At 53.6% G+C, this 57,671-nt stretch carries 48 protein-coding genes (2 of these 48 running past the window's edge); 25 read left to right on the top strand and 23 right to left on the bottom strand.

All coding sequences use genetic code 11. From position 1 onward, the window contains the following. On the bottom strand, positions 1 to 1,316 hold the 5' portion of the coding sequence (locus tag ACMZ66_RS08905) for an inverse autotransporter beta domain-containing protein (RefSeq protein ID WP_416936504.1). Its footprint begins 325 nt before the window's first position; only the first 1,316 of its 1,641 coding nucleotides appear in the window; it begins with the start codon at positions 1,314 to 1,316; its stop codon lies beyond the left edge, outside the window. Between the two features lie 360 nt (positions 1,317 to 1,676). Between ACMZ66_RS08905 and ACMZ66_RS08900 the strand changes: the two genes are divergently transcribed. After that, positions 1,677 to 2,309 carry a LysE family translocator gene (locus ACMZ66_RS08900; protein ID WP_416936502.1) on the top strand — a complete coding sequence of 211 codons (633 nt, stop codon included), beginning with the start codon at positions 1,677 to 1,679 and terminating at the stop codon, positions 2,307 to 2,309. 68 nt (positions 2,310 to 2,377) lie between these two features. On the opposite strand, the gene ACMZ66_RS08895 is transcribed toward ACMZ66_RS08900, so the two are convergent. From ACMZ66_RS08895 to ACMZ66_RS08875, 5 genes are all read right to left on the bottom strand, one after another. After that, positions 2,378 to 2,536, bottom strand: a complete 159-nt coding sequence (locus ACMZ66_RS08895) for a hypothetical protein (protein WP_416936500.1) — start codon at positions 2,534 to 2,536, stop codon at positions 2,378 to 2,380. 1 nt (position 2,537) lies between these two features. Further along, complete coding sequence (locus ACMZ66_RS08890) at positions 2,538 to 4,112, bottom strand: L-lactate permease (RefSeq protein ID WP_416936498.1); 1,575 nt, start codon at positions 4,110 to 4,112, stop codon at positions 2,538 to 2,540. 128 nt (positions 4,113 to 4,240) lie between these two features. After that, positions 4,241 to 4,672: a GNAT family N-acetyltransferase gene (locus tag ACMZ66_RS08885; protein ID WP_416936496.1), complete on the bottom strand. Its 432-nt coding sequence runs from the start codon at positions 4,670 to 4,672 to the stop codon at positions 4,241 to 4,243. Between the two features lie 130 nt (positions 4,673 to 4,802). Further along, the gene (locus tag ACMZ66_RS08880; RefSeq protein ID WP_416936494.1) at positions 4,803 to 5,822 is read right to left on the bottom strand and encodes an LLM class flavin-dependent oxidoreductase; all 1,020 of its coding nucleotides are present in this window, start codon (positions 5,820 to 5,822) and stop codon (positions 4,803 to 4,805) included. Between the two features lie 118 nt (positions 5,823 to 5,940). Beyond that, positions 5,941 to 6,849 carry a LysR family transcriptional regulator gene (locus ACMZ66_RS08875; protein ID WP_416936492.1) on the bottom strand — a complete coding sequence of 303 codons (909 nt, stop codon included), beginning with the start codon at positions 6,847 to 6,849 and terminating at the stop codon, positions 5,941 to 5,943. A 110-nt stretch (positions 6,850 to 6,959) separates the two neighbouring features. Between ACMZ66_RS08875 and ACMZ66_RS08870 the strand changes: the two genes are divergently transcribed. Further along, positions 6,960 to 8,369, top strand: coding sequence for an MFS transporter (locus ACMZ66_RS08870; RefSeq protein ID WP_416936490.1), 1,410 nt, complete (start codon positions 6,960 to 6,962; stop codon positions 8,367 to 8,369). A gap of 77 nt (positions 8,370 to 8,446) precedes the next feature. Here the strand turns inward: ACMZ66_RS08870 and ACMZ66_RS08865 are convergent, their stop codons facing one another. Together ACMZ66_RS08865 and ACMZ66_RS08860 are read right to left on the bottom strand one after the other, a co-directional pair. Beyond that, positions 8,447 to 9,445: a cysteine synthase A gene (locus tag ACMZ66_RS08865; RefSeq protein ID WP_416936488.1), complete on the bottom strand. Its 999-nt coding sequence runs from the start codon at positions 9,443 to 9,445 to the stop codon at positions 8,447 to 8,449. Between the two features lie 143 nt (positions 9,446 to 9,588). Further along, positions 9,589 to 10,209: an NUDIX domain-containing protein gene (locus ACMZ66_RS08860; protein ID WP_416936486.1), complete on the bottom strand. Its 621-nt coding sequence runs from the start codon at positions 10,207 to 10,209 to the stop codon at positions 9,589 to 9,591. Between the two features lie 289 nt (positions 10,210 to 10,498). Between ACMZ66_RS08860 and ACMZ66_RS08855 the strand changes: the two genes are divergently transcribed. The 4 genes from ACMZ66_RS08855 (at position 10,499) to ACMZ66_RS08840 (ending at position 14,385) form a co-directional block, all read left to right on the top strand. Further along, a complete protein-coding gene (locus tag ACMZ66_RS08855) occupies positions 10,499 to 11,380 on the top strand; it encodes a PAS domain S-box protein (protein ID WP_416936484.1) in 882 nt (293 codons plus the stop codon). Beyond that, a complete protein-coding gene (locus ACMZ66_RS08850) occupies positions 11,370 to 12,131 on the top strand; it encodes a GGDEF domain-containing protein (RefSeq protein WP_416936482.1) in 762 nt (253 codons plus the stop codon). Before ACMZ66_RS08855 ends, ACMZ66_RS08850 begins: the two co-directional genes overlap by 11 nt. Before the next feature lie 92 nt (positions 12,132 to 12,223). After that, positions 12,224 to 12,733, top strand: a complete 510-nt coding sequence (locus ACMZ66_RS08845; RefSeq protein WP_416936481.1) for a GNAT family N-acetyltransferase — start codon at positions 12,224 to 12,226, stop codon at positions 12,731 to 12,733. 191 nt (positions 12,734 to 12,924) lie between these two features. Continuing rightward, positions 12,925 to 14,385 (top strand): aminoacyl-histidine dipeptidase, encoded by a 1,461-nt coding sequence (locus ACMZ66_RS08840; protein WP_416936479.1) that lies wholly within the window; start codon positions 12,925 to 12,927, stop codon positions 14,383 to 14,385. A gap of 50 nt (positions 14,386 to 14,435) precedes the next feature. On the opposite strand, the gene ACMZ66_RS08835 is transcribed toward ACMZ66_RS08840, so the two are convergent. After that, complete coding sequence (locus tag ACMZ66_RS08835) at positions 14,436 to 15,803, bottom strand: DnaJ domain-containing protein (RefSeq protein WP_416936477.1); 1,368 nt, start codon at positions 15,801 to 15,803, stop codon at positions 14,436 to 14,438. A gap of 184 nt (positions 15,804 to 15,987) precedes the next feature. On the opposite strand from ACMZ66_RS08835, the gene ACMZ66_RS08830 reads away from it, so the two are divergent. Both ACMZ66_RS08830 and ykgO read left to right on the top strand, forming a co-directional pair. Beyond that, the gene (locus ACMZ66_RS08830) at positions 15,988 to 17,052 is read left to right on the top strand and encodes a methyltransferase domain-containing protein (protein WP_416936474.1); all 1,065 of its coding nucleotides are present in this window, start codon (positions 15,988 to 15,990) and stop codon (positions 17,050 to 17,052) included. A gap of 148 nt (positions 17,053 to 17,200) precedes the next feature. Next, positions 17,201 to 17,326, top strand: coding sequence for a type B 50S ribosomal protein L36 (ykgO, locus tag ACMZ66_RS08825; protein WP_007090004.1), 126 nt, complete (start codon positions 17,201 to 17,203; stop codon positions 17,324 to 17,326). 91 nt (positions 17,327 to 17,417) lie between these two features. Here the strand turns inward: ykgO and ACMZ66_RS08820 are convergent, their stop codons facing one another. The 3 genes from ACMZ66_RS08820 to ACMZ66_RS08810 all read right to left on the bottom strand — a co-directional run bounded on the left by ACMZ66_RS08820 (position 17,418) and on the right by ACMZ66_RS08810 (position 21,750). Continuing rightward, positions 17,418 to 19,283, bottom strand: coding sequence for an adenylate/guanylate cyclase domain-containing protein (locus ACMZ66_RS08820; RefSeq protein WP_416936471.1), 1,866 nt, complete (start codon positions 19,281 to 19,283; stop codon positions 17,418 to 17,420). Positions 19,284 to 19,404: 121 nt separating this feature from the next. Further along, entirely contained in the window at positions 19,405 to 21,267 is a 1,863-nt protein-coding gene (locus ACMZ66_RS08815) for an adenylate/guanylate cyclase domain-containing protein (RefSeq protein ID WP_416936469.1), read from the bottom strand. A gap of 45 nt (positions 21,268 to 21,312) precedes the next feature. Beyond that, positions 21,313 to 21,750, bottom strand: coding sequence for an Lrp/AsnC family transcriptional regulator (locus ACMZ66_RS08810; protein WP_416936467.1), 438 nt, complete (start codon positions 21,748 to 21,750; stop codon positions 21,313 to 21,315). A gap of 163 nt (positions 21,751 to 21,913) precedes the next feature. Here ACMZ66_RS08810 and ACMZ66_RS08805 point away from each other — a divergent pair, with 163 nt between their 5' ends. From ACMZ66_RS08805 to ACMZ66_RS08790, 4 genes are all read left to right on the top strand, one after another. Further along, positions 21,914 to 22,993 carry a saccharopine dehydrogenase family protein gene (locus ACMZ66_RS08805; protein ID WP_416936465.1) on the top strand — a complete coding sequence of 360 codons (1,080 nt, stop codon included), beginning with the start codon at positions 21,914 to 21,916 and terminating at the stop codon, positions 22,991 to 22,993. Positions 22,994 to 23,256: 263 nt separating this feature from the next. After that, a complete protein-coding gene (locus ACMZ66_RS08800) occupies positions 23,257 to 25,695 on the top strand; it encodes a tetratricopeptide repeat protein (protein WP_416936463.1) in 2,439 nt (812 codons plus the stop codon). A 97-nt stretch (positions 25,696 to 25,792) separates the two neighbouring features. After that, the gene (locus tag ACMZ66_RS08795; protein ID WP_416936461.1) at positions 25,793 to 27,016 is read left to right on the top strand and encodes an HlyD family secretion protein; all 1,224 of its coding nucleotides are present in this window, start codon (positions 25,793 to 25,795) and stop codon (positions 27,014 to 27,016) included. Between the two features lie 8 nt (positions 27,017 to 27,024). Beyond that, a complete protein-coding gene (locus tag ACMZ66_RS08790) occupies positions 27,025 to 29,019 on the top strand; it encodes a glycosyltransferase (protein ID WP_416936459.1) in 1,995 nt (664 codons plus the stop codon). A gap of 27 nt (positions 29,020 to 29,046) precedes the next feature. Here ACMZ66_RS08790 and ACMZ66_RS08785 read toward each other — a convergent pair whose 3' ends face one another. From ACMZ66_RS08785 to ACMZ66_RS08775, 3 genes are all read right to left on the bottom strand, one after another. After that, positions 29,047 to 29,550: a universal stress protein gene (locus ACMZ66_RS08785; protein WP_416936457.1), complete on the bottom strand. Its 504-nt coding sequence runs from the start codon at positions 29,548 to 29,550 to the stop codon at positions 29,047 to 29,049. 245 nt (positions 29,551 to 29,795) lie between these two features. After that, on the bottom strand, positions 29,796 to 30,560 hold the full coding sequence (locus ACMZ66_RS08780; protein ID WP_416936455.1) for a TIGR02186 family protein: 765 nt from the start codon (positions 30,558 to 30,560) through the stop codon (positions 29,796 to 29,798). Then, entirely contained in the window at positions 30,560 to 31,483 is a 924-nt protein-coding gene (locus tag ACMZ66_RS08775) for a sulfite exporter TauE/SafE family protein (RefSeq protein WP_416936453.1), read from the bottom strand. Before ACMZ66_RS08775 ends, ACMZ66_RS08780 begins: the two co-directional genes overlap by 1 nt. A gap of 121 nt (positions 31,484 to 31,604) precedes the next feature. Here ACMZ66_RS08775 and ACMZ66_RS08770 point away from each other — a divergent pair, with 121 nt between their 5' ends. Together ACMZ66_RS08770 and ACMZ66_RS08765 are read left to right on the top strand one after the other, a co-directional pair. Further along, positions 31,605 to 31,856, top strand: coding sequence for a sulfurtransferase TusA family protein (locus ACMZ66_RS08770; protein ID WP_416936451.1), 252 nt, complete (start codon positions 31,605 to 31,607; stop codon positions 31,854 to 31,856). A 77-nt stretch (positions 31,857 to 31,933) separates the two neighbouring features. Further along, on the top strand, positions 31,934 to 32,419 hold the full coding sequence (locus tag ACMZ66_RS08765; protein ID WP_416936449.1) for a GNAT family N-acetyltransferase: 486 nt from the start codon (positions 31,934 to 31,936) through the stop codon (positions 32,417 to 32,419). Between the two features lie 27 nt (positions 32,420 to 32,446). On the opposite strand, the gene ACMZ66_RS08760 is transcribed toward ACMZ66_RS08765, so the two are convergent. From ACMZ66_RS08760 to ACMZ66_RS08745, 4 genes are all read right to left on the bottom strand, one after another. Then, positions 32,447 to 33,844: a DUF2336 domain-containing protein gene (locus ACMZ66_RS08760; RefSeq protein ID WP_416936447.1), complete on the bottom strand. Its 1,398-nt coding sequence runs from the start codon at positions 33,842 to 33,844 to the stop codon at positions 32,447 to 32,449. 12 nt (positions 33,845 to 33,856) lie between these two features. Next, positions 33,857 to 35,593 carry a diguanylate cyclase domain-containing protein gene (locus ACMZ66_RS08755; RefSeq protein ID WP_416936445.1) on the bottom strand — a complete coding sequence of 579 codons (1,737 nt, stop codon included), beginning with the start codon at positions 35,591 to 35,593 and terminating at the stop codon, positions 33,857 to 33,859. Beyond that, positions 35,590 to 37,455: an EAL domain-containing protein gene (locus tag ACMZ66_RS08750; RefSeq protein ID WP_416936443.1), complete on the bottom strand. Its 1,866-nt coding sequence runs from the start codon at positions 37,453 to 37,455 to the stop codon at positions 35,590 to 35,592. Before ACMZ66_RS08750 ends, ACMZ66_RS08755 begins: the two co-directional genes overlap by 4 nt. Positions 37,456 to 37,626: 171 nt before the next feature. After that, entirely contained in the window at positions 37,627 to 38,253 is a 627-nt protein-coding gene (locus tag ACMZ66_RS08745; protein WP_416936441.1) for a GGDEF domain-containing protein, read from the bottom strand. A 400-nt stretch (positions 38,254 to 38,653) separates the two neighbouring features. Between ACMZ66_RS08745 and ACMZ66_RS08740 the strand changes: the two genes are divergently transcribed. Continuing rightward, the gene (locus ACMZ66_RS08740; RefSeq protein WP_416936439.1) at positions 38,654 to 40,033 is read left to right on the top strand and encodes a flavin monoamine oxidase family protein; all 1,380 of its coding nucleotides are present in this window, start codon (positions 38,654 to 38,656) and stop codon (positions 40,031 to 40,033) included. A 45-nt stretch (positions 40,034 to 40,078) separates the two neighbouring features. Here the strand turns inward: ACMZ66_RS08740 and ACMZ66_RS08735 are convergent, their stop codons facing one another. After that, the gene (locus ACMZ66_RS08735; protein ID WP_416936437.1) at positions 40,079 to 40,774 is read right to left on the bottom strand and encodes a GGDEF domain-containing protein; all 696 of its coding nucleotides are present in this window, start codon (positions 40,772 to 40,774) and stop codon (positions 40,079 to 40,081) included. 145 nt (positions 40,775 to 40,919) lie between these two features. On the opposite strand from ACMZ66_RS08735, the gene ACMZ66_RS08730 reads away from it, so the two are divergent. Continuing rightward, on the top strand, positions 40,920 to 41,228 hold the full coding sequence (locus ACMZ66_RS08730; RefSeq protein ID WP_416936435.1) for a DUF5818 domain-containing protein: 309 nt from the start codon (positions 40,920 to 40,922) through the stop codon (positions 41,226 to 41,228). 67 nt (positions 41,229 to 41,295) lie between these two features. On the opposite strand, the gene ACMZ66_RS08725 is transcribed toward ACMZ66_RS08730, so the two are convergent. From ACMZ66_RS08725 to ACMZ66_RS08715, 3 genes are all read right to left on the bottom strand, one after another. Next, a complete protein-coding gene (locus tag ACMZ66_RS08725) occupies positions 41,296 to 42,063 on the bottom strand; it encodes an SPOR domain-containing protein (RefSeq protein WP_416936433.1) in 768 nt (255 codons plus the stop codon). A 139-nt stretch (positions 42,064 to 42,202) separates the two neighbouring features. Beyond that, positions 42,203 to 44,449: an AAA family ATPase gene (locus ACMZ66_RS08720; protein ID WP_416936431.1), complete on the bottom strand. Its 2,247-nt coding sequence runs from the start codon at positions 44,447 to 44,449 to the stop codon at positions 42,203 to 42,205. A gap of 178 nt (positions 44,450 to 44,627) precedes the next feature. Further along, positions 44,628 to 46,091, bottom strand: coding sequence for a PLP-dependent aminotransferase family protein (locus tag ACMZ66_RS08715; RefSeq protein ID WP_416936429.1), 1,464 nt, complete (start codon positions 46,089 to 46,091; stop codon positions 44,628 to 44,630). A gap of 79 nt (positions 46,092 to 46,170) precedes the next feature. Between ACMZ66_RS08715 and ACMZ66_RS08710 the strand changes: the two genes are divergently transcribed. From ACMZ66_RS08710 to ACMZ66_RS08670, 9 genes are all read left to right on the top strand, one after another. Beyond that, positions 46,171 to 46,455 (top strand): DUF1127 domain-containing protein, encoded by a 285-nt coding sequence (locus tag ACMZ66_RS08710; protein ID WP_416936427.1) that lies wholly within the window; start codon positions 46,171 to 46,173, stop codon positions 46,453 to 46,455. 109 nt (positions 46,456 to 46,564) lie between these two features. After that, positions 46,565 to 47,527: a threonine dehydratase gene (locus tag ACMZ66_RS08705; RefSeq protein ID WP_416936425.1), complete on the top strand. Its 963-nt coding sequence runs from the start codon at positions 46,565 to 46,567 to the stop codon at positions 47,525 to 47,527. Continuing rightward, on the top strand, positions 47,524 to 48,954 hold the full coding sequence (locus ACMZ66_RS08700; RefSeq protein WP_416936424.1) for a pyridoxal phosphate-dependent decarboxylase family protein: 1,431 nt from the start codon (positions 47,524 to 47,526) through the stop codon (positions 48,952 to 48,954). The genes ACMZ66_RS08705 and ACMZ66_RS08700 overlap by 4 nt, the downstream gene beginning before the upstream one ends. A gap of 339 nt (positions 48,955 to 49,293) precedes the next feature. Further along, positions 49,294 to 50,121: a PhzF family phenazine biosynthesis protein gene (locus tag ACMZ66_RS08695; RefSeq protein ID WP_416936422.1), complete on the top strand. Its 828-nt coding sequence runs from the start codon at positions 49,294 to 49,296 to the stop codon at positions 50,119 to 50,121. Positions 50,122 to 50,395: 274 nt separating this feature from the next. Further along, the gene (locus ACMZ66_RS08690) at positions 50,396 to 52,267 is read left to right on the top strand and encodes an SLC13 family permease (protein WP_416936420.1); all 1,872 of its coding nucleotides are present in this window, start codon (positions 50,396 to 50,398) and stop codon (positions 52,265 to 52,267) included. A 187-nt stretch (positions 52,268 to 52,454) separates the two neighbouring features. Beyond that, the gene (locus tag ACMZ66_RS08685; RefSeq protein WP_416936418.1) at positions 52,455 to 53,648 is read left to right on the top strand and encodes a phosphoserine transaminase; all 1,194 of its coding nucleotides are present in this window, start codon (positions 52,455 to 52,457) and stop codon (positions 53,646 to 53,648) included. A 152-nt stretch (positions 53,649 to 53,800) separates the two neighbouring features. After that, positions 53,801 to 54,967, top strand: a complete 1,167-nt coding sequence (locus ACMZ66_RS08680) for an ATP phosphoribosyltransferase regulatory subunit (protein ID WP_416936416.1) — start codon at positions 53,801 to 53,803, stop codon at positions 54,965 to 54,967. Positions 54,968 to 55,002: 35 nt separating this feature from the next. Further along, the gene (locus ACMZ66_RS08675; RefSeq protein WP_416936414.1) at positions 55,003 to 56,298 is read left to right on the top strand and encodes an adenylosuccinate synthase; all 1,296 of its coding nucleotides are present in this window, start codon (positions 55,003 to 55,005) and stop codon (positions 56,296 to 56,298) included. 249 nt (positions 56,299 to 56,547) lie between these two features. Next, positions 56,548 to 57,671, top strand: partial view of a protein kinase family protein gene (locus ACMZ66_RS08670; RefSeq protein ID WP_416936412.1) — the 5' portion only. It continues 1,012 nt past the right edge of the window; the window shows 1,124 of its 2,136 coding nt (coding positions 1-1,124); the start codon lies at positions 56,548 to 56,550; the stop codon falls past the right edge of the window.

Genomic DNA, 57,671 nt, shown 5'->3' with positions numbered 1-57,671 from the left:
ACGGTCGTTGTCAGTTTGTTGTCGCGAATTGTGACATTGTTCTTGCCGGCGATTCTCGCGATGGTTGAGCTTGATGACCGGGTAAGGTTTGCCGTCACACCAATCAGGCTGCTGTTATCGGCCATGTCAAAGAAGCGACCGGCGCCACTGCCACCGCCGCTGTCACCCGGGCCCGAGATTGAGGAATCTGGGATGGCGACCGTAACCGAACGTCCTGTCGGTGTTTTGATGTCGAGTGCACCGCCGCCGACAATTGTTTGCCCATTCTGAACAGTGGTGATGGAACTGACATTTGTGTAGTTCCCGCTCAACACGACGGTGGAATTGGCACCTGCATTGGCGATGGCGGTGGCAAAATCGCCCGCCGACGTTGAATTGCTGTTTAAAAGCGTGATCGTTTCGCCGTCCGCTGTTTGGGTGATTTCACTTGCTTCTGAAAACTGTCCCGCCTGACTGACCACATCAATGTCGCGAATGATGGGATCGGTCATGCGTCGTTCCATCGCTGTCAGGCGTGGTTTCGGGGTATCGCCAAAACCTTGTAAGGGGATACGAAGGCGGAAACTGGCAAAGCCCTGCGTGCCCCGTGGGCTGTCATGCTGAATTTCCGCCCCGAGAGAGAAGCGCGACCCTTCCCATAAAAAAGGAACTTCATCAAAGGTCAGATCCAGTCGCCCACGCGGACCCTGTACCGTATCAACACCGTCTTCCGTAAAGCGATAACCACCGGCATATGCACGGAGTTGCTGTCCGGCATCAGCCGCAAATAACGGAATGCGCCAACCAATTTCCCCGTCAAAACCATGTAATGCAAGTTCTTCGCCTTGATTGTACATCAATGTGGTGCCGCTCACATCAACAGTACTGAGGCTGTCCTCGAAGTATTGTGTCGTGCCGATCGGGACATAGGCATTGGCGCGAAAATCCCAATCAAGCGACAGGGCCTCTGCGCCGAAGGTCAATTGGTTGAATTTGTTGCCATAGGGGCTGTGGCGGCGGTCAAAATAACCATAGCCGCCAATGTTCCATCCCGAATCAAGCATCTGACGGATGCCAAGACCGAAGTTCCCTTCGTGGCTGTTATTGTCATCCATCCGGACGCGAAGGCTGGTGAAGGTCAATGTGTCCTCGTCCTGCCAAAGCGGAATTAAAAGGTCCGTCTCGCCAAGATTGCGATCCGTTCCGCCTTTGCCTTCCAGATCAATATGCGGACCCCATTTGGAGCCGGTTGACATCGGGTCGGCGTGGCCAATCGTTGCAATGAAAAAGACGGGAAGGGCAAGAAGGGCAGAACGGAATGATCGGGTAGCGCGCATTTTGTAACCTGGTCAGCAAGGCTCACATTGCGTCCGCGCAGGCGAACACATTGCCAAGGTTTCAGAAGATTTTGCTCATGGGGAGGATCGTGCCCCGTATTTGCACGGCTTTTCGCCATGTCGATATTTATGCGAACGACCGTAGTGGCGCATGATTTTGGCAGCCACTTCTATTCTTTATCATTTTCGCAGAATTTATCATTTTCATGGCTTTGGCGTGCCAAACTCGCCTGACGAGAGAAATGTCATGGTCACAATCATTTGCTTGCCGGTTTATGGGCGCGGGATATAGTTGCCGTAATGGTGCAAAGCGTCATCAGTCATCGCGCACCATCTGATCATCAGCAAAGGATCGCCCCCATGGATTGGACACAGTTTCTAAGCTTTGCGCTTGTCACGTCACTTCTGGTGATGTCGCCAGGCCCCAACGGTGTTTTGATTGCCAAAACTGTTCCGACATCGGGGCGCGCGACGGGTTTTGCCAATGTCGCCGGGTTCGTCACCGCCTTTTATATCCATGGCGCGCTTTCGATCCTGGGTATTTCCGTGATCCTGGTGCAGTCGGCCAATGCCTTTATGGTCGTGAAGCTGCTTGGTGCGGCTTATCTTTGCTGGGTCGGGTTTAAAGCACTTCGTGATGCTTGGCGTGGCGTGAAAACCGTGGCCGAAGTTGCGCCGGCCAAACGCAAGCGCACGATGATCAAGGCCTATGGCGAAGGTTTTCTGACCAACGCGCTGAACCCAAAAGTATCGATCTTTTATCTGGCGGCTTTCCCGCAATTCATCCCGACGGGCGAGGGGGCCATTGCATCGGCTTTCATGCTGGTAACTGTCCATGCAATGATTAATGTGGTCTGGTTCGGGGCGATCATTTTGCTGCTCGCACGCCTGACCCGCTTTGCCGGGAGTGGCCGTTTCCAGCGCGCGCTTAAGGCAACCACCGGTGCGGTCTTCATCGCGTTTGGTCTGAAGCTGGCGGCGTTCCGTCCTTAATCCGAAACGGTAAAAATCCTGAATATGATTACGGCCCGTCAGGTTACTGGCGGGCCGTTTGTTTTGGATTATTTCCGCACAATGATCAGCGCCATGATTGCGCAAAATAGTGCGAACAGAATGTCGCTTACGGCGACGCTTTCCATGGCCAATGCTTCGAATGCGGCAATCGGCAGAATGATCGATGCAAGGACCAGAAAGACCGGATTAAACAGTTTCTGTTTCATCTCAGGCACCTCCATTCATTTTCATGATCAGCAATATGCCAAGCGCCATAAAACCGCAAAGGGCGGTCAGGATCACACCGGTTTTAAGAACCACCGACAAGACCGGGCCTTCTTTGCCCGAAAGCCCGACAGTCGAGCAGCCGACAAGGATTTTTGACGGGGCCAGCATACTGCCAAGCGACGCACCCGTTGCCTGTGCCGCCAGAATAAGCGCGGTTGAAAGCCCGGAAAGCTCGGCGGTGTGGCGCTGGAACATGCCAAAGACAACGTTGGAATTGTTCGTACTGCCAGTCATGAATGCACCCAATGCCCCGATGGCCGGTGAAATCACCGGATAGGCCACGGCAAACGCGCCCGAGAAGATCGCAGCACCACCTTCGGCCAGCGCATAGGTCATGCCCGCATGATCCATAATGATCGCAAGCCCAATGACGGGCACCATACCAATGCTGGTCGGAAGGCCGCTTTTAAGCGTGCGCTGCCAGATGCGTTTGCCAATGCCGTTATCGTAATGGCCGCGCATATTGAAGAACGCAAAACTGATCGCTGCAGTGTAAAGCAACAAGGCGCCCGGATGGCCAAAGATGGCAATTGCCTTGGCGCTTTCTGCATTAATCACCCAACCAAGCGAGGTTGATGTTTCCGGAAAATCAAGTGTGAAGCGGACCTTGCCCAGCAGCATTTCGATGGCCGGGATAAAGGTCGCCAGCGTCACCAAAACGATAAACACCAGGTAAGGGGTCAGTGCCTCGATCAGGGGCATGTGATGCGCGTCTTCATCGACCTGCTCAGTGACATCATCGGGATGGGGTTTCCAGAACCGCGTCACGATGATCGATGTTCCAAGGCCAGCAATGCCCGCCGTCAGGCCGCCCAGCGTCCAGACGCCGTAATTGGCCATGATGTACTGGACGACACCCATCACACCCGAAATCAACACCAGCGGAACAATGCGGCGGCGAATGGTGCGGAACCCACCATCAAGCCAAAGCACAGCCGCCCCGCACATAAAGCCCGAAAGCCCCAAAAGGATGGCGGAATAGTGGGTAAGCTCGGTTCCCGGAATGCCGGTGACACCAATCAATGCTTCAAAAGACGTCGCCATATTACCAAACAGCACTGACCAGCTATGGCCAATCATGGGTGCAGCGACCGCCAAAACGGGCGAGAATCCCATGCCAAGCAATAGCGGTGCGACCACGGCAATTGGAACGCCAAAGCCAGCCACCCCTTGCAGGAAGCTTGCAAAGACATAGCCCAATATCAAAAGCTGAAGTGGTCGATCATCGGTAAGTGATCGGATCGCGCGCCCGATGGTTTTGATCGCGCCGGCTTCTTCAGCCGCGAAATAAAGGATCAGTGCAGCCCAGACGATATAAAGGATGTAAAGGGCAAGCATCACGCCCTTGGCCTGGGCAATGACCAGCATGTCGGTCGGCGCGCCAAAGAAGAAGACAGCAATAATGACGGTAACAAACCATGCGGCTGCACCCGCACGTGCCGCCCCCCAATTAACCTTGATCATCAGGAACAGGATTATTGCGATCGGCAAAGCTGCCAGCAAAAAGTCAATCATGGGTGGCGCACCATAACCTTTTGAAACAAAGGATCGATTACATCGATAGGACGCGCATATTGTCCGAGCCTTGATGCAAGCGCAAGTGGCGTAAGTTGGTATTTCGTATGATGAAACGGGCGATGTGCTTAACTCAGATCGGATTGTGCAGGTACTTTGTATTCTGCCTTCACATAGGCGACACCGTTTTTGTGAAAGATGTCTCTATAAGTCGTAAAGCCGTTCTTCAGGTAAAAGTCAGCAGCATCCAGTCGGGCATCACACCACATTGTCGAAAAGTCTGACATCGACAGAAAGGCCTGCATTTCCTGCAACATTTTTGATCCCAGACCCTGCTTTTGCATCTCAGGGACAATCGCAAATTTCCGCAGGCGAACCTTGTCGGGCCCATCAGGAAAAAGCGACGCGACACTCACCAGTTTCTGATCGACATATCCACCGAAATGAAAGGCCGCATGATCTTCTGCAAGCATGCAATATTCAATCGGCTCATTCGGCCACAAAACCATATGTCGAATGGCGTAGGTTTGATCGGCTGTGATGGGTTCAAACGTGAGCATGGCGGGCATTTATCCTGTGGCGGGTACGCTACGATAGGTGACCACGCAATTTGCGTAAAGCAGTGCCGATGCAATAATGGCGGCAAATTGAAATCTGCCGCCATTTGGTGTCTTGGTGCTTTGGGATCGCTTACGCGCAATCCTTGTCGCTGGCTTGCGTCTTCATTTCGCCAAACAGTTCTGCGGCGATTTCAAACGATTTTTTGCGGGCTGCTTGGTCAAAGATGTTGGCCGTGACCATGATTTCATCGGCATTGGTCATATAGGCAAACTCGCGCAGTTTCTTGCGGACCGTGTCGCGACCGCCAATGGCGGCGTAGCGCATGGCGTGATCAACGCCCGCTTTCTCAACGCGGTTCCAGATCTCGCTCATATCCTTGACCGGTTTTGGCAATTGGCCCGGCGTGCCTCGGCGCAGGTTGAGGAATTGTTGCTGCATCGACGTCGCCAGATATTCGCCTTCTTCGTCGCTGTCAGCGGCAAAGAAGCCCATCGCAGCAATCGCATAGGGTTTATCAAGCTGATCACTTGGTTCAAACCGATGACGATAAAGCGATAACGCATCCATCAGCATGTCCGGGGCAAAATGCGAAGCAAAGGCAAAGGGCAGGCCAAGACGCGCAGCGAGATCAGCAGAAAACAGGCTGCTGCCCAAAAGCCACATCGGGACTTGTGACCCATAGCCCGGAACAGCACGGATCGGCGGATTGCCTTCAAGCGGAGCCAAGAATGCCTGAACTTGAAGCACATCCTGTATGAAGCGTTCTTCGGATCCATGCATGTCACGGCGAAGGGCGGCGGCGGTGCGTTGATCCGTGCCCGGTGCGCGACCAATGCCAAGATCAATACGACCAGGGTGAAGTGCATCAAGGGTGCCAAACTGCTCGGCAATCACAAGCGGTGCATGGTTGGGCAGCATCACCCCACCTGACCCAACGCGGATTGTCTTGGTGCCCGCTGTAACATGGGCCATGACAACCGAAGTCGCCGCACTGGCGATGCCCGGCATATTGTGATGTTCGGCAAGCCAGTAACGATGATAGCCAAGTTGTTCTGCATGTTGCGCCAGTTCGAGCGTGTTGCGCAGCGCATCAGATGGGTGTTCGCCCGCATTGACCGGGCAAAGATCAAGTAATGAATATCGTAGCATCAGCCAGACTTTCGGTTTGGCGCACACATCGCAAAAGCGGGGCGCCTGATTTCAGAGTTGGGATTAATCTAGCCTGAAATCACAAGCTTGCCAGTCCTGATCAGCGAATTGGCGCGTTTCAATCCTGGGTTCGATGGGCCGTTCGATGAGCGGAAAGTGTGCGCGAAACGAAGTTCCGAAGGGCGATGGAAATGTCATTGCTGCGATAGGCAAGGGACAGCTGTGCGATCGGGACATCGCCATCAATATCGCGATAGGCAACGCCATTTGCCTGAAGCTGGGTCATGGGTTTGGGGACCAGCGAAAAGCCAAGTTCCGCCGCAACGAAGTTAATCACCGATCCAAGTTGCGGGGCGATTTGACCCATTTGCGGCTCAAACCCGGCATCACGACAGGCGGTGACCACCTTGTCGAAATGGGTCGGGCCAACCGCGCGCGGCGTCAGGATAAGTGCCTCGTCACTTAAATCAGATAACGCGACCTTTTCATTCTTGGCCGCAGGGTGGCCCGCTGGCAGGACCAGCACCATCGGTTCACTTGAAATCACATGAAGGCGAATACCATCACCGGCAATTGCGTCCTGACGCAAGAACACGGCATCAAGGCGTTCTTCCTTAAGGCTTGCAACAAGCTGGGCAGAGTTGGCTTCTTCCAGCGTCATTTCAACACCCGGATAGGCGCGGCGAAAGTCACGAAAGACACGCGGGACAGATGGGCTGAATGCGGCTGATGCCGTAAAGCCGACACGGATGGAGCCAACTTCACCGCGACCGGCGCGTTGGGCTGCGCGAATGGCGCGTTCGGCCAGATCGGGGAACTGTTCGACCGCATCAAAGAATGCCGACCCGGCCTCTGTCAGTTCCGCGCCATGGGGGACGCGGTGGAACAGGGCTGTGCCGATTTCGGTTTCAAGATCACGGATTTGCTGGCTAAGCGGTGGCTGACCGATGCCAATGCGCGCGGCCGCACGGGTAAAATTGCCTTCGCGGGCAACGGCCAGGAAATAGCGGATATGGCGCAGTTCCATCTTGGGTATATCCAAAACATATCAAAAATAACTGTTCCATATATTGGACGGATGATCGTGACAATGCAATCATAAGAACACCCCACGAACTGTTCCAAAAGAGGTCGGAAATGTCTGTTTCTCGGGACAATGACCCAGAACCGAATTCTGTAAGTGCTGCTGATACGGCGTCTATTGATGCGAAAAGCACCGCGCATTCGCAAAACCCGCTCGCGTCCACCAACGCAAACGCATCGCCTGATCCTGTCGGGATTAAACCGGGATCTGCTGCGTTTCGCCGTATCAGCATTGCGCTTTTCCTTGCCGGTTATGCGACCTTTTCCCTGATTTACTGCGTGCAGCCATTGTTACCGGAGGTTGCCTTGCATTTTGGTGTCGGGCCTGCGGAAAGTTCGCTGGCCTTGTCGCTGACAACAGGTTTTCTGGCTTTTGCCATTCTTTTGGCCGGTGCGGTTTCCGAGGCGACCGGGCGCAAGCAATTGATGCTGGTTTCGATGTGCGTGGCATCGATTTTGAACCTGATCGCACCGTTTTTACCTGACTGGCATGCCTTTTTGGTCGTTCGCGCGCTTGAAGGTTTGATGCTGGGCGGTGTTCCGGCTGTTGCCATGGCCTATCTGGCCGAAGAAATCGATCCCAAGGCGCTTGGCGTTGCGATGGGTATTTACATCAGCGGCACGGCGATTGGCGGGCTCAGCGGCCGGGTTGTTATTGGATTTCTGACCGATCTGTTTGGATGGCACGCAGCGCTTGGTGCGATGGGCGCACTCGGTTTGCTGGCGGCCCTTGGTTTTGCTGTGTTGCTGCCAGCGTCGCGCAATTTCGTCCGGAAACCGGGCTTTCAGGTGCGTTATCATCTGCGCGCATGGGGCGGGCACCTCAAACATGCGGGCTTGCCGTTCGTGTTCCTGATCGGTGCCTTTGCGATGGGATGCTTTGTCACGGTGTTTAACTATGTCGGTTTTCGTCTGTCAGATGCACCTTATGGGCTTAGTCAAAGCCAGATTGGTTTGATTTTTGTCGTCTATTTGTGTGGTTCGGTGACGTCATCAATTGCAGGTGCGCTGTCTGACAAGCTTGGCCGTGGCCCGGTTCTGGTGGTTGGTGTGCTGCTGGCCGGTCTGGGTGTCACGCTGTCCATGCATGAAAGTCTGACCGGGATCATTGGCGGGATTGTTGTTCTGACCAGCGGGTTCTTTGTTGCCCATTCAATTGCCAGCGGCTGGGTAGGGCGGTTGGCCGAAAATGCCAAGGGCCACGCATCATCCCTTTATCTTCTGGCCTATTATCTCGGCTCGAGCATCATGGGGTCGGCCGGTGGCTGGTTCTGGGATCATGGCGGATGGAATGCGGTTGCCGGTTTCTCGGTTGCCCTTCTTGGCTGTGCGCTGGTGTGTGGACTGTATCTTTGGCGGTTTGCGAGCAAGGCTGCTGCTATTCAGCAGGGTGAAGCGAGCGTCACAAATTCTGCCCATTCTGCCCAGCCGGATTTCAGCAAGGCAAGTCACGGTCGTGCCTAGTGGCGTGAAGCCTGCACCAGATAAAACAAAACCCCGTCAGAATACTGACGGGGTTTTGTGTTTCAAGCGATCAGGGCTTAGAGCCAATCCGGGCTCGGAAGACCTTTTTCCTTGAGGAAGTCAGGGTTCCAAAGCTTGCTCTGGTAGCGGGTGCCAAGGTCACACAGAACGGTGACGATGGTTTTGCCCGGGCCCAGTTCGCGCGCAAGGCGGACCGCACCAGCAATGTTGATGCCCGTCGAGCCACCCATGCACAGACCTTCTTCTTTCAGCAGGTCAAACACGATCGGCAGCATTTCCTCGTCCGTGATCTGGAACGGATGATCGATCTCGACACCTTCGAGGTTGGCCGTAATACGGCCCTGACCGATACCTTCGGAGATCGAGCTTCCCTCGGATTTCAGCTCGCCAAATTTATAGTGGCTGTAAAGGGCTGCACCCATCGGATCGGCAAGGCCGATCTGGATGTTTTTGTTGCGCTCTTTAAGGGCCAATGAAACACCGGCAAGCGTGCCGCCGGTGCCAACAGCGCAGATGAAACCATCAACCTTGCCATCGGTCTGTTCCCAGATTTCCGGCGCGGTGGTGTCGATATGGCCCTGACGGTTGGCGACGTTGTCAAACTGGTTGGCCCAGATTGCACCATTCGGTTCAGACTGTGCCAGTTCTTCGGCCAGACGGCGCGAAACATGGACATAGTTGTTCTGATCGCGATACGGAACTGCCGGAACTTCACGCAGATCAGCACCAAGAAGACGCAGAAGGTCTTTCTTTTCCTGACTCTGTGTTTCCGGGATCACGATAACGGTACGATAGCCAAGCGCGTTGCCGACAACCGCAAGACCAATACCGGTATTGCCCGCCGTACCTTCAACAATGACGCCGCCCGGCTTAAGCAGGCCGCGTGCTTCTGCGTCGCGAATAATGGCAAGTGCGGCACGGTCCTTGACTGATCCGCCCGGGTTTGCGTATTCCGCCTTGCCCAGAATGGTGCAGCCCGTCAGCTCGGAAACCTTTTTCAGCTTCACAAGCGGGGTGCGGCCAATGGCTTCGATGGTGCCATTGCGAATGTCCATGACAAACTCCAAACGTGGTTGGGTTCAAAATGTATTTAAGTGTTGATTAGGTTCTTTTGCACACAAAAGTCAAGGCAGTTTGAAAATTACCACTGAAAAAGAGTGTTAAATAATTCATGTGCGCCAGTTTCGACAAAATTTCGCTAAACCCCGGTTTCCTTACGGATGCGGTCGCGGTTGAGCATCAACCACTGAATGGCAATGGTTGCCGTTGCATTGCAGAGTTGTCCATTTCGCAACATGGCAAAGCATTCCTCGGCAGAAACTGCAAACACGCGAATGTCTTCACCTTCTTCTTCCAGACCATGTAACCCGCCAACATTTGAGCTGTCCACACGGCCGTAATAAAGGGTGACGGTTTCGCTCGAACAGCCGGGTGTGACATAGTATCGCGATATCAGTTCCAGATCGCCAATGATGTCGCATCCTGCTTCTTCAATGGTCTCGCGGCGTGCGACGTCCTGATCTGTTTCGCCGTCTTCGATAATGCCTGCGACAATTTCTGTCAGCCATACGGGCATGTCAGGATAGTGATCCTGCACCGATATAGTACCCGGCCGAAACTGTTCAATCAGAACAACTTCGTCTCGCACCGGATCATAGGGCAAGACGGCGACCGCGTGGCCACGTTCAAGAACTTCACGCTGTAAGATATCGCTTCTGCCGCCATCAAATGTGTCATGCGTGACGCGATAGACATCAAGTTTGAAATATCCATCCCATCCGCGACGTCGTTCGATAACGTCGAATTTCTTGTCAGTCATGTTTGTGTGTCCGTTTGGAAAAATAGGTGATTGGCGGGCTTTGTGCATTCTGGTGCACGTTTTAGGTGACAGGTTTCAATATTTTATTATTCTTATGTATGCGATATTAAATCTATTATGGGTTGAATGATTGGACTTGGCGCTCAAAACGGTCCTTCGTTGGGATAGGGTGGCCATCCCTTTGTTTTAATTATACCTGATCTAGTATAAACTAAGACTTATCTAATTGGCGGTCGATAAGGCTGTTTGACGGGATATAATTCTGGGTTTCGGGGGAAGCAAGGCGTTGATGCGGTTCGAGCCGACAGAAATCGCACGTCTTTACGGGCGATCACGCGTGGGAGTTGTCGTACACAAAGACCTTCAGGCTGTGTATGTCAATGATGCCTATGCGAAGATGCTCGGCCGTCGGGACGTCAAGGATTTCATGAGCGAACCGGATATGCGGCAATATATCCCGCCCAGTTTCCATCATGAAGCGGCCAAACTTTCCGAAAGTTTCCAAGATAGCAACGGCTTCCACGGCTGGAAGAAGGTTTATAACATCCGCACCGACGGTTCACCGGTCTGGATGGAAATCAGCGATGAAACCGTTGAATGGGAAGACGGCAATGCCGTTCTGACCACAGCGCAAATGATCGACAATGGCACGACCGCAATGCAGGTCGATCACATGCTCGGCCGATCATTCATCGGTGTGATGGTTCATCGCAACATGACTGCCCTTTATGTGAACGACTCATTTGCCAAACTGATGGGTGCGGAAAGTGCCAGCAAGTTCATGGAAAACCCCAATGTCTTGCGCTTCATCCCCGAAGACAACCGCCCGCGCGCGCTAAAACATGTTGCTGCCATCCTGAATGGTGAACAGCGTGGTGATCGCCACCGCGTGCATGACATCCTTGATGACGGTAGTTCGGTTTGGCGTGACCTTACCGATGAACGCATCCTTTGGCATGACGGTAAACCTGCCATTTTGACGACGGCCCATGATGTGCGCGACGAAGTCGAAATGCATGATGAACTGATCCGCGCAAAGGCCGGATTGGAAGAAGCTGTTACCGAAGTTATCAGACTTGTACCGTCAGCGGTGGCGATGCTCGATAGCATGCTTAATGTCGTGCATTACAATCATGAATTTGCCCGACTTTTCGGGGGGGGTGAAAGGTGAGGGTGAGGATCAATCCTTTGATATCTCAGCCCTTCATGAGTGCTGTGCCAAGATGAAGCTCAATGGCCATGGCCACGCGACCCTTGATGAGATGCAAACGCCTTCCGGTCGACTGGCCGATATCCGTATGAATATGATGGAAGGCGGTGGGGTGATGGTCTCGGCCACCGACATCACCGATCACAAGCGCAAGGAGCAGATGCTTGATAATCTGGCATCAACCGACCCGCTGACACGTGCGCTGAACCGGCGCGGATTTGAAAGTGCGGTCAGCAGACTGCGCGAAATTCGTCACCTTAAGGATAAAAGCTGGGTCTTTGGTCTGATCGTGCTCGATCTTGACCACTTCAAGCACGTCAATGATACCTATGGGCATGCTGTGGGGGACCGGGTGCTGGAGCGGGTTGCTGAAACCTTGCGTCAGGCACTGCGTGACGACGACCTTGTTGTACGTTTGGGGGGCGAGGAGTTTGCCGTTTTGCTGCCATCGGCAACGGCTGCCGTGACGAAACGTATTGGCGAGCGACTGGCCAATATGATTCGTGCGATTGAAGTGCCCATCGATAAACAGAGCAAACAGTTCGTCACAATCACCGCCAGCTTTGGTGCGACAGTCGGTGGCGAAGCGCGCCAGTCCTTCATTGAGCTTGCTGATGCCATGAAGGCTGCTGACGAAGCAATGTATGAGGCCAAGCAGGGTGGTCGCGATCAAATGATCTTCAAGATCCATGGTCGAGAAGGCGATAGCTAATTGCGCGCCTTCTACTTATTGTTGCCTCCATATTCTCAGATACAATCAGGTTTTCCTTCGCGCATCATGCGCCCCACGGCGGAGCATTATCCATGATTATTCGTGCCATGACCCCGGATGACGGGGACCGTGTTGTTGACATCTATGGGCGGGCGATCAAGTCCGGTCATGCAACCTTTCAGGAAAACCCCGGGAATTGGGCGGACTGGGATGCGGGACATATGCCGGAATGCCGGTTGGTCGCGGTAAACGAAGATGGACAGGTTGTTGGCTGGGCCGGGTTGTCTGGCGTTTCAAGCCGATGTGTCTATCGTGGTGTGGCAGAAATATCGGTTTACGTCGATCCGGATTGCCAGGCGCAGGGGATCGGCAAGTCACTGCTGCGCGCGTTGATTTCTGCTAGCGAGGCTGAGGGAATCTGGTCGCTTGAAGCAGGTATCTTCCCGGAAAATGATGCCAGTTTGGCTATTCACAAAAGTTTGGGGTTTGAGCCCGTCGGACGCCGACGTGGTTTGGGGCGGATGTCCTATGGCCCAATGGCGGGAAAATGGCGCGATGTCATGTTATTGCAAAGGCGCAGTGAAACTGTCGGCGTTGATTGATGTGACAGGAATTTGCGTTTGTACCGTGAATTAAGGCGGTCCGTGCAAGTGGCTTGCGACTTTGTGCTCAATCTTCGCAGTTTGCGCAAAAACACGTAGACGCGCTTTAATTTCCCGTCGCAATAAGGTAATCAACAGATCGAACCCGCGAAAACGCACAGACGACCAAACACCAACAGGAGAGCGCCACCGTGAACGAGATTAGCAAAATTGCGCCGGTCGCGATTTGGGAGAATTTCCAGAAACTTTGCGATACCCCGCGTCCGTCGACCAAAGAAGAGGCTGTCTTGCAGCTTCTGGAAAAAATGGCCGACGATAAGGGCTTCGCGCATTTCCGTGATAGCGGCGAGAACCTGATCATCTCGATCCCGGCCACACCGGGCTATGAAGATCGCAAAATGACGATCCTTCAGGCCCATGTCGACATGGTGACCCAGGCCAATTCCGGTTCGACCCATAATTTCGACACTGATCCGATCCGCATGCTGATTGATGGTGAATGGATCACCGCTGACAACACCACCCTTGGTGCGGATAACGGTATTGGTGCGGCAGCCATGATGGGCTTCATGACCGAAGAAGGTCTTGAGCACGGCGCACTTGAGCTGCTGTTTACGGTTGATGAAGAACGTGGCTTGACCGGCGCCATGAACCTGGAGCCGGGCCGCCTTAAGGGGGAGATCCTTCTTAACCTTGACACCGAAGATGAATACGAGCTGTGCGTTGGTTGTGCGGGTGGCGGCGATCTTGTCGCGACCTTTAACTACACCCCCGAAGCCGTTGGTGCAGGACAAGCTGCACGTGAAATCGCATTGACCGGCCTTAAGGGCGGGCATTCGGGCATCGACATCATTCTTGGTCTGGGCAATGCCAACAAGCTGATGGCGCGTTTCCTGCGCACCGCGATCCGCGATCTGGACGCACGTATCGTGACGATTAATGCTGGTACCGCGCGCAATGCGATCCCGCGTGAATCCTTTGCGACCATCGTTCTGCCTGAAGGCAATGTTGCGGCATTTGAAGCGGCACTTTCGGCCTTTGGCAACGAAGTCAAAGACGAGATTGGCGCGATTGAGCCGAACTTTGCGGTTGCCGCCAAGGCAGCTGACCTTCCGGCAACGGCGATGAGCAGCAAAGATTCAAAGGACTTCAACAATGCATGCGTTGGCGCGCCGAACGGTGTGCAGGCCATGAGCACCTCGGTCGAAGGTGTTGTTGAAACTTCGATCAACCTTGCGATCGTCAAGCTTGCGGATGGCAAAGCAGATGTGACTTTGTCTGCCCGTAGCTCGATTAACTCGGCACGTGATTCCATCCGCGAAGCCGCCACGGCAGTGTTTGAAAATATCGGTGCGTCGGTTGAGTGGGGTGATGCCTATCCGGGTTGGAAGCCAAATGCCAACAGCGAAGTGGTTGAAATGATGAAATCGGTTCACCGCGACATGTTTGGCAAGGACCCGGAAATCCGTGTGATCCATGCTGGTCTGGAATGTGGTGTTCTGGGCTCCAAATATCCGCATTGGGATATGGTGTCGTTTGGCCCGACCATTAAACGCGCGCACAGCCCGGATGAATGCGTCCATGTGCCAAGTGTTGCCCGTTTCTGGGATTACCTTCTGGCGGCACTTAAGGCGATCCCTGCCAAGGGCTGATCGCAGTCTGCAAGTGATGTGATTTTATATTCGACTGACCGGTTATCTGGTCAGTCGCATTTGTTTGTGGAACACCAAACGTCGCGTGCTTGCGCGCCGCTGCCCGGAACCAGCGCATCAAGGTTCACAAAGCCGCTCTCGCCAATGCTGGTTTCAATTTCGATCCAGAACCCCTGACTGTCACCGGCAACATAAACGGTTTCAAATCGGGTCAGGCGGCGAATGATCTTGTCATTCACGCTGGGGCCCTCGCGCATGTTTAAAAGTTCGCGGTCGATATAATAAGGTTCGCGTTCCTCACCGATCAGCTGTTGGACCTGACGGGTGATTTCGGTGCCTTGTTTGGCAACGATGTCGGGGATGTCACGCGTAACGAAGCCCTGACCGGGGCCAAACGCAACCAGTCCGGCAAAAATCAAAACAAATAGCGGGCTTAGATGCAAAAGCGCATCAAGCATCCCGGCACGTTTCCATTCATCCCGCACGCGACGTGCAGGTTGGCCGTCTTCAAGGCGGCGCAAACTTGCACGGACCTGCTCGGCCAGGGCAGACCGGTTGGTGCCAATGAAATCAAGTGCCTGCATCAAGACAGCACGTGCTAGTGGCTTGTTGCCCGACCGTTCAAACGCAGTGGCCTGGGCAAAAAGCATCTTTGAATTGCCCTCGGCCGGGAAGGTGCCGCCTCGCATATTGCCAAGAATGGCCTTCCAGGCAGGAAAGAAGCTTCGCCATCCCCAGAAACCCCGCGCCCAAGTCTTAAGGCTTGCCATCAGTGCCATGCGTTTTGCGCCCTTGGGGGCAAGGTTGGCGGTTATAGTTTCGGTGCGTACAGAATTCAGGAAACCGCGGACAACCTTGAATTCGACCTGACGGGGTTGGGCAGAAACAACACCGGTGACCGCGCATTGGATGAAACCTTGCGCGTTGGTATCGGGTTTCTTGCGGTTATGGCGACGTGCGCCCGGGTGGATGTTGCTTTTGCGGGTGGTGGCTTTGGCCTGTTGTTCGCGGTAAGCCTGATTGGCGCGTGCGGTTTTTTCATCCGCGTTGCTTTTGGTCTTTTCCTGTTTGCGTCCCGCGCCGGCAAAACCTTGTTTGGTTGCACGGTTGGCATTCTTTGCCCCGGCGGCGTCCGGGCCATATCCCGATGCGGTGCTTTTGGCCTTTGCGCCATTTGATTGGCCATTCGCTTGTTTGGCTGAGCCGCCTGAAGGCTGGGTAGGGGCCTTGCGTTCACCGGTCAGGATTTCATAGGCCTCGGTGATGTCTTTGAATTTTTCTTCCGAGTCTGGGTCGGTATTGCGATCAGGATGGAACTGAAAGGCCAGTTTGCGATAGGCAAGTTTGATTTCCTTCGCGCTCGCGCCGGGCGCAACGTTCAGCATGCGATAATAGATGCCGAGGCGGTCAGTATTCATGGTTTCTGAAGGTTCCTGTCCAAACATGTTTCCCGGCGCGGGAAATCACCTGATAGCGATATTACCGGTGGATTTTGCCGGTGCAATCATATGGTTGAAATCTTAACACGTTGTCACTTTTGACTAATTGCCATATTTTGCAAGAATCACTTGAACGCACAGTTCGAACCAGCAGGTAGACGCTTTGAAACTCAAATTTTGGCAACGCAAAGTCGATGAAGACGGCGATATGTCGGAAGAGGACGGAATGTCCGGGGGCGCTGCCATGGATGATGGCGAGCCGCCAGAGTTCGAAATGCCACCGGGCCATCATCTGAGCTTCGGCACCAAATTGCGCGCCAAGTGGGAAGGATATGACGACCCGGTCGAATATTACCTGCTTCAGCTTGAAATAGATGCCTATGCCGACTGGCTGCGCAAAATGCGCGTCTGGCTGGCGCGTCCGGTTGAGCCGGAACTGGGTGAGCTTGATCTTGATGAAGAAATCGGGCGCTGGCCGCCAGAACGTATTCGTCTTTATGACAAACTGTTTGATCATTGCATCATGATCCCGGGCGGGCATGAATATGCGCTCGAACTGGCAAAACCATTGGCACTTGATGAAACGCTAAGCTGCGTTGAAATCGGGGCCAAGCTTGGTGGTGTTGCCCGTGTGCTGGCCGATCGTCTTGGTGTTTGGGTGACGGCCTATGAACAGGATGGCGAACTGGCACTGCTGGGCATGGAGCGATCCGTACAGGCCGGAGCACAGAAAAAGGTCCCGGTACAACGGTTCGACCCGATGGCACCGGAATTGCGTAAAAGTTACTTCAACGTCGTCTATTCCTTTGGCGAGCTTTACAAAATACCGGAAAAGGACAGCTTCCTTGGTGCGCTTGCGGAAACCCTGCGTGAGCAGGGGCAGCTTTTGCTGACCGATTATGTTCTGACACGTGATCTTGATGAAAAGGAAATGGCGAACTGGTCCCGTCTGGAAGACGAAGACCTGTTCCCGTGGACCGCACAGGAATACAAATCGCGTCTGGGGCAGCTGAAATTCGATATCCGCATTGCCAAGGATGAGTTGGAAACCCACCTCAAGCATGTGAAAATGGCATGGATGACCATGCTGTCAGGTATCCAGAAGGACGGTTTGGATCCTGATCTGATGGATTATCTCGTTCCAGAGATGGAAATGTGGATGAATCGCGTAAAAATGCTTGAAAATGGCTCGCTGGCCTTTTATCGGTTCTACGCAACGATCAACTGATCTCTCAGGTTTCAGACTGCTGCTGGCGACTTTGACGGGATTTGATCCAATTTCTGTCGCCGCAACCTGTTTTTAGTGTTGACAGGGGCATGTCGTACTTCTATTTTCCGGCTTCCTCGAAGGGGCCAAGTTTCTAAGGTTTAAGATTATGAAGATCCGGAACTCATTGAAATCCGCGAAGCTGCGGGAAAAAGGCTGCCGTATCGTGCGCCGCCGTGGCCGCGTATACGTGATCAATAAAAAGAACCCGCGCTTCAAGGCACGCCAGGGTTAATTCCCGGTACCTTGTTCTAAGGTTTTACAAAACGCCGCATCGGTTTATCCAATGCGGCGTTTTGTTTTTTTTTACCTTTGCCGTTTAGGGCTTAAGACGGCTGATCAATGCCTTCGATATGGATGGTGTAAACCGCACTCACTTCGCTACGTCCGCGTAGCAGGACTTCCTTGGCAAGGATCGCACGCGACGGGTCGCTCAGATGTTCGCGGGTGACCTCACCAATCAGGATCTTGGTGCCAAGTTCCTTGTTCATCGCCTCAAGGCGCGCTGCACTATTGACCGCGTCACCATTGACCGTGAATGACAGGCGTTCTGGTGCGCCGACACTACCTGCAACCATTTCCCCGGTATTGACCCCGCAACGGCAACGAAGCGTCGTTCCCATGAACTCTTTGCTATGGACAAGCTTTTGAAGGGCGATTGCCGTTTCAAGGGCGGCATCCGCATGATTGGGAAGTTCCCCAACGGCGTTAAACACAGCAAGGATCGCATCGCCCTGGAACTGGGTAATGATGCCTTGGCGTGCTTCGATCTCGGCGGTGGCTTCGGCGAAATAGGCATTCAGGATATCAACAACATCCTGCGGATCAGCCTTTTCGCTCATGGTTGTGAACCCCTGAAGGTCAACAAATAGCGTGGTAGCGACACATTTGTGCGGTGGAATGGTGCCGTCATCGTTTTGCGATTCCAAAAGCGACTGGGCGATGGCAGGGGGCAGGAACTTGCCAAACAAACGGCCAATGCGTTCGCGATCATTGATGGTATGGACCATCTGATTGAACGATTGGGCCGCGTCATTAAATTCGGTAATCGCGCTGTTGGGCAATGTGGGCACACTGTTTAGGTTGCCTTCTTCGAACTGCCGCGTTGCCGCAGACAGGCGCCGCAGCGGTCCTGCAAAATAATGTGCCAGAAGGCCTGCAATGATCAGCGCACCAAACAGAACGGCAGCACCGATGATCAAAAGGCGGTTTAATCGTTCGCCTTGCACCTCAAACACGGAAGGGGCGAAATGCATGCCAAAGGTGATCGGGATGACCGATGATTGCTCTGCCTCACGCGTCACAATGACATTGTACGTCGTATGAATTTGCACCTGTGATGCGGTGATGCGTTCATCACGGGCATAACGTTGACTGTCGCCCAAATCAACCGGCTGCCAGCGGGCATATTGCGACAGGACGGCATCGCCGATTTGATCAAGCTTTGGCAGGACGCTGATCGATTCTTTCAGTGTTTTGGGGACAAAGCCCGCGCTTTCCGCACGCATATTCACCCGTTGCCAGTTTGACAGGCTCGGATGGGCAATAATGTGATCACCAACTGTAATGAACGCGGTGCGACCATCGCCTTCTACCTGCATCGGAAGATCGCGCGACAGGTTTGGAAGTGGCATATACTGGATCAGCGTGCCCAGATAATCGCCGTTCTGAAACAGCGGCACAGCTTCGCCAATTACCACCTGCTTCAAAGCGCTTTGCCAATATGGGAACATCGTCAGGCTCTGGCTCGGACCGAGATAGGGAAGGTCTTCAGTCATCGCCAGATCATAGATGTCTGCTTCGCCTTCGATCATCTTGCCGTGTTTGCGGCTATAACCAATGAACTGGCCATCCGGCGTTGTCAGGCCGACAGCGGTAATATCGGTCTGGGTCGCAATCATCGATGCGACATTGTGGGTCCAGAATTCCCGCGACCTGACATCGACCAATCCTTTGGCCGCCTGGGTTGCGATCCAGTTGTTGCGTTTTGCATTTTCAGAAAGGCGTTGCAGAACTGCGCGTTCAGCCACAGCAAGATCGCCACTGGTCATGGTGATCCAAAGATCACGCGTGTTTTGCACAGCTGTAAGGAGGCCAAAATGAAACGATATCGCAACGCCAACGCCGCTGGTCAGCAGCATGCCGCCCAACAGAACGGCAAAGATTGAAAAGCGTCCCGAGCGTCGGTTCATCCGATATCCCCATGCAGGCCAATGAGTTCAAAACAAAGATTGGCTGAGCACAATGATATGTACAGTCAGCCAATCTGAGAAATTTTATGGGCTTTTAGACCTGAGTAAAAGGTTTCTATCGTCAGCTATCTGATTTTGTTTGGTTTTCACTTGGGACAGTGAACAATTCCGTTTTGCTGTGACGGCCGCGCAAAAGGACGTCGCCAGCCTTGGAAACCCGCATCGGATTTTCCAAAAGATTGCGCGTGCTTTCCGAAATCAGGATGTGCGTGCCTAGAACCTTGTTTTCCTGTTCAAGCCTTGATGCCGTATTGACGGCATCACCATGCACGGTGAAGGACAAGCGCGCCTTTGCGCCGACATTACCAGCAACCATCGATCCGGTATTAACCCCACAACGCACCTTGATCTCCAATCCTTCGAAGGTGCGGCTTGCGACTTCTTTCTGAAGAGCGATGGCGCTATCAAGTGCGGCATCTGCATGGTGGCTTAGATCATCAAAGACGTTATAGACGGCCAAAATCGCATCGCCCTGGAACTGAGTGATGATCCCGCCATGAGATTCGATGATTTGCGTCGCACAGTCGAAATAGTCATTGAGCATGGCAATGATCTGGTTCGGATCCAGTGCCTCGCACATTGATGTAAAGCCGACAATGTCGATAAACAGAACCGTTGCTTCGGATTGCTGCGGGGGCAGGACCCCGGAATCCGTACCAGAAGCGAGAAGCTTTTTGGCAATCGACTGCGGGACGAACTTACCAAACAGGCTGGTGATGCGTTCACGGTCATGAACCGCTGTCATCATGTGGTTAAACGACCGCGCTGCATCGTCATATTCGCGAATACTGCTGCCTTGAAGTTGCGGCACATCTGCGGATGCGATGTCGTCATCTTCAAACGCACGTGCGGCTGCGGCAAAGCGCCGGATCGGTTTGGTGAATTGCTTGGACATGACGATGGCAACAATCACGGCTAGAATGAAAACGCCGCCGCCAAGGACAGATGCCAAAACAAGCCGATCCCATTCATCATCAAACAGTTCTTCATCGAAATACATGCCGATGATGACGGGCGAAATCGGCGCATTCATTACCTGACGCGTCACGATCAGATGGTATCGATCATTGTGATCAAGCCCGGATAGTTTCAGGCCCGTATTGTGCCGTTCGTCATGCGGATCAAGCTTGATGTTTTCCGATTTGCCAAGGTTGGCCAAGACCGGGTCACCGATATCATGAATGGTCGGAAGCGGTATTGGGCTGCGCGCAATGTCGGCACCATTGATCAGCTTGTTGGCTGTGTTTTCACCCCAATCACGTAAATCGGGATGGGCCATGACACGGTTGCCGCCAATCAAAACAAACGGAGTTCCCGGCAAATCTTCGCGCCCGCGCAACAGGCTTTCCGACAGATTTGAAAGCGACAGATACTGGATAAAGGTGCCCAGATAATGCCCGTCATAGAAAAGCGGTACCCAACTGGTCATCACGGTTCTGTTAAAGAACGGATCCCAGCGCGGGAAGCCGGTGCGATTGGTGACCGGGCCTCTGATCTGGGCGAGTTCAGAAAATAGCATGTCATCTGCGGGCAGGGTGCGCCGGATTTCTGACATGTCTTCGGGATTAAAACCGATAAATTGTCGCTCGCCCGTTACCAGCCCATAGGCCATGACATCCATGTCAGCCGCGGCAAGGGCGCGCATGGCATTGGTCCAGCCATATTGGAAGCTTGGATCAAGCGTGCCATTGGAAACCTGCTCTGCAACCCAGTCCGAGCGTTCGTCAACTTCGTTGAGCCGTTCGTGCATCGTGCGCTGAACCGATGTCAGATCAAGATCGGCCAGCATCACCCACAGATTGCGGGTGTTCTCGTAAGCTGTGCCAAGACCGACATAAAGGGATAGGCCGACGCCGAAAACACTAGTGCCGATAAAGCCGGCCAGAAGGACAGAAAGGACAGAATATCTGCGTTTTGATGTCACTCGGTTTTCTTCCTGACAAGGAGGTTCCCCAACCTCGGGCACATCTTAGCGGCGATCGAACTTGGTTGAAAGGATGATTGAGCTCGATGTGCGTTTTATTCCAGCAAGTTCGCCAATGCGGTCCAAAACGCTATCCAGTTCTTCGGGCGTGTCAGCCGCAACCTCGGCAATCAGATCAAATTCACCCGATATCGCCAGACAGCGAATGCAATGCGGGATTTTCTGAAGTGCACCAACCACACCTGCTGATTGCTTTTGCTCTAGCTGGATCATGACTTCGGCCAGTAAAACCGGCCGTGCGCTATCGCCAATTTGAACGGTGTAACCCTTAATTGTCTGTGATTTTTCAAGCCGTTCGAGGCGTTCCTGAACCGCACTGCGCGACAATCCCACATCACGCGCGAGGGCCGCCGTCGGGATGCGGGCATTTTCCTGTAATCGTGCGATCAGACGGCGGTCGGTTTCATCAAGTCGACGTTTCATCGGTCATACCCATAAATTTGACGGGTTATTGTTGTGTTTTGACAGTATTGCCGGGTTGCAAGCGTTAGTCCAGCGGCAGACCATTAAGGGGTAAACAATAAAACGTTATCAGGGCAGGTACGGCATTCCTTGTGATGTTCTCTGTTCGTTTGGGAGCTTAAAAATGAAAAAGATTTTGATCCTTGGTGCTGGCAAAATTGGCCGTATGGCCGCTGTGATGCTTAAAGAAAGCGGTGAATATGCGGTAACGCTTGCCGATTCCAATGGCGTAATGCTGGAATTCTGTGCCAAGGACGACGCCGCAACCCTGATCAAGGTCGATGTCACCGACGAAGCGGCCTTGACCGAAGTAGCCACTGGTCACGATGCGATCCTGTCGACTTGTCCGTTTTACCTGAACGTTGCCATTGCCCGCGTTGCCCGCGAAGTTGGTGCATCTTACTTCGATGTGACCGAAGATGTTGAAACCACCCGCGCCATTCGCGAAATTTCCAAGGGTGCAGAAGGTGCCTTTGTCCCGCAATGTGGTCTGGCGCCGGGCTTTATTTCGATTGCCGCGCACGATCTTTTCAAACGTTTTGATACGGTCAAAAAACTTCGTCTTCGTGTTGGTGCCTTGCCGCAAAACCCGACCAACCGTTTGAAATATAACCTGACCTGGTCGACCGATGGCTTGATTAACGAATACCTTAATCCGTGCGAAGCCATACTGAATGGCAAGCGCGTCGAAGTCCTTCCGCTTGAAGGATATGAGCGCTTCACGATCGATGGCACGGAATACGAAGCATTCAATACTTCGGGCGGTGTTGGCGCGCTATGTGACATGCTTGAAGGCAAGGTCGATAACCTTGATTACAAAACCGTCCGTTATCCGGGCCATCAGGAAATCCTGAAAATCCTGATCGAAGATCTTCGTCTGGGTGAACGCCCCGACATGATGAAGGAAATCTTTGAAAATGCGCTGCCAATCACTCAGCAGGACGTGATTGTCATCTTTGCTGATGCTGTCGGTACGCGAAATGGCGAGCTGTGCGAAGAGAACTTCATCCGCAAGGTGCATGGTACGGAAATCGGCGGTAAAAACTGGTCCGCCATTCAGATCACAACGTCTGCTGGCCTGTGTGCTGTGATGGACATGGTTTTGACCGGCAAATTGCCGGGCACCGGTTATGTCCGTCAGGAAGAAATCAAACTTGATGATCTTCTGGCGAACCGGTTTGGTCGCTATTACGGCAGCAACTGATCAAACTTTCTCTTCGGTAATCCGAAAATCTGATGTGAAAATCCCCCAGCGATGCGTTGGGGGATTTTCTTTTGTTTTGAGTGGTTTGGAAGTTGTGGCTGTCAGACGAAATCACGAATGCCCCGTTTGCGCGGATCGGCATTGCAGCAATGCGACCGCACGGCATGGTCATGGCCAATAATTTATGGCAAAGACGTGGTTTGTTAACGCTTGGGCTTTAAGGTGAACCCTTCGTCTGATTGTTTTATGCCAATAGGTATTCCTTGTCTGATTTCGGCGACATTTACCGATCTGCGTTTGGCTTGTACGAGGCAGGCCGACTGGCGGAGGCAGAAGAAGCCTGCCAGTCGATGATCCGTGCCTTTCCGCAGGCCGCGGACGCCATGCATCTTGCGGGCCTTGTGGCGATGCGCCACGGGAACAAGACGCTTGCTGCCGAGCGGATGGGGCGTGCCGCAATCGCCGATGCCAACAGTGCCGAAATTCAACATGACCACGCGCAGGCCTTAAAGGCGATTGGCAAATTGCGCGATGCCGTTGGCGCATTCAAGCGTGCCATGCGCCTGTGTCCCAACTCAGCAGCTCTTTTTTGCAATATCGCCAATACCTATCGCCAGCTTGATGAGCTGGATGCTGCGCGCGAGCATTACGAACGCGCGCTGGAACTTGCCCCCGATATTGCCGAAATCCATGCAAATTATGCCGCCTGCCAATATGCGATGGGCGATATCGCCGGTGCCGAACACTCCTGCATGACCGCACTTAAGATGCGCGATGATATCGTCAATGCATTGGTGCTGATCGGCCAGATCCGCCTTGATCAGGGGCGTACAGTTTCTGCCAGTGAACCGCTGCGCCGCGCATTGTCATTGGAGCCCGGACATCAGCGTGCCCTGACGGCCTATGGCGATGCACTTTTCCGCTTGGGCCAGTTTGCCGGCGCGCAGCATTGCTTGCGTCAGGTTCTGGCACTTGATCCAGATGATACCAATGCGCGCCGCACTTTGGCGTTGCTAAACCTTCGCGTCGGGCAGGGAACGGAAGCCATCGGTGCGCTTGAGCCGCTGTTGATCAAGAAGCCCGAAGACCCGCAATTGCTTCTGATGATGGGGGAGGCGCTTAGCCTTGTTGGTCGTCACAGCGAAGCCGTTGAACGGTTTGGTGCGGCGATTGGTGTTGGTGGCGGTGATGATGCTGTCTTCCGGCTTGCTGTTGAGCTGGCCGAAGAGGGCGACACCGGATCAGCACAATCGGTTCTGCAAAGCGGGATCGATCGAAAGATTGCCGCGGGTGAAAACACCGTTTTGTTCCGTACAGCGCGTCGTTTGTTGTTTGCGCCGGTACCCACCGATCTGGCGGCACAGAATGATGAAGTGGTACGCGATCTTCTGGACGATACGCTTGATGAAGATGCGATTGTGCCAGACCTTGAATTCATCGGCACCGATCCGATTGATCCCATCGTCCTGACACGCTTCCCACCAGTCTGGCGCGCCGCATTGCGCCCCGAAGGCGATAAACAGCTTCGCGCAGTTGGGCATTACTGGGAACGATTGGTTTCCGGCTATGACGTCCCACAGGTCAGTCAGGCCAAGAACCGCCGCGAAGGAAAAATCCGGCTTGGTATCGTGTCGGCCAATATGCGTGACAACGGGATTGGGCGCTGGATTGTTGGGCTTGCCGACGCGATTGACCGTGATCGGTTTGATGTGACGATCATTCGTCCGCCAACGGGTGAAGACGATATTACTGCGCGCATTGATGAACATGCTGACCTGGTCGTGCCATTGCCACTTGATCCGTTGCATTCTGCGCGCGTGATTGCGGGTCTTGATCTTGATGTTCTGCATTATGTCGATCCGCAATCGGATGCCTATACCATGCTGCTGGCAAGCTGGCGTTTGGCACCCATTCAGATTTCCGGTGGTGGGATTGCCGCGACCAGTGGCCTGTCAAACATCGACTATCATCTGATCGCCGAGGATTGGGAAACGGCGGGCGGTGAAAAGCGCTTTAGCGAGAAACTGGTGCGACTGCCGGGCCTGTTTGTGAATGCGAGCCCGCCAGAAGATGTTGAAATGTCCACAACCGAGCTACAGCGTCGCTGGCGTTTGGCGCAGGACCGAAATACCTATCTTTGTCCGCAGCCGCTTGATGTTCTCACTGCTGAATTTGATCCGCTTATTGCTGAAATTCTGCGCCTGGATGAAACGGCGGAGCTTCTGCTGATTGCGCCCGAACGTGACAGTTGGGATGCGGCATGGGGCAGGCGGTTTGCGATTAATCATGCCGATGTGGCGGGACGTATGCGCTTTGTCACCGTGCGCAACCGGGCGGATTTGTTGTCGCTTCTTTGTGCGGTTGATGTCGTGCTTGAAAGTCCGGCATGGAATGATGCGATGCTGGCCTTTGATTGCCTTGGTCTTGGTGTGCCGCTCGTGACCTTGCCGGGGAATGCGGCCCGGTCCCGGCGCAGCCATACCTGTTATCGCCAAATATCAGTCTTTGATTGTGTGGCCTATCATTCTGCTGACTTTGTTGACACGGCATTGACCCTAGCAACCGATAAGCGCCGTCGGTCGGTTGTTTCACACGCGATCAAAAGCCGGTCGCACATCCTGTTTGGTCAGAAGTCATCCTTTGATGCCTATATGCAGTTCCTTGATAGCTGCGTCGCGGTACCCGCAGATAAAGTTATGTAATTTCCGATAGATAACCTTGAAACCAATGAGAGAATGCACAAACTTTATGAGGATGTTTGTGCAGGGCAGTGATGCCCGTTCTGGTTGAGGTAGTTTTATGGCCCTGAGTTTCTCACGGGGACAGATTGTCCGTCTTGGTGTCGCTGTCGTCATAATCGTTATTGCGATTTGGCAACTTGCTCCACTAACCGTTTCCGATATTCGGCCAAACGGGGTTGTGAATGCCAAACTGGTGACCATTCAGGCACCAATCAGCGGACAACTTGTGCGTGCCATCCCAGACGTGGGCGAGCCGATTGGCGCGGGCGCGATTGTCACCCGCATCACCGATGATACTGAACCTCAGGCACTTTTGGCCCAGCTTGATGGTGAATATCAACTTTTGCGCTCGCGCAAGACGGCCTTGGTGGAAAAGCTTTCAACCCTGAACGGCTTGCGCCGCGATTTGGCTACGCGCGTAACTGAAATGGTATCAGGGTCCAAAGAAAGCCTGCGCTATAAAATTTTGGAAGCCGAAGCACGTCAAAAGGGCTGGGTGTCTGTTGTTAAGGAACGTGAACTCAGCTTGCGGCGTCAGGAAACGTTGCTCAAGGATGGCCATGTTGCACAGGCCCGCGTGGATGAGGCCGAAAGTCTGCTCGAACAGGCGCAGCAGGAAGTCGAACGCGCCAAGGCCGATCAGGAACGTTTTCGCAAGGAAACCGGATCGCTTGATAAGGGCGTATTTGTGGGTGATGGCCAAAATGATGTGCCGTATTCCCAGCAACGCCTTGATGAGGTGGTTCTGGCCATTGCCGATCTGAACGTTCAGTTGACCGAAACCAACGGGCGGATGACTTCAATCGAAAAGCAGCTCCGCGAAGAAACATCGCGTGCAGGTCGCCGGGAATCCATGTTGGTCCGAAGCCCGATTGATGGGCTGATCTGGCGCCGTATGGCGACCGAACTTGCGACTGTGACCAAAAACAATGATCTGGCCAAGATCCTTGATTGTTCAGACATTCGTATCGAAGTCCCGGTGGATGAAAGCCTGTCTGACCGCATTGAAACTGGCGCTGTTGTGACCGTGCGCCTTCAGGGTTCACCGGAGACATTTGAAGGGATCGTCAGTGGTGTGATCGGTACGCGTGCCGTAACGCCGGAACTTGAATATGCTGCATTGCCGCCGCTTCTGAAAAAAGACGAAGTGCTTTTGGTGGTCGAAGTTCCTGATGCCGGGTTTGAAAACCGCCCGGAAACCTTCTGCAATGTTGGTCGTCGCGCAGAAGTCAGCATTCCCAGCCGGTTTCAAAGCTGGTTTGGCGAAGGTGACGCTTCGTAATGGATTTGATGGCGCAACTTGCCCCGATGGCGCTTGTGATTGGCGTCATGATGCTGGCATCCCCGTTCTTGCAACGTGACAAGCTTTGGGCACGTTGGGTCGTCGTCCTGTTTTTGGTTGCGTTGATCGCGCGATATTTGCCCTGGCGCATTACGGAAACTGTTCTGCCCGCTGACCTGACCACGTTTCAGGGATGGTGGATTGTGTTTCTGTTCGCCATCGAGATCATCTTTTTGTGCGACATGCTGCGCCAGTCGCTGGTTCATTGCAAAATCGTTGACCGCAGTGCCGAGGCCGATCAGGCCTATGCCAGACTATCTGCCCGTCCGGTCGAAAGCTGGCCGACGGTGGATGTGTTTATCCCAAGCTACAACGAACCGCTTGATGTGCTTGAACGCAGCATCGTTGGTGCGCTGGCGCTTGATTATCCCAACAAGACTGTCTGGGTACTTGATGACGGCAAACGCGAATGGCTTCGCGATTTCTGTAAGGAAAAGGGCGCGAATTACATCATCCGCAAAGACGGCACCCATGCCAAGGCAGGCAACGTCAATAACGGTCTGACGCAATCAAGTGGCGATCTGGTCTGTATTTTTGATGCGGATTTTGTCGCTTACCGGCACTTCCTCAAGCGCGTCGTTGGCTTCTTTGAAGATCCGACCATAGGGATTGTCCAGACACCCCAGCACTTCTTTAACAAGGACCCGATGCAGCGCAATCTTTGGATTGCCGATCGCTGGCCCGATGAGCAACGTTTGTTCTTCGATCACATTGCACCATCTGTCGATGCTTGGGATTCCATGTTTTGCTGCGGGTCGTGCATGGTGATGCGCCGCAAGGCACTTGATGCGATTGGCGGCGTACCAACGGCATCGATTACGGAAGATATTCTGACGTCGCTTGAGATGCTGCGTAAAGGCTATCGCACGCGTTACCTGAATGAAAAGCTGTCGATTGGGTTGGCGGCAGAAAGCCTTTTGGCGTTCCACACACAACGCGAACGTTGGTGTCAGGGCGGCATTCAGACACTGTTTCTCAAAGCCGGGCCATTAGGGCCGGGCTTATCACTTTGGCAGCGCATTTTGCTGTTCCCGATCTATTGGGTGTTTCATGTCCCGGCACGCTTGTTGGTCATCATGATCCCGATTTTCTATTTCTGGCTGGGATTACAACCGCTTGAGAATGCGCGCAGTTGGGAAATATTCTATTGGCAGCTACCGGTTCTGATTGGCGGGTGGGGGACAGCCATGTGGCATAACGGAAGGCAGGCCTATCCCATTGTCAATGAGGGGCCGGCGGTTCTTGTATCGCTCAGGCTGTTTCCGATTGTTGTGTCATCGCTGATCCGTCCATTTGGGCGCCCGTTTAAGGTCACGCCAAAAGGATCACAATCCGGTGTTGCCAACTCCATGACTGAGGCAATCATTCTGGGTGTGCTGTTCGTCCTGACGATTGGCGGGTTCTTTTATAATATCAATACCGATGTCCGGATCATTGATAATGCCGACTTCCTTGCCGTTGGTGGTCTTTGGGCAGCGATTAATGCGCTGACCCTGCTTGTGGCGATCTTAATTTGTTTTGAAAGTCCGGTGCAGCGCCAACAGGAACGTTTTCCGATTACGCTTGCGGCAAAGGTAAGCGTTCTGGGCCAAGACATCCCGCTTGATATGACGATTACCGATATGTCCCTTGGCGGTGCCAGGGCCAAATGTGCAGCCGAGGGGATTGATCGAAGTCATTTCACCAAGGGGGCAAGGGTTTTGGTGGTGGCAGATGAATTGCCGCCCCTTGATGCCAAACTGGCGCGCGCCTTTGTAAATGATCAGGATCAGCTTGTTTTCACGCTCGACTTTACCCCCGAACCGGTTGGCGAAGTGCGTGATGCGCTGATCCGTGTGCTTTACACGACCGGGATTGATAACGCATCAAAGCCCGCGGGCAGTGTTGCGCTTTGGGGCGCATTGCTGCGCCGTATCTTTGGACGGGGTCCGGTGAAAAGCTAAGGTGTGGCTTCGCTGGCGCGATATCGATCAGCTAAGCGCGTCGATATCGGCTTCTGACAGGGCGGCTGGAACGATGGTAAGCGGCAGGCGCAACTGACCAACCGTGTCACTTTTGGTGAGTGCCGTAATCAACGGACCGGGGCCATCGGTATTGGTACCTGCTGCCAGAACCAGAATGGAAATCTGTTCTTCTTCATCGAGAAGCGTCAGAAGTTCGTCCTTCAGGCGGCCTTCACGGATGAATAAAAGCGGCATGCAGCCGGTTTGTTCATGGACGTAAGCGGCAAGCTCATTGACCCGTGCTTCGGCTTCATCACGGGCTTCTTCCTTCATCAGATCACCAACAGCCATCCAATGCTGGAACTCGGCCGGTTCAATGACGCTGAGCAGGGCAACACGGCCGCCGGTATGCTGCGCGCGACGGCAGGCATAGCGCAGCGCCTTGGTCATTTCATCGCTGTCATCAACGACAACAAGAAATGTACGGTTTGACGTGGCGCGGAGTTCCTGATCAGCGTCGTATAAAGTCATATGGCTTCTCTGAATTGTTGCGTCCTGTGCGGTCCAATAAAGTGTGCATGTGGGGCGACTTCGTTGGCCGAATTTCGAAAGTGTGCCGTATGTAGCGCCTTATTTCCAAGCGCTTTTTATGATCAGCCATAAAGAATTATTAATTGCCATTTCACACAGATTTATGCTGCGACTGCGAAGGTGGGGTGATTGGAACTTTGTTTGGAAATCGTGCCCTGCCACGCCATACGGGCGCTTAGCATGTGTTAGCGTTTGCGGAATGCGACGCTGGCGATCCAACCGGCAATCACGGCAATGATCACGGCAATAATACCGTAAAGCGCTGAATAACGATGCGCGAATTCATACACCTCTGCACTGACACCGGTCTTTGAAACCACCAAAGGTGTGGTTTTCACACTGGCGATGCGGCCATCACGGATCAAATAAACATTGATTGTGTATGTACCGGTCGGCGTGTTGGCCGGGAAATGGATGTCGGTCCGAAACAGCTGGTTTGACAGGAAGCTGATCTTTGCCGGGCGCTGATTGAATAGACCGGCATTTTGCATATTGCGCACCAGTGCTTCGCGATAGACCTTCTGGTCGACATCGCCGGTTTTGCTTTCGGCAATGAAGCGCTGATGTTCAAGGCCGATGCGGTAATCCTGCAACACGTTTTGTGGTGCGATGATCTCCATCGGCCGGTTCGCTGCACTGGCATAATAGGCGGGCACGTTCTTATAACGCGCGCTTTCGCTGTTGACCCAAATGCCGACTTTGCGTTCCTTGCGGCGTACGACCATGTCCTGATCCGGGCCGCGCACGGTGACGATCACGTCGCCTTCATTCTGAACTGCACCAAAAAGCAAAACATCGGTTCCGGTAAAGCCCGTGGTGATCGCAACCAGATGGTTGGACAGATCCACCACCAGCGGATCAGCTGATGCTTTCTTGGTCAGATTGGCAAAAGCCAGAAGGGTAAGAGCGGTAATGCAGAACGATGTCACCAGACGGGTGGAAACTGTCATTACAGATCCCCCGGCATGATCGAATAAAGCTCGCTTGGTTCAATCACCAGATCGAACAAAAGTTTCAGACAGACCGAAAGCACAAGAAGGCCGAGTAGCGCACGAAGATGTTCGGCCTTGAGCTTTGCGCCAAACTGCGCGCCAAATTGTGCACCAATCACGCCGCCGATCAGAAGAAGGATTGCCAGGGCGACATCAACGGTTTGTGTCTGCACCGATTGAAGGAAGGTAACGTTGGCTGTCACAAAGATAATCTGGAAAAGCGATGTGCCGATCACAACACCGGTTGGCATGCCCAGCAGATAAATCATTGCCGGAACCATGACAAAGCCGCCACCAACGCCCATCAGGGCGGTTAGCATACCGACAAAGAAACCAACGGCGAGCGGCAGCAACGCACTGATATAAAGGCCCGAGCGATAAAACCGCATCTTGAACGGCAGGCCATGGATAAAGCTGTGCTGGTGTTTCTTGGAACGGCGGAGCTGGCCGCCCCTGCGACGTGTCCGGAAGATCGCGCGCGTTGCCTCAAACAGCATCATCCCGCCGATAATGCCAAGGAAGATCACGTAACAAAGCGAAATGACCAGATCGATCTGACCAAGTGATCGTAACCAGGCAAAGACCCAAACACCGACCGTCGAGCCGAGAATACCACCGGCAAGCAGGACCAGACCCATTTTAAGATCGACGTTGCCACGCTTCCAATGTGCAAATACACCTGAAACCGATGACGCAACAATCTGGTTGGCCGCTGTGGCCACTGATACTGCCGGGGGAATGCCGTAAAAAATCAAAAGCGGGGTGATCAGAAAACCGCCGCCAACGCCAAACAGGCCAGACAAAAAGCCGACCCCGCCGCCCAGTCCCAAGATCAGAAATATATTTACCGATATTTCGGCAATCGGGAGATAGATTTGCATCGCGGGCAGGCTAACAGCGTTTGATTGATTGTTATTTTTCAGTCTAACATATTGTGCAAATGCAACAATCGCCAAATGGCGCTATATCGGACTGAATTCCTGTTTTTTTATAAGGTCGTTCATGACGTCATCTTCAAGTGATCCCTATGATGTAATTCTCGATGCGCGCGGGCTGATTTGCCCGATGCCGGTGCTTAAGGCAAAGAAGGCGCTTCGCGATGTGCCGACCGGTGGTGTGTTGAAAGTGATGGCAACCGATCCGGGCTCTGTCGCGGATATGAAATCCTTTTGTGAAATGACGGGGAACAAGCTGATTTCTTCCATTCAGGAAGATGATGTTTTCATCTATTTCATCGAAAAGTCCGAAGTCTGATCGAGCCTGATCCAACCATTCCATTTATCGCCGCGCCACCAACCGGCGATAGACCCCAAAACATATGAGTTGCCCCAATGTCTGACAGCAAATCGAACCTGAGTATCATTGAACGCAGTTTTGATGATCTGACACCGCGACAGGTCTACAGCCTTCTGAAACTCCGCCAGCAGATTTTCATCATTGAACAGGAATGCATCTTCACGGAAATCGACGGGCTGGATCCATTGTGCAAACACATCCTTGCGGTTGACGGGGATGAAGTTCTGGCCGCCGTTCGCATCGTTGCAGCGGGTATCGATCCTGATCATGCCGAACAGGGGGATCGCCCTGCCATCGGGCGCGTTGTCACAAGCGAAGTTCTGCGCGGGCAGGGGATCGGCCGCAAAATGATGCTGCGCGCGATTGAGGCTTGCGCAAAGGAATTTGACGGCAAGCCGATTTACCTGAACGCGCAGCTATATCTGCGCGCGTTTTATCAAAGCCTTGGCTTCGTTCAGGTCGGCGATGAATATATGGAAGACGGCATCGAGCATATCGCAATGGAAGGCCCAGCTAAATAGCTGAGCCTTCTCAATCTCTTGCTACAATCAGCGAAGTCCGGTGGTCGCCATGCCGGTAAAGAATTCCAGCTGCCAATTCATGTCATCTTCGCTAAGCGGATATTGATTGCCGTTACGCGGATTAAGCGTCTGGCTTGGCGGGACATGGCCCAATTTGACCTGGATTTTCACGGCCAAATCAGCCGGAAGTCCAGCCTTCCACGCCAAGGAAACCACGCCTTTGGCCGAATGGGTGTTCAGAACCTTGGTCACGGCATCGGGCGAAATTCCTGCCAACACAGCCAGTGCCGCACGAGCAAACTTCACGTCGTTGGCTGCCAGTGCCTTGGCGACTTCTTTATCGGTCAGCTTTTTCTTGGCATGAAGGGCCAGTGCCTTTTCAAACGCCGGTTCTTCTTCCGCTTCTTCGTCGCTAGCTGCTGCAGCCGCAGGCTTGCCGTCTTTGGGTTCTCCCTTTTCTGGCGCACTTGCCTTGCCAGCTTTCTCACCCTTGACCATCTTGGCCTCGGTAGCGGCATCTTCGCGTTTTTCAAACTCGCCCGATGCTATACGGCGCTGAACCACTTCGCGTACTGCATCAAGCTGATCTTTCTTAAGGTCCTTGCGGCGCTCAAGAACGCTGATCAGGTTTTCCGCAACAAAGCGTGCCAGCTTGCCAGCCGCGGTCGGCGGCAGTTTCGGGCGGTCGACGAGTGGCTGATGCCATTCCGGATAATCCGGCGCGCGATCAATCAGCTGATCTAGGGTTTCTTCGCGGATCTGGGCGGATTTGTTGCCCAGAAGATGCGAAATCGCATCCTTGTCACTGCTTGCGGCAATCGCATCGGCAAGCTTTTCACCAACATTGCGACGGCGCGAAACGAAACTAAGCGCGCCACGGCCTGACGTGCCTTCGATAATCTCCAAAAGATCGTCTTCAGACAGAACCGGCGAATACTGCAGGACCGGACCACAAACAACGCTTTCGGCATCGCGCGCAAGCTGCTGGATGATTGGCTGCGGCGCGTCGGCGATATCTTTAAGCGTTTCTGAAATTACCTGACGGACATGAACGGCCTGGTCACGGGCAAGTTTATCAAGCGCGTCATAGGTCATGCGACGCAGCTTGTCGGTTTCGTTTGCGCTTAGACCTGCGGACAGATGCGCGATTTTTTCGGCAAGGCTGCCACGCACACTGTCATCGACGTCATCGGTCAGAAGGACGTCGGCCTGAACCGGGGTGGCTTCGTTTGCAGCAATATGGCGACGAACCGAGGAATCATTATCGGTTGCCAGAAAATAGAGGATTTCAGGGCGTGTATCATGGCGCTGTGCCAACCGGCCACGGACATCGGCATCCGGGCTTGCGGCCATTTCCTTGGCTTCGTCATAGGTGATCGGCGTTTCGCGTCGCTTGGTAAATACCCGCTGCAAAAATCCCTTCATCGGGCATCCCTCCTAATTTTCTATCTTTGCCGGATCTTCTGACCCGGGTGCGGCGGCGATGCCAAAGCGACCTTTGCCACCTTTTTTGACTTGATACATGGTCTGATCAGCCCGTTGTACAAGTTGATTTAGATTTTCATCTGAGCCTGGCTCATGAACAGCAATCCCGACCGAGATGCCCAGCGGATGCGCATCATCACCGGAATATTTTGTCAAAATTGCGCTTTCTTTCATCAATGTCTTGGCCCTTGATGACGCTGCGTCAACATCCGCGCCCTCAAGCCACAACACAAATTCGTCGCCACCAAGACGCGCGACCAGATCGGCCGGGCGGACATTTTCCTGCAAAACAGTGGTCAGGGCCAGAATGGCCTCATCCCCGACCTGATGGCCATGGATATCGTTAACCATCTTGAAGTTGTCCATATCGACATACATCAGCGATGCCGGTGCGTGTTCACGCTGCAGGCGGCTATGACGCCGTTTGAGCTCTTCAAAGAAGGCGCGACGGTTCAAAAGACCGGTCATGCCATCGGTACGCGATAGTGTGAGGATGCGTTCATGCTGGATGGCTTGCTCAATCGCGATGCCAACCTGGTCCGAAACTTCGATCATGATCGCGCGCTCACCCTCGGTCGGTTCGGGGTGATGGGCATCAAACATGAAGATCACGGCACCATTATTGCGCTGATGATAATGACAGCGCAGTGCAACGATGCGGAATTCACCAATCTGGGCGTCAAACACTTCTTCGGTGTTGCGCAATTGTTTGAGGGCCTGATGGGCAATCTCGTTTGCGGATTTCTCGTCATCGCCTGCGGCAATTTCAAGTTCATCCATCTCATCATTACGTTTGAAAATGATGCAATGGGAACAGGCAAGTGCGCGCGTGCTGGCTTCTGAGGCGCCCTTAAGGACCAAAAGCGGATCAATCTCGTCACGCATGGTCCGCACGATATAGGTCATCAGGCGATCACGATTTCGCGCGGTCGCAACCTCGCTTTCGCGGCGACGTTGTTCGGTAATGTCATGCGCCAGTCCACGGGTGCCGGTCCACTTGCCATCGCGGGAATAAACCGGGGTCGATGAAACCGAAAGACAGGCATCACGCCCGTTGGACCTGCGGAACCAGACCGGGACATCACGCACGGCCTTTTGGCTGCGAAATACGTATTCACTGTCTTGATCGGCGGAATCAAGAAGGAAATTACCCGGCGCACGCCCGACGATATCATCAGCGCGATAGCCCAATGCCCCGCGTGGGGAAACAAAGACGAACTTGCCAGTGTCATCCGTTTCCCAGGCAAAGGCGGATGAAACTTCGACGATGTCGCGATAACGCTGACGCAAATCAATAAGTGCTTCACGCAGGTTGCGATCCATACTGACGTCGCGCGGCAGGATCATGACCTGATTATTGGTGGTCGGAAGGGCAGTAAGTTCAAGCGTTGCGGTGCCGCGCTGCACTTCAAAGGTCATCATTTCAACCACACCGCCCGGCGTGGTTAAAGTACGACGGATCAGCTGATAAATCTCGGGGAACAGTCCATCGCGGATGCCATTGGCAAAGCCGACGGCATTCTTGTTGGCAAACAGGGGAACACCATGCGCATCCATCACAATGACGGGCGCCTCGGCTTCTGCCATGACTTGGGGGTCAAGCTTGAACACTTCTGCATCATAGGCAGTCAGATCCTCAATCGCATCTGACGCATGATGTTTGGTGTTTGCCGGGGGGCGAGACGTCATACCCGTCCTCCTGTGATGGTTGACGCATTCGGATCGCTTGCGTTTGATCCGCCAATTGACGTTGCCACATTAAGCTTGGTGTAGCCATCGTCGCTGCCGATCGTGACCGGTGGGCCAAGGTGATAGCCCTGACCGTAATCAATACCCAGATCACGGACCAGCTCGTAGCTTGCCTGATCATGGATCATTTCTGCGATGGTATGAATGCCAAGGTCGCGGCAAAGAAGGGCGGTTGCCTTCAGGAACGCGCGTCCCTTTGGATTGGCAAGGGCGGTGCGCATGGCACCACCATCAAACTTGATGATGTCAACATCAAGGGCGCTCAGATATTCAAAGTTCGCAGCACCAGCACCAAAATCGTCAAGGCAGACTTCATGCCCGCGTTCGCGAAGTGCCTGAAGGCCATTATTCACATCGGTCAGACCGCGGATGCGCGATGTTTCGGTGACTTCAAACAATACCCGGTCAGGGGCAATATCATACTGATCGAGAAGCGCGGTCAGGGCATCGAGGAAGCCAACCTGTTCAAGCGAATGACCAGACAAATTGACGGCAACCGGGAAGGGGATGTCGTCTGGATTGTCGCGCAGATGATCAAGAACCTTGCGGCACATTGCCAGATCGAACTCGGTAATCAGTCCGGTGCCCTCGGCAAAGTGGATGATCTGATCAACGGCAAGCGGACTGTTGCCGATGGTAAAGCGCGCCAGGGCCTCGAAATGATGCATCTTCTGACTGTGCAGATGGACAATCGGCTGCAATGCGACGGCAAAGGATCCGTTTTCAACAATCTCCCGGAAGGCACGCACCGATTTCAGCGTTTCATTGATCAGATGTGGAAGGCTTGCCGACAGACGGGCGGCGGTGACTTCATTTTGCGCCTTGCGCTGCATGCGGTTGAGCGCATAGGCAACTGCCCGCGTCAGGTTTGTTTCCCGATCACTTTCGCTGTTTTCCGTATCGAAGTGATGGATGTTGCGCGCGCTTTCATAATCATTGCCAAACAGATCGGCGGCATTCGATCTTTTGGTGCTTTTGTCCGATGCGCTTGGTCCGTTGGTGAGGGAAATCAGGCCATCTGATTTGGTCGACGGGACTGATGCCGGTTCTTCAAGGTCGGCACGCAGCGCACTGGCATAGGCAACAATACGGCGTTCAAGTTCGATCATCGGCTCATCAACCGGATGAATTTTCGCAGCCTTGCCTGATACGATCTGCTCTTTGATCAGTGATGAATTGAATTGCTTGACGCCAATGCCAATCAGACGCGCCAATTCGTTGGTTGCAGCGTTTTCTGCTTGTGACCGCGATGCCGCCAGGTTTTCCAAAACCACAAGCGCTTCGCTGTGATAGCTAAGTGCTGGTTTGGTGACCGGCGCAATATGCTGGCTGGCTTCGGCGGTTTGATTTTGCCGGATGACGGCATTTTGCAAGATAATGCGATCAATGCCGGAACGGGCACGTGGTCTGATGGCGCGATGGCGGGCCGCGATGTAATAGCGGCTTGATGGATCGGCGATCATGTACCCGCTCAGCGACAGTGGAACAGGTTCCTGAACCGGTGTTCCGTCTGCTTCAAACAGCTGAAAATCAAGATCAAGTTCTTCAAGGCGCTTGAGCCCGGTGCCGCTATGCAGATAGGCACGCAGAAGGGGGCGTTCGGATTTTACGACAATCTTTTCAAAGGCTTCGCCAATCAGGCGATCAGGCATGCAGCCCAGAAGGCTTTCGGTGGCGCCGGCGACAAACAGGATGTAGCCATTTTCATCAATCTCAAGAAGCAGATCTGCCCAGCAGAACGCCATGGCAGCCAAAAGGTCCTGATCATTTGTATCTGCAGAATAGCTGGAGCTGTCTGTCATTTTTGAACCGTCATCGTAAGCCGCCTGATCTTGGTGTACCGCAGGATTACCTGTCTATATTAAATAGCGATCTTACAAAGGATATGAAGGATTTGCACTTCATATGCCAAAAAAATAAACCCGCGCTCAACCATCGTCGGTTGGCACGGGCTTTTGGGGCACGAATTGGTTTTAACCAGCCTTTGAAATCAGCTTCAAATCAGGCTTTCGTTCTGCTTTGTGCTGATACATGTTTTCATCAGCTGTTTTCAAAAGGTCCTGCAGGTCGCTATCGCCATCAAATGTTGCATGGCCAAAGCTTGCTGACACCCGCATCGAAAGCCTGCGTCCCATCAGTGGGAAGGTCTTTAGGGCCTTTTCAAGTTCACTAACACGACGACATGCCTTGTCATGTTCTGACTCGCACAAAAGGATCGCGAATTCATCACCGCCAATGCGCGCGATATGGTCATCTGCACGGGTATGGCCGCGCATGACCTTGACGAAATGGCGAAGGGCAGCATCACCCAACTGATGTCCGAACGTATCGTTAATTTTTTTTAGTTCGTTAACATCGGTAATGATCAAAACACCTTGGCGACCGGTACGTTTGGCACGCGCCAAAGTCTCGCGCATCCGACGCAAAAATCCGCGACGGTTGTAGGCACCGGTCAGCTCATCGGTTTCGACAAGTTTTTCAAGTTGCTCGATCCGGGCGCGTTGCTGATCGAGTTTGGTCTGCAGTGAACGCGTGTGCTGGATCAGGCTTGTGACAGAACTTGCAAGGGCAGGGCTTGAGCCTTTTTCCGTGATAGTCATCAAGGTGCTCCCCATGGCACGTAGCTCGCGTAGATCTTCGTCAGTGATGAAAAACATGTCGTACCCCAACTTTGGCATGTCTGGTTAACGTCTGAACCAAACATGCACGGATAAGCTGACGGGAAACTGAACATTTACAATCAGTTGTGCATGAGCTTTGAGATTATTGAAACTGCGTGCGCAACACTTTCATTTACAATGCTTCGCCCAATATGCGCATGTGGGAATGTAGTGCGGCTATCTGGTTGAAAGGGTGGTTTCAGTTTTGCTGTGGCAGTCAGTTTTATTCATTAGAACTTGATGTTTTTCGGAAAACGACATCAACTTGGAGTTGGTTTTGGCTTTGCGGCCTGTGTACCAGACAACATTCCAGCTGTGTCGATAAACAAACGAGGTGCTCGTGCTAAACCGAAACATCAACCGCCGCCGTTTTATCAAATCCGTCCTGATATCAAGCAGTGCGGTGGCACTTGCTGCCCGTTTTGGCATCCGTGATGCCAAGGCGCTGGAAGGTATTTCTGTCATCGTGATCGGTGCAGGGATTGCTGGTTTGGGAGCTGCGAACTTGCTGCGCAAGAACGGTGCGAACGTGACTGTCTTGGAAGCTAAACCAAATATCGGTGGTCGCTTGATGACGGATTGGTCGATGGGCGCGCCGTTTGAAGTTGGGGCAGGGTGGATCCATGGCCCATCAACAGATAACCCGACCAAGCAATTGGCGGATGCAATCGGGGCTAAATATGTTGTCACCGATGATCAGAATTCGGTCTATTTCGACATCGAGGGCTATGAATATGATGACGAGGAGGTCGAGCGTATCGTGGATGCTTGGGAAGGTGTGCTTGAATATATTGACAACAATTATGAAGCGAACGACCCAAGAAGTCTTTTGCAGGCCATCAAGGATTATCGACCGGCTTATTTGAATGATCCGGGGATCATGTGGGCATTCTCTGCATTTACTGAGTTTTCCAAAGGCGGTGCGATTGAAAAACTGAGTGCGCCATTGTTTAACTGGGACGAGGCATTTGATGGTGCGGACGTTGTTGTGACGACGGGCTATGACCAAATCCTCAAACCACTTGCGGATGGCGTGGACATCAAGCTGTCCCATATTGTCTCGGCTGTCGAATATGACGCCGAAGACGGTGTAACCGTTACGACGGACAAAGGTGCGTTTGAGGCAGATTATTGTATTTGCGCTGTGCCACTCGGAGTCCTTAAAGCCAACAAGATCAAGTTCGATCCCGAACTCCCAGGTGGTTACAAATCATCTATCGGCAAGATTGGCTTTGGCAGCGTTACCAAACTGGCGCTGAAATTTGATGAACCCTTCTGGGATACCGAAACCCAGTATTTCGGGATCACGACCGAGCCGAAAGGGCGGTGGAATTACTGGCTGAATTACCGGACCTTTTCAAATGAGAACATCTTGCTGGGGTTAAGTGTTGGCGACTATGCGCTGACGGCCGATCGCATGTCAGACAGCGAAATGGTCGAAGATGCACTCGAAGTTCTGCGCAATGTCTGGGAAGATGATGTTGGGACGCCAACGCAAGTTCTTGCGACGCATTGGGCCGAAGATCCATACACGCTTGGTGCTTATGCGTTTCCACAGCCCGGCAATAGAAAATCGGATTTCGATGATCTTGGTAAGCCGATCGAAGATCGCCTCATTCTGGCGGGGGAGCACACGATCTTTGACTATGCCGGAACAACCCATGGGGCGTTCATGACAGGCGTTCGTGCTGCCGAGTATATTATTGACGAGGAAAGGTAGGACGTAAAAGGCTGGGCAAGACGCTTGAAAAGCGCCTGATGCTGATCAGGCCGCGTCTTCGTCTTTTTTAGCTGCAGGTTTGCTGTCGCGCTGTGCGTGCTTTTCGCTATACATGGCTTCGTCCGCGGCACGGATCAGATCGGAAATCTCTGATCGTGCGTCATAGATCGTGTAACCAAAGCTTGCCTTGATCGCCAGTGCATTGCCCTGCCAGATCAGCGGGAAGCGTGAGGTTGCCTGTTGAAGCTGCGTCATGCGTTTTTCAGCGGCTTCGGGGCTGCTTCCGGTCATCAGGATGGCGAATTCATCGCCGCCAAAGCGTGCGACGTAATCGTCTGATCGGGTGTGCGTACGCAGGTTTTGGCCAAAATGGCGCAAAACAGCATCACCGGCCGCATGACCATGTTTGTCATTGATCTGTTTGAAGCCATCGAGATCAGCAATCACCATCAAACCGCGTTCAGCCGTGCGCGATGCACGGGCAAGGGCTTCGCGGGTGCGACGCATGAAACCACGTCTGTTATAAAGCCCGGTCAACTCATCGGTTTCGACCATGAGTTCAAGCTGACGAATACGGTTTTGCTGTTGATCAAGACGGGTTTGCATGTCACGTGCTAGATCTACCAGCGTGGACAATGCATTACGCTGTTCGGTTTCCTCTGTGGCGCGATTATTGATCGCGGTTTGCTGCTGAAAATCAGCGGCAAGTTCCATGAGTAATTCGATCTGCGTCTTTTCCATGATCTGTCTTGTAATCAATGACATTGAATGGTGATAGTCCTAAAAGAGTTCTAATGTTGTATCGCCCATCGCGTTACAAGAACCTTAACGCGGCACGAAAGAGTTTGTGTCAAAATAGAATCGTTCACGCACAGGAGAACGACTAATGAAGAGCGGTTATATGGTTGGAATAACACGGAAAATTGCGGTTCTCGGCGTTGCTTTTGCACTGTCTGCATGCTCGGTCCTGCAAAAGGAAAACTTCACTGTTGGTGGTGAAATTACCGATCATGGTCAGGAATGTGTGACCTTCCGCGCCGATGATGGCACGCTTTACGCGTTGGCCAACAAGGCCACCCGATTCCGTCCGGGTGACAAAGTCCGTGTGACTGGTCATACAGCCCTGATGACGACCTGTACCGAAGCAACGACCTTGATCGTTGACAAGATTGTCTTGCTGTCGCCGGGAAGCTGATTTTTCAAGATTTGGCGTATCTGCTCACATCGCTGTGCGTGTTGAGCTGGGACTCGGATCAGAAGTCCTACGGATGCGTGGCAAAACATTCGGTGCCGTCAGCAATCAGCTGGCGGCATTGTTGTTTGGCGCGTTCCGAACTGTCGAAACCAGCCAATCTCAGGCGATGATAAATGCCCCGTGTGCCGAGATCGGCTGAAACGATCTGCTTTTCAAAGGATTTCGCGAGCTCAGGATAGCGAATACGAAAGCTCGCCCAATAGGTCTCAGCCGTAATTGTGTCTCGAAACGCACCAAGCTGGATCAGGTAAACGCCGTTTCCCGTCGGCATGGCGGTTTCTATTGGGGGAACCGGCGCCAACGTTGTTTCAACTTCAGCCGGTTTGGTTGAAACATTGAGTGTCGGGGCCAAGGCGCGTGTTGGCGTTGTTGCGGGCTTGGCTGGCGTGAGTACTGATCTTGCCGGTTGGCGTCGAACCGGTTTCTGGCCGTTCAATGTTTGCTGATAACGCGTTGCAAGCGACGGGATCTCTTCCACATCAATAGCATTGCTGTCCGCCGGGATTGTTCCGGGCAGAAGGCTCAGAGGGCCTTTTTCAGATTGGACTGTCGATGCGTGGGCAGGAAGGTCGGTTGGGATGATCGCAGCACCAGTCGGGATGGAGTCTGCTGTGGTCTGTGCAAAGGTGTTTGCCGGAATGATAGTGCTACCAATGATCCCGAAACTGACGAAGATCGGTAAAAGACGGAAACGACCACCCCGTTTATTTGATGCGCAAGCGGCATGCGACGGATGCGTCGCATGCGTTTGGCAATCACGGGGTGGTCGAAACATTCTTACATCTCCGCGCGGGGTGGATAGGCGTGGCGTTCACGCAATATGTGGTCATTGCTGCGCAGACGTTCCATCGCCTTGCCATAGACGCTGTCGGCAGGATACTGGCCATCGGCACGATCACCAGATGGAAGGCCTGTCAGGAGCTCAATCGCGTCGTTGATATGCTCAACGGTCCAGATGTTGAATTTGCCCTGACGGATTGCCTGAACAACTTCTTCGCGAAGCACAACGTTTTCCGCGTTGGCAAGCGGGATGACAACACCCTGATCGCCGGTAAAGCCCTGATCCGCACAGATGCGATAAATCCTTCGATCTTGTGCGAAATGCCGCCAACCGGCTGAGCTTCCCCAAACTGGTTCATTGATCCGGTGACGCCGATATTCTGGCGCATCGGTATGTTCGAAATTGCCGAGATGATTGCACAAAGCTCAGCCATCGAAGCGGAGTCACCTTCGATCCCGCCATAGTTCTGTTCGAACGTGACATTACAAGCGAACGACAGAGGGAATTCCTGCGCAAAGCGCGACTTGATAAAGCCTTCGATCGTCATGACCGACTTTTGCTGAAGCGGGCCAGACATATCGACCATGCGCTCGATATTTAGAACGCCGAGGCTACCGACATAAGAGCGCGCAGAAACACGGGCGGGCAGGCCAAAGGCATGATCGCCGTAATCAAGAACGGTCAAGGCGTTGACCTGACCCACAACACTGCCAAAGCTGTCGATCAGGATTTCACGGCGCTGAACCCGTTCATGTGATCGGTCTTCAAGGCGCGAGTTGCGATGACGGCGCTCTTCGATCGCTCGCCTGACATCGGCCGCGCGGATGCTTTCGCGGCCGTCTGATTTGCAAACGGCACCGGCTTCAATCGCGACATCTTCGACCCGTTCAATCTGTGCGGTCAGTTTGTCACGCTCACCAGCCCAACGGGCGGCTTGGCCCAGAAGCTGGCGGATTGCGCCATTGTCGACGGGGATGCCGGACCGGGACAATGCAAATTCGCGCAGAAGTCCGGTATAGATCGAAATGTTACGACCGGCTGCGGGCATGTCCGCATCAATATCGGCCTTCACACGGAAGTGATTTCTGAAATCCACATCAAGCGAGAAGAAGGTGTAATAGAATTTCGGCGCGCCAACGATCACGACCTTAAGATCAAGCGGGATCGGGCGCGGTTCCGGTGCACCTGCGGTTGGTGCACCACCCTTGTGGGTTTCCTCAATGCGGATTTCGCGGTCACGAAGGGCCGCTTTCAAGAAACCCCAGCATTCTTCATGTTCAAGCAGGCTTTCCGCACGCAAAACCAGAACCCCGCCATTTGCGCGGTGAAGTGCGCCCGGTTTGATCAGGCTGAAATGCGGGTGCATGCCACCACCCATCGGGCGGTATTGAATTTGCCCGAACAGATTGTCGTAGCTTGGGCTTGGTTCGAGAACGACGTCCGGGTGCTTGTCACGCGAATGGTCGATCAGAAGATTGACCGCGTAACGATCATCAACGGTTTCCGGGATTTTTCCATCACCACTTTCGATGGCGGGCTGATCGCTTGCTTCCTCGAATGCATCGATATTATCGAGAATGTCTTTTTCAAGTGCTTCGAACCATGCCTTGAGGCCGGGACTTGTGAATTTATCACGAAGCTTCTTGATGCGTGGCTTCAAAACAACCTTGGCAGCACCACGGCGCAGACTATCAAGTGTATCGCCGATTTGTTCTTCAAGATCGCGGGTCGAGAGAAGGGTTTTACGGGCTTCCTCGGCGACTTCCTCAAACGCGTCTTCGGCTTCGTTGCGGCGTTCCTTGGGAATTTCGTCGAGTGATACCGGTTCCCCGTCCTCGTTAAGGGCAACAATCATCACACCTTTTTCGTTCTCCTGAACGTCAAGGCCGCGTTCACGCGCATATTCACGAAGTGCGTCAAACTTTTCGCGCAACTGTGCGCGTGCTTCTTCGGTCTGGGTTTGGGTTTCGGTCAGATGTGCTGGCGCATTAAAGGCCGACGCAAACGCTTCGCGCAGATGGGAAATCAATGTTTCCATCGCGGACGCAAGCTTGCCGCCCTGACCCGCGGGAAGGGCATAGGGACGCGGCTTGTTGGTGCGCGAGAAATTGTTCAGATACACCCAGTCATCGGGGGCATCGCGTTCTTCCATGGCCTTGTTCAGGTAATCCAGGGTCGCGGTCATACGACCGGCGCGATCCAGACCCAAAACAAAGATGTTGAAGCCCGGTTCGGACATGGAAAGTCCGAATTTAAGGGCCTCTGCTGCACGGTAGTGCGATGAAAAATCGAAAATTTTCGGCTGTTGGTCTTTATGAGGGCTGCGAATACGGAAATGCGGGAAACCGCAATCTTCGGCGTCAAGGCGGGAAACTGGCATTTGCTGACTTTCTGCTGCCCAAGGTATGAATTCATGGGGGAATATTTAGCCCCCGCAACATATCTTGGAAGCAACGCAATCACGTGGTCAAGCGTTGCTTGCGGAAATTGTTGAAATGCCGAAAGGAAATCCGTCCTGACCGCCGAACAGCACCCGGAACAAGCGGGCCAGTTACAGCCTACATAACAACCGCGTTGCCGAAATCGCTACTTTTCAGAAGCCGGTCAACAACCTGCACGCCGCGCCGCAGTCGATCGGCAGATCGTTCTGCGCCAAAGCAAAGGCGCAATCCGCGTGGCACATGGCCAACGGAAAACTGCTGTGCAGCAGTCAGAAGAACACCGTTATTGGCGGCATTCATCACAAGTTCGCCCGTATCGATGTGATCGGGCAGTTCCAGCCAGACGTGATAGTTCGTTGCATGGAAGCGGATATTGTACCCCTTGAGCGTGCCCAGAATGATGCATAGTCGCTGGGATGCTTCCTCGCGGTGCCAAGCTTCATATTGGGCAAGGCTTCCGTCATTGATCATGCGGGTAACAAGTTCAAGATTGATGGTTGATACCATCCAGCAGGTCGAACGAATGGCGCTGGCAAGCTTGCCGATCATTTCGCCCGGTGCGTGAATGTATCCGACACGCAAACCGCCACCGATGCTTTTTGAGACACCGTCAAGATAGATCGAACGTTCAGGCGCAAAACAGGAAAGTGGGGGCGGGGCGTTGGGATTGAGGAAGTGGTAGATGCCGTCCTCGATCAGGGTCAGATCATATTTTCGAAGGATTTCTGCGATCTCGATCCGGCGCTGCTGGCTCATGGTGCTGCAAAGCGGGTTATGCAGGGTCGGCATCAGATAGATGGCGCGCGGGCTTTGTGTGCGGCAAAGGTTCTCAAGCGCTTCGGGGGTGATGCCTTCATCATCCATGGCAACACCGCGTAGACGGAATTGCAACAAGTTGGCCAGGCTTCGAAGGTTCGGATAGGTCAGTTCTTCGCAAAGAACCAAATCACCGGGTCGGACAGTGGCGAGCAAGGACACGGTCATGCCGTGCTGAACGCCAGCTGTTGGCAAAACGCGTTCCGGATTGTCATCGAGCCCCAATCGGCCAGCTGCATTTGCCAGTGCTTCGCGTTGATGGGCAATGCCGTATTCCGATTTATACGACACCATGTCGTCAATCGATAAGGTGCTGGCGACATCTATCAAGGTTTGACGGATATGGCCTTCCTGCGGGGGCAGGGGACAATTCATGCGGAAATTGATCGGACTGGAATCTTCGCCATCAAGTCCCGGCGTGGCGTCGGACTGTAATGCCGACTTCAGATTCATTTGCGCCAGATTATTGGTAAAGGCCATCGGGATGGGCGCAGTTGCCGCCATGTCCAGTTCGGACTGAATGTTATCGAGAATATATGTTCCACGCCCGACTTCACCCGCCACAAGACCCAATCGCTCAGCTTCGCGGTAGGACCGCGTAATCGTGCCGACCGTTACGCCTAGATGATAGGCAAGGTCGCGATGGGTGGGCAGTCGGTCACCGGGTTTAAGGGTGCCGTCTTTGACTGCGGTGCGAATGGCCTGTGCGATCTGTCTATAAACAGGTCCACCGGCGTCTTTAAGGTTTGGAAGCCATATTGTCATGGTGACAATGTTTAAATTGACACAATAATAATGTCAATGACAAAACAATATCGAGACAATTAACCGATAGGAGAAGAAGATGGTAAATTGTAACGATACAATCCAGCTTCCCGGCATCCGGATCAATGATCAAGTTGTGATGACGGGCGAGCAGGGTGTTAAACCTGCGACCTGGCGCGCAGCGGTGATTGGTGCGGTGATCTCCTTTTTGGATTACCTCGCACGGGTGCAATCACGTGCACGTAACCGTCATGCGATAGAATTGCTTGATGATCATATGCTTAAGGATGTCGGTCTGACCCGTGCCGACATTGATCACGAGCTTTCCAGACCCATTTGGACCGGGATCCCCCCGCGCAGCTAGCCACCGCTGTGCATGACGGAGGCGCGTGCTCCCATCGTGCCTCCGTTCGGTCCGAAACGGGTACATTGTCTAATTGTCACGATTAAGCGAATTCAGGGATACAATACGAATGTTCAGTTTGACGGAATTACGGGATGCAGCGACTTTTGTGCATAAATATGTCCCGCCAACCCCGACAATTCGTTGGCCGTTGCTTGATCGTGCGACGGGATTGTCCCTGTATGTCAAACATGAAAATCATACCCGCCTTGGCGCGTTCAAGGTTCGCGGTGGTTTGACGTTTTGCAAATATCTCGGATCATCGGTTGATCTGAGCCGTGGTATTATCTCTGCCACCCGTGGCAATCACGGCCAAAGCCTTGCCCATGCGGCCAGTCGTCTTGGCATGCCAGCCACGATTATTGTCCCCCATGGCAATTCGGTTGAAAAGAACGCCGCAATGCGGGCATGGGGTGCGGAAGTCATTGAACATGGCAATGATTTCCAGGAAGCAGCCGAATACGCCTATGAATGCGCCAGCAAAGAAGACAGCTTCATGGTCCCGCCGTTTCATCGGGAACTGGTGCGCGGTGTTGCGTCCTATGGGCTTGAGCTGTTTGACGAGACCAAGGGACTTGATCGCGTTTATGTGCCGGTCGGTATGGGATCAGGGATTTGTTCGCTAATTACGGCGCGCGATGCCCTTGGGCTTAAGACCGAAATTGTCGGCGTCGTCGCGACCGGTGCGGATGCGGTGCGCCAATCCTATAAGGCCGGTAAAATCATTCAAACAGCAACAGCGAATACCTTTGCCGATGGTGTTGCGTGCCGAAGCCCTGATCCCGCTGCGTTTGAAATCATCACCAACGGTGCTGCTGACATTGTTGCGGTCAGTGATGATCAGATTGCAGATGCCATGCGCCTTTACTTCAGTTCGTGCCACACCTTGGCCGAAGGTGCAGGGGCTGCGTCACTTGCCGCCGCCATTAGCGAACGCGACCAGAATATTGGAAAGAAAATCGCCGTGGTCCTGACCGGGGCGAATATCGACCGGGCTGATTATGCCCGCATCCTTTCGGGAGAAAATCCATGAACGTTGTTACAAATCGTGCATCTGACAGCCCCACTGACAATGCGCGTCATCTCATGTTTGATGACCTTGAAAAGCTTGGCCGGATTCTTGTGGAAACAGGCGATCTGGCACATGGCTTCGTTCAGGGTGCAGACGACATGGATGTGACCTGCCGCGATTTCTCTGCTTTTGACCCCTCGCGCCCCTTATCAGGGCAGGGAAGCGGTACACTTGATGCGTTGCGGGCAGCGAAAGAAGAAATTCTGCCGCTGCTCGCCGCATCAATTGGTCCACGTTATCTTGGATTTGTGACCGGTGGCACGACACCGGCTGCCCTTGCCGGTGATTGGCTTGCCAGTGCCATTGACCAAAACGCGACTGGTCCGGAAGGATCGGTCAATGCGGCCGTTGAAGAACAAGTGATCAACTGGTTGTGCGATCTTGGCGGACTGCCATCAGATCGTTTTGACGGTGTTTTGACGACCGGTGCGACGGTATCGAACCTGCTGGGTCTGGTTGCTGGTCGCCAATGGTGTGGCGAGCGGGTTGGTGTGAATGTCGACGCAGATGGCGCTGGTGTTTTGCCTGATCTTGAAGTCTTTGCCGCCACCCCGCATGCCAGCATGGTCAAGGATCTTTCGATCACCGGTATTGGACGTAATAGCTTTACCAAGGTTGCGACCCTTCCGGGATCCGAGGAAACCGATCTTGACGACCTGCGCGCGAAGCTTAAGGCCAGTGATGCGCGCGGCAAGATTGTCATCGCATCGGCTGGAACGGTGAATGCTACGGACTTTGATGATCTTACGGCCATTGCCGATCTTTGTGCGGCATATGGTGCGTGGCTTCATGTTGATGCGGCGTTCGGTTTGTTTGTCGCCTTGGATGATCGCCGGGCACATTTCCTGGCAGGTATTGATCGCGCGGATTCCATCACCTCGGATGGTCATAAGTGGCTGAACGTTCCTTATGATTGCGGTATTTTCCTGACTCGTCATATTTCGGTTCTGGAAACCTGCTGCCGCGCATTTGCGCCGTATCTTGCGACCAAGGCAGAGGGCAACAGCTATATCAATCGCGGGGTGGAAAATTCCCGCCGGTTCCGCGCATTGCCACTTTGGATGGCAATGAAGGCTTATGGTCGTGACGGGTTTGCGGCAATCATTCGCGCCAATTGTGACCAGGCGGCGGATCTTGGCGCGTGGGTGCGAACCCATGAAAAGCTTGAACTTCTGAGCGAGCCAAAACTGAACGTCACCATGTTTACATCTCTGGGTGATGATGATCAGAACCGCGCGCTGCTTGAAAAGATCAATGCGACTGGCAAGCTGTTTATGACCCCCACAATCTATAACGGTCGGTTCGGTTTCCGGGCGGCGTTTTCAAGCTGGCGCACCCAGGATCATGATCTTGTGATCATTAAACAGGCAATTGATTCTGTTTTATAAAAGATGACAAATGTGGTTGGGTGTCAAAACGATATCTAGGGTCAGGACCTATTAATTTGGTTCGAATGGTCGGTCAGATTTGTGCGGATACGCGAAGCAAAACCGCTGGAAGATATACATCTTTCAAGGTTTTGCGACAAAGTAACCCGTGCAAATCTGGCCGATCCGAAGGACAGAGCTTCTATTTGCAAACTCCGACGTCAAACCCCTTGACCGGGATACCAAACCGCTCGGCGGGATTTTCCTTGGATTTCACAAATAGAAGCTCTGCCATTCAAATCAAATTAATTAGGTCCTGACCCTAACCACATCAAACGTGCCCGACCTCAGGATAAGACCATGACCACCCAGACTTTGCCGATCTATCAGATTGATGCCTTCACCGAAATGCTGTTTGCAGGAAATCCGGCGGCAGTTGTGCCGCTGACAGAGTGGCTATTCGATGACGTGCTTCAGAAAATCGCGATGGAAAACAATCTGTCGGAAACTGCATTTTTCATTCCGTGCGAAGATGCAGATGAAGCGGATTTCCATATCAGATGGTTTACGCCGACAGTCGAAGTGCCGCTTTGCGGGCATGCGACCCTTGCCAGTGCCTTTGTGATTTTCAACCAGCTTGGTTTTGCGGGTGATGTGATCCGTCTGCAAAGCAAAAGCGGTATTCTGACGGCACGTCGTGATGGGGATGCGATTGTTTTGAACTTCCCCAAACAACCGGTTCGCCCAGAACCGATGACGAACGAAATCATCACAGCCCTTGGCGGTGCAAAGCCGGTTGAGACCTATGTGGTCAACAGCCGTGATACGGACATTGTCGCAGTTTACGATGACGCCAAGATTGTGCGTGAAATGGTGCCTGATATGTCGACGCTTGGCAAACTTGCCGGACGTGGTGTGATTGTCACGGCACCGGGTGATAAGACCGGAATTGATATGATTTCACGTTTCTTTGTTCCGGCAATCGGCATCGATGAAGACCCAGTGACTGGTTACATGCATTGCGTGGTCGCACCTTATTGGGCCGAGAAGCTTGGTCAGAATGATGTGGTTGGCTATCAGGCGTCCAAGCGCGGCGGTGTTGTTGCCTGTGCGTTGGATGGTGATCGTGTCCATCTGAAGGGCGAGGCCGTTTTGTACCTTAAGGGCGAAATCGTCGTTGCAGCCTGATCACACCCAAGTTCATGCATGATTATCCTAAGGCGGGCAGCAGTGATGTTGCCCGCTTTTTGCTGTCTGAGTGTCGAAAAATCTGATTTGGTTTTAAGTGCTTCGGTCTACCGATTAATCCGCATTGAACTGGTTTGGCTTTGTTTTTTTATTGACCCGGCCATAGGGCTTTCGTCTAAGTAAAGGCAAAATACGACGAATGTGGGCGCGTCACACGGACCAAACCGTGGGCGGAAAACCACAAAGGTGCTGGTTTTACAGGGGAAGATATATCGTGATCGAAAGTGTTGTCGCCAGTTCTGCGACGCCGATGCAGATGTGGGTGGTTCTGGCGCTGGTTGCCGGATCGCTTGTCCTGTATGGGCTGGAGCGTATTTCGCTCGAACTGACCAGCATGGCGCTGATTGCAACCCTGTTGCTGTTTTTCGAATTCTTCCCGCTTTTGGATGCCGATGGTGAAAACCTTCTGGGCGCCGGTACCATTATGTCTGGCTTTGCTAATCCGGCATTGCTTACAGTGCTATCGCTGCTTGTTGTCGGGCAAGGGATGGTTCTAACCGGTGGTGTCAGCTACATCGCCGGTTTGATCACCGAACATGGCGGCAAGAACGCATCTGTTGCGATTTTCATCGGGTTGTTTGTTGTAATGCTGATGTCGGCATTCCTGAACAACACCCCGGTTGTCGTTATCTTTATCCCTATTATTCAAGCGCTTGCCGAGCGTATTGAACGTTCACCATCATCGCTGATGATCCCGCTTTCCTATGCGGCGATCCTCGGGGGCATGACGACCTTGATCGGTTCGTCGACCAACCTTTTGGTCTCAAGCTCGTTGATCGAGCTTGGCATGCCAGGGCTTGAGTTCTTTGAATTCACCGTGATTGGCAGTGTCTTGGCGCTAACCGGTTTTGTTTATGTTCTGTTGATCGCGCCGCGTCTTCTGCCCGCACTGGCATCCATGCGCAGCAAGCTTGCCAATCCTGATAGCAGCGGCAAGCAATTCATTGCCCAGATCACAGTTGGCCCGGCGTCGCAAATGATCGGCACGCGCCCGGTCGCGGGTTTCTTCAAAAATCTGCCAAACATCACCATTCAAATGATCGTGCGCCGCGAACATGCAGAGCTGCCACCGTTTGAAGACGATATGGAAATTCAGGCCGGTGACGTTTTGGTGGTTGCGGCAACGCGTAAGGCACTTACCGAAGCCCTGCAAAAAGATCCGGGCCTGCTGCATGCCGATGCAGCATCCGTAAACGGTGACGGGGAAGAAACCCCGCAGAAATCAACGCAGCTTCTGGCAGAGGTTATGTTACCGCCGGGCTCGCGCCTGATTGGCTTTAACCTTGAGCAAATCGGTTTCCGTTATCAGTACAAGTGCCTTGTGTTGGGCATTCAGCGCCGGTCGCGCATGATCCGTACCCAGATGACGGAAATCCGCCTCGAAGCTGGTGACGTTCTTCTGGTGCAGGGCCGGTCGGAAGATGTTGAAGCACTTCGCACCATTCGCGACGTGGTCTTGCTGGAATGGTCGACGCGCACCTTGCCGCGTCCGTTCCATGCTCGCCGTGCCGCGACCATCTTCCTTGGTGTCATTGCGCTCGCCGCGACCGGCATTGTTCCGATCATGGTTTCAAGCTTCATCGGGGCGGGGCTTATGATCGCATCCGGCGCCTTGAACTTGCGTCAGGCGTCACGTGCGATTGATCGCAAGATTGTCCTGCTGGTGGCGGCTGCCTTGGCGCTGGGTAACGCATTGCAATTGACAGGTGGTGCCGAATTTGTTGCAGATCAGCTCTTGGCAGCAACCAGTGGCGCGCCAGCACCCGTGATCCTCTCGCTGTTCTTCCTGATTGTCGCGGCCTTTACCAACGTGCTGTCAAATAATGCCTGTGCGGTTCTGTTTACGCCGATCGGGATTGGCATGGCGCAGCAACTTGGCGTGCCGCCACATGTCTTTGCGATTGCGGTGGTGATGGCTGCAAACTGTTCGTTTGCATCACCAGTTGGCTATCAAACCAACCTGCTTGTCATGGGTCCAGGCCACTATCGGTTTATCGACTTCCTTAAGGCCGGGACGCCGCTGATTATCCTGCTTTGGATTGCGTTTAGCATCTTTGCGCCCTGGTATTACGAAATCCCGTTCTAAGTCGTGATTTTCGCTCTGCGTGCAACTGCGTATAACCTTCTCAACACAAACGGGCCAGCCATGCAAAATTGGCTGGCCCGTTTGTGTGGAAGGCGTTTGACTTTTGCCTTTCTCTCAATAGGATCAGCCCCCTAATTTGATCTGTCATGATCAGGTTGGGTTGTTCTTTATGATCAGGAATATACCGATGGCCCAGACTGCCGAGAATACCGCTTTCGCAAAGCCCGATAGCCGTCCAACCAGCCCGAACTTTTCGTCGGGTCCGTGCAAAAAACGCCCGGGTTGGTCCGCATCGGCACTGGAAACGGAAATTCTTGGTCGTTCCCATCGATCCAAACTTGGCAAGCAGCGTCTGGAAGAGGTCATTGATCGTTCGCGCGAGATGCTGAAACTGCCTGATGAATATCTGCTGGGTGTTGTGCCCGCATCGGATACCGGGGCTGTTGAAATGGCGCTGTGGTCGATGCTGGGCGCGCGCGGTGTGGACATGCTGGCGTGGGAAAGCTTCGGCTCGACCTGGGTCAGTGACGTGATCAAACAGCTTAAACTTGACGATGTCAGAACGCTTGAGGCCGATTACGGCAAACTGCCGGATCTGGCATCGGTCGATTTTGATCGCGACGTTGTCTTTACCTGGAACGGTACGACAGCGGGTGTGCGTGTTCCCAATGGTGACTGGATTGCCTATGATCGCAAAGGTTTGACCATTTGCGATGCGACCTCGGCGATCTTTGCCATGGAACTGCCGTGGGACAAGCTCGATGTCGTAACCTATAGCTGGCAGAAGGTTCTGGGCGGCGAGGGTGGTCACGGGATCATTATCCTGAGCCCGCGCGCTGTCGCGCGCCTTGAAAGCTATAGCCCCGCTTGGCCGATGCCGAAGATCTTCCGCATGACCAAGGGTGGCAAGCTGATTGATGGTATTTTCCGCGGTGAAACCATCAATACGCCATCGATGCTGGTTGTCGAAGACGCGATTGATACCCTGAAATGGGCAGATTCGATTGGTGGGCTGGAAGGGCTTTTGAACCGCACCCGTGAAAGCCGTGCACATCTTGATGCGTGGCTTGCGACCAGTGACTGGGCGGCGGACCTTGCGGAAGACCCGGCAACAGCATCAAACACGTCGATGTGCATCAAGATTATCGATCCTTGGGCGCTTGGTTTGTCCGAAGATCAGCAGGCAGCGCTGCCGAAAAAGATTTCCCAGATTCTCGAAGCGGAAAATGTTGCACTTGATATCAACGGTTATCGCGACGCGCCGGCAGGTCTTCGGATTTGGGGTGGTGCGACCGTGGAACCCAGCGATATCAAGGCGCTTTTGCCGTGGCTTGATTGGGCATATTCGGTCGTAAAAGCCGAATTCGCCGCTGGCGAATAGATATTTCGTACGTATTATTTGCGTTTTAGGGGTTTTCCCCGTTGCTCTGTCCGGCACAACGCGGTAGTAACCGCTACCGGATAGTCAGCCTTGAGTAAAACTCGGGACGCCATCAGATCGAATTTGCGCGCCCAGTCCGGAAAGCACACAACATGACCGAACTCGCCAGGAAAGCTCTTTTGCCCGCCGGCCTGCAGGATGTCCTGCCAGGAACCGCTGCACGGGAAGCTGAAATCCGTGAAAAGCTGATGGCCAGTCTGGCACATGCAGGCTACGACCGCGTGAAAACACCGCTAGTCGAGTTTGAAGAAAGCCTGCTTGAAGGTGCTGCACCAGAACTCGCAACCCAGACATTCCGCCTTATGGATCCGGAATCGCGCCGCATGATGGGGCTTCGTTCCGACATGACCCCGCAGGTTGGCCGAATTGCTGCGACCCGATTGGGTGATGCGCCGCGTCCGCTGCGTTTGTCCTATTCCGGTGATGTTCTTCGGATCAAGGGTTCTCATCTGCGCCCGGAACGTCAGTTCGCACAGGTAGGTGCTGAACTGATCGGTGTTTCCAGTGCGGCGGCTGATACCGAGATTGTCCTGCTTGCGCTTGAGGCACTTGAGTGCATCGGTCTCGCCGATGTGTCGGTTGACCTGAACCTGCCGACTTTGCCGGTCCGCCTGTTTGATGCCTTTGGCGTATCGCGCGATGACCGCGAAGCACTGACCGAGGCGCTTGAGCGTCGTGACGTCGCAGCCCTTCGCGGGATCGATGGCAAGGTAACAGACGTTTTGGTCGCATTGTTGGAGGCCGCAGGCCCGGCACAGACCGCATTGCCGAAGCTTAAGAAGCTTGAACTGCCGCTTGGTGCGTCTGAAGAACTTTATCGTCTGATTGACGTTGCAGAGCGTGTCTTGGCATCGGGTCTTGAAGCAGCCCTGACCATTGATCCGGTCGAGATGGCTGGTTTCCGCTATCAAACCGGTGTCAGCTTTACCTTGTTTGCACGCAATGTGCGAGGTGAGATCGGCCGTGGTGGCCGTTACCGTGCAGGCGGCGCATCGGGCGAGGCCGCAACAGGCATGTCGCTTTATATGGATAGTATTCTGCGCGGACTTCCGGACGCAGAACCGGTTGAACGTGTTTACCTTCCGCTTGGTACGCCGCAGCGTGAAGCACGCAAATTGCGCGCCGAAGGTCATTACACGGTTGCTGCACTTGAAGGTGCGGCAGAAGCCAAAACAGAACAAGCCGCACGCATCGAAGCACGCGGCATGGGCTGTGACTACATTTATCTTGGCGGCCAAGTCGTGCCGCTGAACGCCTAATCGAACGAACTTTTTATCGCGCAAGGAGTTTTGCGATGACCAATGTTGCCGTGATCGGTTCCCAGTGGGGGGACGAAGGTAAAGGCAAGATCGTCGACTGGCTGTCTGAACGGGCAGACGTCGTTGTGCGTTTCCAGGGTGGTCATAACGCCGGTCATACTTTGGTGATCGACGGAACCACCTATAAACTGAGCCTGCTGCCGTCAGGTATCGTCCGTCAGAACAAACTCTCTGTGATTGGCAACGGTGTTGTTGTTGATCCGTGGGCGCTGCTTGCTGAAATCGGCCGCCTGAAAGAGCAGGGCGTTGACATCACCCCGGAAAACCTGCGTCTGGCTGAAAATGCCTGCCTGATCCTGCCGCTGCATGGCAATCTGGATCGCGCACGTGAAGCTGCTGCTTCGGGCGACAACAAGATCGGCACCACCGGTCGTGGTATCGGCCCGGCTTATGAAGACCGTGTTGGCCGCCGCGCGATCCGCGTTGGTGATCTGGCTGATACCGATCTTCTTGAAGCGAAGGTCGAAAACCTTCTGACCCACCATAATGCGCTTCTGCGTGGCCTTGGTCAGCCGGAAGTCGATGGTGCAGAGCTTCTTGCTCAGCTCAAGGAAATCGCGCCGAAAATCCTGCCGTTCTCTGACACCGTTTGGAAGTCGCTCAACCAGTTCAAAGAAGCTGGTAAGCGTATCCTGTTTGAAGGTGCTCAGGGCACAATGCTTGACATCGACCACGGCACCTATCCGTTCGTGACCTCGTCGAACACCGTTTCGGGTCAGGCTGCTGCTGGTTCTGGTATGGGCCCGTCGGGCGTTGGCTATGTTCTGGGTATCACCAAGGCATACACCACCCGTGTTGGTGAAGGCCCGTTCCCGTCTGAGCTGTTTGACGCAGATGGCGAGCGTCTTGGTCAGCGTGGCCATGAATTCGGTGTTGTCACTGGTCGTAAGCGTCGTTGTGGTTGGTTTGATGCAGCCCTTGTCCGTCAGTCGGTCAAGGTTAACGGCATCACCGGCATCGCATTGACCAAGCTTGACGTTCTTGATGGCTTTGAAGAAATCAAGATCTGCACCGGCTATGACATTGATGGCAAAATCTACGACCATCTGCCGGCAAACCAGCGTCTGCAGGCGAAAGCCAAGCCGGTTTACGAAAGCATTGAAGGTTGGTCCGAAACCACCATGGGTGCACGTAGCTGGGCCGATCTTCCGGCTGCTGCGATCAAATATGTTCGCCGCATCGAAGAACTGATCGAAGCACCGGTTGCGCTGCTGTCGACCAGCCCGGAACGTGACGACACCATTCTGGTTCACGACCCGTTCAGCGCATAAGTTTCTGTTCACGCAGAACATTGCAAAAGCCACCAGTTGCGACTGGTGGCTTTTTTGTTTGTGAAATGAATGATTTGGTCAGAGTTGTCGAATGTGTCTGACCTGATAACAGCTTGCCCCGGTCGACTATCAGAAGTATCGTTTTATCAACCTTTTGAGGGTACCGTACTGCTGGGTATGTCAGGATGACTGCGCAGCAGAATTTCCGCGTCCCCAAAGAATGATAACGTATAAAGAAATATCGGGATCATGGCAGAGCAAGCTGAAGATCAGGAACAGGAAGTTTCGAACGGTTCTTCGCAAGATCCGGTGATGGATGCACCGGGCGGCGGCGCGGATGCCGATGATAAATCTGACGAGGCGCTTGGTCTTGGCGAAGAAGTCCCGATTGCTGGCACCGGAAAAAGTGTCGAAATCGGCAATTTCCGTGTGTTCCTTGATTTGCGCATGCCAGAATTCGACATGGGCCATTGCAAGGCCTATACGGCAGATAACCTGCGCCGTGATGAAGGCAGTGCCTTTGCCGTTGTAACCGATCCGGTTCTTCCGACCCGCCATGACCACATCACGTTTTTGACCGGCATGCATCTGGCCGGTCAGATCGACCTGCTTGATAGCGAAGTCGCTTATTGGCCGCCCTTTGGGCGCAACACCATGGTGCTGTTCTTTGAAAAGCCACCGGGCGGCAAGGTCACGGTTCGCGACAAGAAGCTTGCGATTGATGAACATGACATTGCGACAGTGGTCGTTGAGCCGCTGATGAATGTCTTGCAGACCCTTGGTGAAAAGGGGCTGTCACACCGAAATGTACGTGCAAGCAACCTGTTCTTTGCCGATGTCATGCGTGAAAAGGTCGTGCTTGGTGATTGCGCCGGTGGACCGCCGGGCTATTCGCAGCCCTTGGTGTATGAACCGACCTCTCGTATGAGTGCCGATCCGGCCGGACGTGGTACGGGTTCGCTTTCAGATGATCTTTATGCGCTGGGCGTGACTTTGGCGGAACTTGGGATTGGTCGCCAGCCGCTTAAGAAGATGGACGATCTTGAAATCATGGAGCTGAAGCTTGCAAAGGGCTCGTTCCAGGCCATCGCGTCAAATGAAAAACTGCCATTGATCCTGATCGAGCCGGTCCGCGGGCTTTTGTGTGATGACCCGGAAGAACGCTGGGGATTTGCCGAGCTCAATGCTTGGATCGACGGACGCCGCACCAAACCGGTTCAGGCCAATACCGAAAAGCGTGCCGCACGGTCGCAAAACCTTTCGGGCCGCGACTATTATACCTGCCGATCACTGGCACAAGGGATTGCCAAGAATTGGGTCAGTTCGCTGGCGCCATTGCGTGACGGGACGGTCGAAATTTGGCTGCGCCGTGG

Source organism: Thalassospira sp. (genome assembly GCF_048059015.1).
In the GTDB taxonomy this organism is placed as follows: domain Bacteria; phylum Pseudomonadota; class Alphaproteobacteria; order Rhodospirillales; family Thalassospiraceae; genus Thalassospira.
This window is presented reverse-complemented; position numbering and strand designations above follow the sequence as displayed.

Bases quoted from the DNA above. Each gene is read 5' to 3' on its own strand.
- ACMZ66_RS08900 (WP_416936502.1), top strand. From the start codon at position 1,677: ATGGATTGGACACAGTTTCTAAGCTTTGCGCTTGTCACGTCACTTCTG.
- ACMZ66_RS08895 (WP_416936500.1), bottom strand. From the start codon at position 2,536: ATGAAACAGAAACTGTTTAATCCGGTCTTTCTGGTCCTTGCATCGATC.
- ACMZ66_RS08890 (WP_416936498.1), bottom strand. From the start codon at position 4,112: ATGATTGACTTTTTGCTGGCAGCTTTGCCGATCGCAATAATCCTGTTC.
- ACMZ66_RS08885 (WP_416936496.1), bottom strand. From the start codon at position 4,672: ATGCTCACGTTTGAACCCATCACAGCCGATCAAACCTACGCCATTCGA.
- ACMZ66_RS08880 (WP_416936494.1), bottom strand. From the start codon at position 5,822: ATGCTACGATATTCATTACTTGATCTTTGCCCGGTCAATGCGGGCGAA.
- ACMZ66_RS08875 (WP_416936492.1), bottom strand. From the start codon at position 6,849: ATGGAACTGCGCCATATCCGCTATTTCCTGGCCGTTGCCCGCGAAGGC.
- ACMZ66_RS08870 (WP_416936490.1), top strand. From the start codon at position 6,960: ATGTCTGTTTCTCGGGACAATGACCCAGAACCGAATTCTGTAAGTGCT.
- ACMZ66_RS08865 (WP_416936488.1), bottom strand. From the start codon at position 9,445: ATGGACATTCGCAATGGCACCATCGAAGCCATTGGCCGCACCCCGCTT.
- ACMZ66_RS08860 (WP_416936486.1), bottom strand. From the start codon at position 10,209: ATGACTGACAAGAAATTCGACGTTATCGAACGACGTCGCGGATGGGAT.
- ACMZ66_RS08855 (WP_416936484.1), top strand. From the start codon at position 10,499: ATGCGGTTCGAGCCGACAGAAATCGCACGTCTTTACGGGCGATCACGC.
- ACMZ66_RS08845 (WP_416936481.1), top strand. From the start codon at position 12,224: ATGATTATTCGTGCCATGACCCCGGATGACGGGGACCGTGTTGTTGAC.
- ACMZ66_RS08835 (WP_416936477.1), bottom strand. From the start codon at position 15,803: ATGAATACTGACCGCCTCGGCATCTATTATCGCATGCTGAACGTTGCG.
- ykgO (WP_007090004.1), top strand. From the start codon at position 17,201: ATGAAGATCCGGAACTCATTGAAATCCGCGAAGCTGCGGGAAAAAGGC.
- ACMZ66_RS08820 (WP_416936471.1), bottom strand. From the start codon at position 19,283: ATGAACCGACGCTCGGGACGCTTTTCAATCTTTGCCGTTCTGTTGGGC.
- ACMZ66_RS08810 (WP_416936467.1), bottom strand. From the start codon at position 21,750: ATGAAACGTCGACTTGATGAAACCGACCGCCGTCTGATCGCACGATTA.
- ACMZ66_RS08805 (WP_416936465.1), top strand. From the start codon at position 21,914: ATGAAAAAGATTTTGATCCTTGGTGCTGGCAAAATTGGCCGTATGGCC.
- ACMZ66_RS08795 (WP_416936461.1), top strand. From the start codon at position 25,793: ATGGCCCTGAGTTTCTCACGGGGACAGATTGTCCGTCTTGGTGTCGCT.
- ACMZ66_RS08790 (WP_416936459.1), top strand. From the start codon at position 27,025: ATGGCGCAACTTGCCCCGATGGCGCTTGTGATTGGCGTCATGATGCTG.
- ACMZ66_RS08785 (WP_416936457.1), bottom strand. From the start codon at position 29,550: ATGACTTTATACGACGCTGATCAGGAACTCCGCGCCACGTCAAACCGT.
- ACMZ66_RS08780 (WP_416936455.1), bottom strand. From the start codon at position 30,560: ATGACAGTTTCCACCCGTCTGGTGACATCGTTCTGCATTACCGCTCTT.
- ACMZ66_RS08775 (WP_416936453.1), bottom strand. From the start codon at position 31,483: ATGCAAATCTATCTCCCGATTGCCGAAATATCGGTAAATATATTTCTG.
- ACMZ66_RS08770 (WP_416936451.1), top strand. From the start codon at position 31,605: ATGACGTCATCTTCAAGTGATCCCTATGATGTAATTCTCGATGCGCGC.
- ACMZ66_RS08765 (WP_416936449.1), top strand. From the start codon at position 31,934: ATGTCTGACAGCAAATCGAACCTGAGTATCATTGAACGCAGTTTTGAT.
- ACMZ66_RS08760 (WP_416936447.1), bottom strand. From the start codon at position 33,844: ATGAAGGGATTTTTGCAGCGGGTATTTACCAAGCGACGCGAAACGCCG.
- ACMZ66_RS08755 (WP_416936445.1), bottom strand. From the start codon at position 35,593: ATGACGTCTCGCCCCCCGGCAAACACCAAACATCATGCGTCAGATGCG.
- ACMZ66_RS08750 (WP_416936443.1), bottom strand. From the start codon at position 37,455: ATGACAGACAGCTCCAGCTATTCTGCAGATACAAATGATCAGGACCTT.
- ACMZ66_RS08745 (WP_416936441.1), bottom strand. From the start codon at position 38,253: ATGACTATCACGGAAAAAGGCTCAAGCCCTGCCCTTGCAAGTTCTGTC.
- ACMZ66_RS08735 (WP_416936437.1), bottom strand. From the start codon at position 40,774: ATGGAAAAGACGCAGATCGAATTACTCATGGAACTTGCCGCTGATTTT.
- ACMZ66_RS08730 (WP_416936435.1), top strand. From the start codon at position 40,920: ATGAAGAGCGGTTATATGGTTGGAATAACACGGAAAATTGCGGTTCTC.
- ACMZ66_RS08725 (WP_416936433.1), bottom strand. From the start codon at position 42,063: ATGTTTCGACCACCCCGTGATTGCCAAACGCATGCGACGCATCCGTCG.
- ACMZ66_RS08720 (WP_416936431.1), bottom strand. From the start codon at position 44,449: ATGCCAGTTTCCCGCCTTGACGCCGAAGATTGCGGTTTCCCGCATTTC.
- ACMZ66_RS08715 (WP_416936429.1), bottom strand. From the start codon at position 46,091: ATGACAATATGGCTTCCAAACCTTAAAGACGCCGGTGGACCTGTTTAT.
- ACMZ66_RS08710 (WP_416936427.1), top strand. From the start codon at position 46,171: ATGGTAAATTGTAACGATACAATCCAGCTTCCCGGCATCCGGATCAAT.
- ACMZ66_RS08705 (WP_416936425.1), top strand. From the start codon at position 46,565: ATGTTCAGTTTGACGGAATTACGGGATGCAGCGACTTTTGTGCATAAA.
- ACMZ66_RS08700 (WP_416936424.1), top strand. From the start codon at position 47,524: ATGAACGTTGTTACAAATCGTGCATCTGACAGCCCCACTGACAATGCG.
- ACMZ66_RS08695 (WP_416936422.1), top strand. From the start codon at position 49,294: ATGACCACCCAGACTTTGCCGATCTATCAGATTGATGCCTTCACCGAA.
- ACMZ66_RS08685 (WP_416936418.1), top strand. From the start codon at position 52,455: ATGGCCCAGACTGCCGAGAATACCGCTTTCGCAAAGCCCGATAGCCGT.
- ACMZ66_RS08680 (WP_416936416.1), top strand. From the start codon at position 53,801: ATGACCGAACTCGCCAGGAAAGCTCTTTTGCCCGCCGGCCTGCAGGAT.
- ACMZ66_RS08675 (WP_416936414.1), top strand. From the start codon at position 55,003: ATGACCAATGTTGCCGTGATCGGTTCCCAGTGGGGGGACGAAGGTAAA.